This window comes from Loktanella agnita (assembly GCF_046640325.1).
GTDB classification, from domain to species: domain Bacteria; phylum Pseudomonadota; class Alphaproteobacteria; order Rhodobacterales; family Rhodobacteraceae; genus Yoonia; species Yoonia agnita.
In genome coordinates this window covers 1-57,671 of sequence record NZ_JBJMBF010000021.1, presented here as the reverse complement: position 1 = coordinate 57,671, position 57,671 = coordinate 1, and the positions used below count along the sequence as shown (strand labels likewise).

At 57.9% G+C, this 57,671-nt stretch carries 49 protein-coding genes and 1 tRNA gene (1 of these 50 running past the window's edge); 30 read left to right on the top strand and 20 right to left on the bottom strand.

Annotation, left to right across the window (positions count from 1 at the left end):
• The 3 genes in view from ACJ5NV_RS18385 to ACJ5NV_RS18375 are tightly spaced (at most 14 nt apart) and all read right to left on the bottom strand, a layout consistent with a single transcriptional unit that may run on beyond the window.
• On the bottom strand, positions 1-822 hold the 5' end (the start) of the coding sequence (locus tag ACJ5NV_RS18385; protein WP_411646093.1) for a two-partner secretion domain-containing protein. 4,863 nt of this gene lie to the left of the window's left edge; 822 of the gene's 5,685 nt are visible here — the first part of the coding sequence; its start codon is at positions 820-822; its stop codon lies beyond the left edge, outside the window.
• A gap of 14 nt (positions 823-836) precedes the next feature.
• On the bottom strand, positions 837-2,423 hold the full coding sequence (locus tag ACJ5NV_RS18380; protein WP_411646091.1) for a ShlB/FhaC/HecB family hemolysin secretion/activation protein: 1,587 nt from the start codon (positions 2,421-2,423) through the stop codon (positions 837-839).
• A 5-nt stretch (positions 2,424-2,428) separates the two neighbouring features.
• Entirely contained in the window at positions 2,429-3,235 is an 807-nt protein-coding gene (locus ACJ5NV_RS18375) for a tetratricopeptide repeat protein (RefSeq protein ID WP_411646089.1), read from the bottom strand.
• A gap of 97 nt (positions 3,236-3,332) precedes the next feature.
• On the opposite strand from ACJ5NV_RS18375, the gene ACJ5NV_RS18370 reads away from it, so the two are divergent.
• The gene (locus ACJ5NV_RS18370) at positions 3,333-3,572 is read left to right on the top strand and encodes a MipA/OmpV family protein (RefSeq protein WP_411646088.1); all 240 of its coding nucleotides are present in this window, start codon (positions 3,333-3,335) and stop codon (positions 3,570-3,572) included.
• A 72-nt stretch (positions 3,573-3,644) separates the two neighbouring features.
• On the opposite strand, the gene ACJ5NV_RS18365 is transcribed toward ACJ5NV_RS18370, so the two are convergent.
• Entirely contained in the window at positions 3,645-4,190 is a 546-nt protein-coding gene (locus ACJ5NV_RS18365; RefSeq protein ID WP_411646086.1) for a TetR/AcrR family transcriptional regulator, read from the bottom strand.
• A 78-nt stretch (positions 4,191-4,268) separates the two neighbouring features.
• Here ACJ5NV_RS18365 and ACJ5NV_RS18360 point away from each other — a divergent pair, with 78 nt between their 5' ends.
• Positions 4,269-4,640 (top strand): VOC family protein, encoded by a 372-nt coding sequence (locus tag ACJ5NV_RS18360; RefSeq protein WP_411646085.1) that lies wholly within the window; start codon positions 4,269-4,271, stop codon positions 4,638-4,640.
• Positions 4,641-4,713: 73 nt separating this feature from the next.
• Here the strand turns inward: ACJ5NV_RS18360 and ACJ5NV_RS18355 are convergent, their stop codons facing one another.
• From ACJ5NV_RS18355 to ACJ5NV_RS18345, 3 genes are all read right to left on the bottom strand, one after another.
• On the bottom strand, positions 4,714-6,357 hold the full coding sequence (locus ACJ5NV_RS18355) for a CTP synthase (protein ID WP_411646083.1): 1,644 nt from the start codon (positions 6,355-6,357) through the stop codon (positions 4,714-4,716).
• Positions 6,358-6,516: 159 nt separating this feature from the next.
• Complete coding sequence (gene secG / locus ACJ5NV_RS18350) at positions 6,517-6,879, bottom strand: preprotein translocase subunit SecG (RefSeq protein WP_411646081.1); 363 nt, start codon at positions 6,877-6,879, stop codon at positions 6,517-6,519.
• 76 nt (positions 6,880-6,955) lie between these two features.
• A complete protein-coding gene (locus ACJ5NV_RS18345) occupies positions 6,956-7,351 on the bottom strand; it encodes a DUF6524 family protein (RefSeq protein ID WP_411646080.1) in 396 nt (131 codons plus the stop codon).
• 138 nt (positions 7,352-7,489) lie between these two features.
• On the opposite strand from ACJ5NV_RS18345, the gene ACJ5NV_RS18340 reads away from it, so the two are divergent.
• Positions 7,490-8,782: an adenylosuccinate synthase gene (locus ACJ5NV_RS18340; RefSeq protein WP_411646078.1), complete on the top strand. Its 1,293-nt coding sequence runs from the start codon at positions 7,490-7,492 to the stop codon at positions 8,780-8,782.
• Positions 8,782-9,009, top strand: a complete 228-nt coding sequence (locus ACJ5NV_RS18335; protein WP_411646076.1) for a DUF2842 domain-containing protein — start codon at positions 8,782-8,784, stop codon at positions 9,007-9,009. The genes ACJ5NV_RS18340 and ACJ5NV_RS18335 overlap by 1 nt, the downstream gene beginning before the upstream one ends.
• Before the next feature lie 71 nt (positions 9,010-9,080).
• On the opposite strand, the gene ACJ5NV_RS18330 is transcribed toward ACJ5NV_RS18335, so the two are convergent.
• Positions 9,081-10,946 carry a hypothetical protein gene (locus ACJ5NV_RS18330; RefSeq protein WP_411646074.1) on the bottom strand — a complete coding sequence of 622 codons (1,866 nt, stop codon included), beginning with the start codon at positions 10,944-10,946 and terminating at the stop codon, positions 9,081-9,083.
• 196 nt (positions 10,947-11,142) lie between these two features.
• Between ACJ5NV_RS18330 and ACJ5NV_RS18325 the strand changes: the two genes are divergently transcribed.
• Positions 11,143-11,754: a thiamine diphosphokinase gene (locus ACJ5NV_RS18325; protein WP_411646072.1), complete on the top strand. Its 612-nt coding sequence runs from the start codon at positions 11,143-11,145 to the stop codon at positions 11,752-11,754.
• Here ACJ5NV_RS18325 and ACJ5NV_RS18320 read toward each other — a convergent pair.
• The 3 genes from ACJ5NV_RS18320 to ACJ5NV_RS18310 form a co-directional block, all read right to left on the bottom strand.
• On the bottom strand, positions 11,696-12,607 hold the full coding sequence (locus ACJ5NV_RS18320) for a DMT family transporter (protein WP_411646071.1): 912 nt from the start codon (positions 12,605-12,607) through the stop codon (positions 11,696-11,698). The two genes, ACJ5NV_RS18325 and ACJ5NV_RS18320, sit on opposite strands and share 59 nt — an antisense overlap.
• Before the next feature lie 66 nt (positions 12,608-12,673).
• On the bottom strand, positions 12,674-14,047 hold the full coding sequence (locus ACJ5NV_RS18315) for an L-serine ammonia-lyase (RefSeq protein WP_411646069.1): 1,374 nt from the start codon (positions 14,045-14,047) through the stop codon (positions 12,674-12,676).
• Positions 14,048-14,734: a glutathione S-transferase family protein gene (locus ACJ5NV_RS18310; RefSeq protein ID WP_411646067.1), complete on the bottom strand. Its 687-nt coding sequence runs from the start codon at positions 14,732-14,734 to the stop codon at positions 14,048-14,050. It lies immediately after the preceding gene.
• Positions 14,735-14,881: 147 nt separating this feature from the next.
• On the opposite strand from ACJ5NV_RS18310, the gene rpiA reads away from it, so the two are divergent.
• The 5 genes from rpiA to ACJ5NV_RS18285 all read left to right on the top strand — a co-directional run bounded on the left by rpiA (position 14,882) and on the right by ACJ5NV_RS18285 (position 20,941).
• Positions 14,882-15,670 (top strand): ribose-5-phosphate isomerase RpiA, encoded by a 789-nt coding sequence (rpiA, locus tag ACJ5NV_RS18305; protein WP_411646065.1) that lies wholly within the window; start codon positions 14,882-14,884, stop codon positions 15,668-15,670.
• A gap of 46 nt (positions 15,671-15,716) precedes the next feature.
• A complete protein-coding gene (locus ACJ5NV_RS18300) occupies positions 15,717-17,180 on the top strand; it encodes an FAD-dependent oxidoreductase (RefSeq protein WP_411646063.1) in 1,464 nt (487 codons plus the stop codon).
• 76 nt (positions 17,181-17,256) lie between these two features.
• Positions 17,257-18,393, top strand: coding sequence for an FtsH protease activity modulator HflK (gene hflK / locus ACJ5NV_RS18295; RefSeq protein ID WP_411646061.1), 1,137 nt, complete (start codon positions 17,257-17,259; stop codon positions 18,391-18,393).
• Positions 18,393-19,274, top strand: a complete 882-nt coding sequence (gene hflC, locus ACJ5NV_RS18290; protein WP_411646059.1) for a protease modulator HflC — start codon at positions 18,393-18,395, stop codon at positions 19,272-19,274. The genes hflK and hflC overlap by 1 nt, the downstream gene beginning before the upstream one ends.
• Before the next feature lie 185 nt (positions 19,275-19,459).
• Complete coding sequence (locus ACJ5NV_RS18285) at positions 19,460-20,941, top strand: Do family serine endopeptidase (RefSeq protein ID WP_411646057.1); 1,482 nt, start codon at positions 19,460-19,462, stop codon at positions 20,939-20,941.
• A gap of 167 nt (positions 20,942-21,108) precedes the next feature.
• On the opposite strand, the gene ACJ5NV_RS18280 is transcribed toward ACJ5NV_RS18285, so the two are convergent.
• Together ACJ5NV_RS18280 and ACJ5NV_RS18275 are read right to left on the bottom strand one after the other, a co-directional pair.
• Complete coding sequence (locus tag ACJ5NV_RS18280) at positions 21,109-23,202, bottom strand: TRAP transporter permease (protein WP_411646055.1); 2,094 nt, start codon at positions 23,200-23,202, stop codon at positions 21,109-21,111.
• Between the two features lie 54 nt (positions 23,203-23,256).
• Positions 23,257-24,258, bottom strand: a complete 1,002-nt coding sequence (locus tag ACJ5NV_RS18275; protein ID WP_411646053.1) for a TAXI family TRAP transporter solute-binding subunit — start codon at positions 24,256-24,258, stop codon at positions 23,257-23,259.
• Between the two features lie 317 nt (positions 24,259-24,575).
• Between ACJ5NV_RS18275 and ACJ5NV_RS18270 the strand changes: the two genes are divergently transcribed.
• Both ACJ5NV_RS18270 and ACJ5NV_RS18265 read left to right on the top strand, forming a co-directional pair.
• Positions 24,576-24,899 (top strand): 2Fe-2S iron-sulfur cluster-binding protein, encoded by a 324-nt coding sequence (locus ACJ5NV_RS18270; RefSeq protein ID WP_411646051.1) that lies wholly within the window; start codon positions 24,576-24,578, stop codon positions 24,897-24,899.
• Positions 24,899-25,654, top strand: a complete 756-nt coding sequence (locus ACJ5NV_RS18265; protein ID WP_411646049.1) for an FG-GAP repeat domain-containing protein — start codon at positions 24,899-24,901, stop codon at positions 25,652-25,654. Before ACJ5NV_RS18270 ends, ACJ5NV_RS18265 begins: the two co-directional genes overlap by 1 nt.
• On the opposite strand, the gene cobS is transcribed toward ACJ5NV_RS18265, so the two are convergent.
• Positions 25,651-26,406: an adenosylcobinamide-GDP ribazoletransferase gene (cobS, locus tag ACJ5NV_RS18260; RefSeq protein WP_411646048.1), complete on the bottom strand. Its 756-nt coding sequence runs from the start codon at positions 26,404-26,406 to the stop codon at positions 25,651-25,653. The two genes, ACJ5NV_RS18265 and cobS, sit on opposite strands and share 4 nt — an antisense overlap.
• A gap of 71 nt (positions 26,407-26,477) precedes the next feature.
• Between cobS and cobT the strand changes: the two genes are divergently transcribed.
• Entirely contained in the window at positions 26,478-27,488 is a 1,011-nt protein-coding gene (cobT, locus tag ACJ5NV_RS18255; protein WP_411646046.1) for a nicotinate-nucleotide--dimethylbenzimidazole phosphoribosyltransferase, read from the top strand.
• An 89-nt stretch (positions 27,489-27,577) separates the two neighbouring features.
• Here the strand turns inward: cobT and ACJ5NV_RS18250 are convergent, their stop codons facing one another.
• The gene (locus tag ACJ5NV_RS18250) at positions 27,578-29,458 is read right to left on the bottom strand and encodes a cation:proton antiporter domain-containing protein (protein WP_411646044.1); all 1,881 of its coding nucleotides are present in this window, start codon (positions 29,456-29,458) and stop codon (positions 27,578-27,580) included.
• Positions 29,459-29,612: 154 nt separating this feature from the next.
• Between ACJ5NV_RS18250 and ACJ5NV_RS18245 the strand changes: the two genes are divergently transcribed.
• The 4 genes from ACJ5NV_RS18245 (at position 29,613) to ACJ5NV_RS18230 (ending at position 34,472) form a co-directional block, all read left to right on the top strand.
• The gene (locus ACJ5NV_RS18245; protein ID WP_411646043.1) at positions 29,613-30,794 is read left to right on the top strand and encodes an MFS transporter; all 1,182 of its coding nucleotides are present in this window, start codon (positions 29,613-29,615) and stop codon (positions 30,792-30,794) included.
• Positions 30,795-31,138: 344 nt separating this feature from the next.
• Positions 31,139-31,966: an outer membrane protein gene (locus ACJ5NV_RS18240; RefSeq protein ID WP_411646041.1), complete on the top strand. Its 828-nt coding sequence runs from the start codon at positions 31,139-31,141 to the stop codon at positions 31,964-31,966.
• Positions 31,967-32,180: 214 nt separating this feature from the next.
• On the top strand, positions 32,181-32,825 hold the full coding sequence (locus ACJ5NV_RS18235) for an outer membrane protein (RefSeq protein WP_411646039.1): 645 nt from the start codon (positions 32,181-32,183) through the stop codon (positions 32,823-32,825).
• A 33-nt stretch (positions 32,826-32,858) separates the two neighbouring features.
• Positions 32,859-34,472, top strand: a complete 1,614-nt coding sequence (locus tag ACJ5NV_RS18230; protein ID WP_411646038.1) for a tetratricopeptide repeat-containing sulfotransferase family protein — start codon at positions 32,859-32,861, stop codon at positions 34,470-34,472.
• Between the two features lie 9 nt (positions 34,473-34,481).
• On the opposite strand, the gene ACJ5NV_RS18225 is transcribed toward ACJ5NV_RS18230, so the two are convergent.
• Positions 34,482-37,229 carry a hypothetical protein gene (locus tag ACJ5NV_RS18225; RefSeq protein ID WP_411646036.1) on the bottom strand — a complete coding sequence of 916 codons (2,748 nt, stop codon included), beginning with the start codon at positions 37,227-37,229 and terminating at the stop codon, positions 34,482-34,484.
• Between the two features lie 109 nt (positions 37,230-37,338).
• On the bottom strand, positions 37,339-38,631 hold the full coding sequence (locus tag ACJ5NV_RS18220) for an O-acetylhomoserine aminocarboxypropyltransferase/cysteine synthase family protein (RefSeq protein WP_411646035.1): 1,293 nt from the start codon (positions 38,629-38,631) through the stop codon (positions 37,339-37,341).
• Positions 38,632-38,721: 90 nt separating this feature from the next.
• Between ACJ5NV_RS18220 and ACJ5NV_RS18215 the strand changes: the two genes are divergently transcribed.
• Positions 38,722-39,138 carry a VOC family protein gene (locus ACJ5NV_RS18215; RefSeq protein ID WP_411646033.1) on the top strand — a complete coding sequence of 139 codons (417 nt, stop codon included), beginning with the start codon at positions 38,722-38,724 and terminating at the stop codon, positions 39,136-39,138.
• A 287-nt stretch (positions 39,139-39,425) separates the two neighbouring features.
• On the opposite strand, the gene ACJ5NV_RS18210 is transcribed toward ACJ5NV_RS18215, so the two are convergent.
• The 3 genes from ACJ5NV_RS18210 to ACJ5NV_RS18200 all read right to left on the bottom strand — a co-directional run bounded on the left by ACJ5NV_RS18210 (position 39,426) and on the right by ACJ5NV_RS18200 (position 42,552).
• Positions 39,426-40,346, bottom strand: a complete 921-nt coding sequence (locus ACJ5NV_RS18210) for a hypothetical protein (protein WP_411646032.1) — start codon at positions 40,344-40,346, stop codon at positions 39,426-39,428.
• Between the two features lie 350 nt (positions 40,347-40,696).
• Entirely contained in the window at positions 40,697-41,686 is a 990-nt protein-coding gene (locus ACJ5NV_RS18205) for a hypothetical protein (RefSeq protein ID WP_411646030.1), read from the bottom strand.
• 146 nt (positions 41,687-41,832) lie between these two features.
• Positions 41,833-42,552: a GntR family transcriptional regulator gene (locus ACJ5NV_RS18200; RefSeq protein ID WP_411646028.1), complete on the bottom strand. Its 720-nt coding sequence runs from the start codon at positions 42,550-42,552 to the stop codon at positions 41,833-41,835.
• A gap of 165 nt (positions 42,553-42,717) precedes the next feature.
• On the opposite strand from ACJ5NV_RS18200, the gene uxaC reads away from it, so the two are divergent.
• From uxaC to ACJ5NV_RS18140, 12 genes are all read left to right on the top strand, one after another.
• Positions 42,718-44,124 (top strand): glucuronate isomerase, encoded by a 1,407-nt coding sequence (gene uxaC / locus ACJ5NV_RS18195; RefSeq protein ID WP_411646026.1) that lies wholly within the window; start codon positions 42,718-42,720, stop codon positions 44,122-44,124.
• A gap of 51 nt (positions 44,125-44,175) precedes the next feature.
• A complete protein-coding gene (locus ACJ5NV_RS18190; RefSeq protein WP_459167132.1) occupies positions 44,176-45,621 on the top strand; it encodes a mannitol dehydrogenase family protein in 1,446 nt (481 codons plus the stop codon).
• Between the two features lie 42 nt (positions 45,622-45,663).
• The gene (locus tag ACJ5NV_RS18185) at positions 45,664-47,187 is read left to right on the top strand and encodes a UxaA family hydrolase (RefSeq protein WP_411646023.1); all 1,524 of its coding nucleotides are present in this window, start codon (positions 45,664-45,666) and stop codon (positions 47,185-47,187) included.
• Positions 47,184-48,569, top strand: coding sequence for a family 4 glycosyl hydrolase (locus ACJ5NV_RS18180; RefSeq protein ID WP_411646021.1), 1,386 nt, complete (start codon positions 47,184-47,186; stop codon positions 48,567-48,569). The genes ACJ5NV_RS18185 and ACJ5NV_RS18180 overlap by 4 nt, the downstream gene beginning before the upstream one ends.
• Positions 48,569-49,453, top strand: coding sequence for a carbohydrate ABC transporter permease (locus ACJ5NV_RS18175; RefSeq protein ID WP_411646020.1), 885 nt, complete (start codon positions 48,569-48,571; stop codon positions 49,451-49,453). Before ACJ5NV_RS18180 ends, ACJ5NV_RS18175 begins: the two co-directional genes overlap by 1 nt.
• Before the next feature lie 4 nt (positions 49,454-49,457).
• Complete coding sequence (locus tag ACJ5NV_RS18170; RefSeq protein ID WP_459167131.1) at positions 49,458-50,375, top strand: carbohydrate ABC transporter permease; 918 nt, start codon at positions 49,458-49,460, stop codon at positions 50,373-50,375.
• Entirely contained in the window at positions 50,375-51,511 is a 1,137-nt protein-coding gene (locus ACJ5NV_RS18165) for an ABC transporter ATP-binding protein (RefSeq protein WP_411646018.1), read from the top strand. The genes ACJ5NV_RS18170 and ACJ5NV_RS18165 overlap by 1 nt, the downstream gene beginning before the upstream one ends.
• Positions 51,512-51,521: 10 nt before the next feature.
• Positions 51,522-52,784 (top strand): ABC transporter substrate-binding protein, encoded by a 1,263-nt coding sequence (locus ACJ5NV_RS18160; protein ID WP_411646016.1) that lies wholly within the window; start codon positions 51,522-51,524, stop codon positions 52,782-52,784.
• A 63-nt stretch (positions 52,785-52,847) separates the two neighbouring features.
• Positions 52,848-54,353, top strand: a complete 1,506-nt coding sequence (pglA, locus tag ACJ5NV_RS18155) for a polygalacturonase PglA (RefSeq protein WP_459167130.1) — start codon at positions 52,848-52,850, stop codon at positions 54,351-54,353.
• A complete protein-coding gene (locus ACJ5NV_RS18150; RefSeq protein ID WP_411646013.1) occupies positions 54,343-55,398 on the top strand; it encodes a glycoside hydrolase family 88/105 protein in 1,056 nt (351 codons plus the stop codon). The genes pglA and ACJ5NV_RS18150 overlap by 11 nt, the downstream gene beginning before the upstream one ends.
• Positions 55,398-56,711, top strand: a complete 1,314-nt coding sequence (locus tag ACJ5NV_RS18145) for a pectinesterase family protein (RefSeq protein ID WP_411646011.1) — start codon at positions 55,398-55,400, stop codon at positions 56,709-56,711. The genes ACJ5NV_RS18150 and ACJ5NV_RS18145 overlap by 1 nt, the downstream gene beginning before the upstream one ends.
• A gap of 485 nt (positions 56,712-57,196) precedes the next feature.
• Positions 57,197-57,286, top strand: a tRNA-Ser gene (locus ACJ5NV_RS18140).
• Positions 57,287-57,671: the final 385 nt, after the last annotated feature.

The window sequence follows — 57,671 nt, the reverse complement described above, 5'->3', positions numbered from 1 at the left end:
GTTTGCGGCCATGTTTTGCGGTGCGCGCACCCCAACGCCATCTTCCGTTGAAGTAATGGTAATGGCGTTGGCAAACATGCCCCCCAAAGCGGTGGAGTCGATGGCCAGTGTCGGCTTGGTCGCGCCGTCATCGGCTTTTTCGGTCACTTCACCTGTTGCATACAGGATGTCATTTCGGCCCGCGATCACACGAACCCGTTGGCCTGTAACAGCTCCTGCTACGGTAATCTGGCGCGAAATCAGATCAAAGGTCGTGGTATCCGAAGCGTCCAGCCCGCCCGCACCAATCGCAACCGCACCGCCATCTACAGAAAACCCGGTAAACCGTTCTCCTTCAAAGCTGGGCGTGCCTGTTGTCACAGTCAGCCGGTTGGTGTTGATAAACCCACAGCCATCGCAGGTAATCCCGTTAGGGTTGGCCACGATGACATCGGCCTGTTGGCCTGCAACTTCCAAATAGCCATTCAGGACAGACGGATTGGTTGAAGTCACCTCATTCAGAATGATCCCAGCAGCGCCACCCGCCAGATTGCCATTGCCCTGCACGATTCCGGCAAGGCCGGTCTCGGCTGTATTGGTATCAACGTTGTTGAGGATCGCGCCGCCCACACCCACGCCAAACTCTGTGTAGGTGTTATGCGACACACCATTGGCACCGGGCGTGTTGATCATCACCATCGGCGTGCCATTGGCGCTGTCGATCACCACAGGGCCATCACCATCGGCGACAATTGATTGTGCCAGAACCGGTTGGGAACTGATCAGAGCGATACAAAGCACGGAGACCGCATTGTTCAGATATGTCTTCATCTTGCGTGTCATGAAAAGAACCCTTGTTAAAATCGCACGGAAAGAGAAGCGATAAAAATGCCATCAGGTGGGGCTGCGTCATTGGGCATGCGCAGAACTTCTTGATAACCCACATCAGCCGAGACCGTACCGCCCATTGTGCGGACCCCTAGGGCAGAGCCAACCAATGGACGTGCACGGCTGCTGTCATCCACCTTCACCGCACCTGCATCCAGTGCCGCATAGGCTTGCAAGTTACCAAACAGTTTTGTCGCCCCGAACTTTGGCGTCCACGCAACGTCATTGCGCCAGACAGCACCGGTACCACCGGCAAACAGACCAGAATCCGTTGCATCATAATCCAGCGTCTTGGCACCACGCACCGATGACAGACCACCAACAGTCAGTTGATAAGCCCCATACAGCGTGTCCTCCGTGTATTGCCCGCGTAGTACGCCTGTGTAGCTCAGCGTCATTCCAGCAATCTGCCAAGGCCGGTAGAAACTCAGCTCAAAATCGCCCAGTTCAAACTGTGGATCAGGGCCTAGTAGGGGGTCAGCGGCCTCTTCCGCGTCAAACGCGGTCAAACCTTGCTCATAGCCGACACGGGCGGTCAGATTGCCACCCCACAGGCTACGCTCTTGTTCCAGGTCAATCCGCGCACTCGACAATATGCGGCTGGATGCATTGATCTTGATCTCTGCAATGCGGTTCACATTTTCCCGGTATGCGACGATTGCCGATAATGTTGTCTTACTGTCCTGATTGCGATGCATCACGCGCGAAAGACCGATTTCAGCGGTATGGGTCCAGCCATCTGTGCCAATTGCCGTGATCGGCCCCAGAGTATCCGTCTCATAGCTGGAATACCTGTAGTTACCCGTCAGTGCCCAGCGGCCATAGGGAAAGCGCACCGATCCGCCAATGTTCTCTGTCGCAGCACCACCGGTGTCAGAGGAGAACGGGTAGGTTTCAACACCACGGGTGTAACTCAGCGACCAGCTTTCGTTCAGGCCCAGCAGGTGATCATAGGTGAGATCAACCGTGCTGAGGAATTCACCACTGCCAGCCGTCCCTTGGTTGTTGGCACCGATACGCACTGTCCATGGGCGCTCCGCGATGGCGGTTACCTCCAATACGGATTGACCTTCCTCTTCGCCCGCACTGATTTCCATCGTGGCATTATAAGCAGGCATGCTGCGGATGATCTCTAAACCCTGTTCGATCTCGCGCAGGTTCGCTGATTTTCCTGCCAATCTGGGAAACACAATCGCCTCCCAAACCGGGCGGGTCTCGCCGTTAAAGCGCACCGCTGACAATTCACCCTCAACCACCGTCACATCCAGCGACCGGTCCGCAATGTTCTGCTCCGGCAAATACGCACGCGCAGTGATATATCCCTTATCAACATAAAGAAATGTAATCGCCTCAAGGGCGGCATTGATCCCTTCAATGTCCAGACATTGGCCACGATAGTCAGCAAGGGCCGCGTCAATAGCCGAGGCCGACAACAGAGTCACACCAGACACATCAATCGTGTCTATCGGAATACAATTTACCTGCGCATGCGCATGCCCGGCCCAAAGCGCCAAAATACTCGCGGATAAAACGCGTTTGAACGGATGCTGCATCATGGCAATCAGTTCTTGCCATCGCTGCTTTCTTCCAGAATGCGCGCCTCTGTCCATTCGCGCGCCAATGCCTGACCCTCTGTTACCTGATCCGCACTCAACTGCGCCTCGATCTCGTCCCGGAGCACACCTGCATCAGCCAAACCCCGCACAACCGCCAAATTGGCATAAGAATAAGCGGTTACCGGATCAGGCTCATCAGTGATCATCAGCAGCTTGGCATATTCATACATACCGCCCGCGTTGCCCAGGTCCGCCGATTTCTTCAAGTGGACTGCAGCCTGTTCAACATTCCCAGCCTCAAGGGATGTCTGACCCAGCACATTCATCGCCAAAATGTTCCCTTGGTCCGCCGCCCGCTGCCAATAAGACAACGCCAGCGCATCATCTGCATCCACACCACGCCCGGCACGATAGGCGAGACCGCAGTTCAACTGACCATCCGCATCGCCCGCATCCGCGGCTGCACATAGCAACCGCGTTCCCTCAATGTAATCGCGCAGAAGCACCCGGCCTTCATGGTACATCAGGCCCAGACGAACCTGCGCCTTGCGCGATCCACCATCTGCCGCAGCAGAATACAGGTTCGCGGCGCGCATCTCGTCTTGCTCTGCGCCCAGACCAAGCTCAAACAAACGACCCAGATAGAACGCGCCCTCGCTATCACCTGCCTCATAGGCCGCAGCAAATTGCGTCGCCGCAGCGGACACATCCCCAGCGTTCAAAAGTTCAACGCCCTCGGCCACATCCGCAGAGGCAGAAATTGCCCAGAAAGACGTAACAAAACATAAAGATAATGTGGAAATGAAGCGCATAGAGAGACCAATCAGATGTAAGTGGCAGAGAATTATCAATGCCGGGGTAGATCAACCCAAAAAAGAATCGTCAATAAAAAATTAACCAATTTATGCTTTGCGCACCGTAACACCCGCGGAAAGCATCGCCAGCGATTTTGACAGCTTCGATGCGCAGTCTGGCTGGCTCAGCGCCGGGATCAAGGCAGAGGCCAGCTATCAGTTCAACGATGACTGGGGCGTGACCGGCACGCTGCGCTATGACCAACTGCTTGGCGACACAGCCGAGAGCCCCATTACCCAGTCAGAGGATCAGGTGAGCGCGAGTTTTGTCGTTACGCGGAAAGTGACCATTTGATTTTAAGGGCTGGGTACAACGTCAGGATTTAGACCGAATTGGCTGGTGCTGCACAGTCTACGAATGTCCTCTTCATTGATCTTGAAACATCAGCGTGGCAAAATCAGATATCTCGTCTTGCGACAATCGGTTGTTCGCGGGAAACGGGAGCATAAGCCGTCCAATCGCTGCCCAATACAGCAGTTTAGCTCGCACTGCTGCAGCTGATTTGGACACGCCACCATCAATCAGAAGCGTTTCGGCGACCTTGATACGTTCTTGATCAACCCGGTGGACAGCCTCGGCGACAGATGCCTGTACGGTTGACCACGACCTGACAGCACGCTCCAATTCTTCACCAGAATTAAGTACCTTTTGTAACAATTCATCTAGTGCTTTGTGGCAGTCATTGGCGGTTTGCGCCGTTTGAATGATTTGGCCGCTTGATCGGTCGGACCAATGGGAAATGACGGCAGCATGAAAGTTCTCGAGGCTTTCGAAGTGATGGTAAAAGCTGCCCCGGGTTACATTGAGCTTCTTGGCTAAAGGTTGCGCTTTCAAGGCAACGTAGCCGTAATCTTTCAACTCCGCCAAAGCGAGCTCGAGCCAGTCATCAGATGTCAGTGAGGCCGTTTCCATACACTAGACATACACCTATGTATGTCGTATGCAACATACATAGGTGTATGCGACTTCGAACCTAAACTTAGAGGCAAAATGAAACGGGCTTTTACAAATATTTTAAGCAATGACGTCGAAGAGACGGCAGGATTTTATCAAGAGCTTCTTGGAATGAAACGTGCAGGAGATTTTGGTTGGTTTATCGTCCTGTCGCACGACGAAATGCCCGAGTTTGAGCTGGGTATCTTAAATAAATATCATGACACTATCCCTCGTGGTCTATCATCCGATCCAGCTGGTTGCATATTTACGTTTGTAGTCAGCGATCTTGAAGAAGTGAATGCTCGGGCGATTTCGATGCAAACCGAAATTCTCCAAGAACCGACAGATTTGCCTTATGGTCAAAGGCGCCTGATGTTCCGGGATCCAAGTGGCTCAATAGTAGATGTCAGTTCGCCAATTTGCTAGAGGCACCGAACCGGTCGTTGGCGTAATCGCAGCGAATTTGCGCTTTGCCCGCAAACCAAACCTTCAATATCTCTTAAACGAGCCGCGATGTCTCTACCGCTGCCCGCACGAAATCCGCGAATAGCGGGTGGGGGGCGAAGGGTTTTGACTTTAGCTCGGGGTGGAACTGGACGCCGATAAACCATGGATGATCTTTCCATTCCACGATTTCGGGCAGTTTGCCGTCGGGCGACATACCTGAAAAGCACAGGCCCGCTTTTTCCAGAGTCTCGCGGTATTTCGTATCGACCTCATAGCGGTGGCGGTGCCGCTCTTCGATGGTTGTCGCATCATAGACCTCGGCCACTTTCGATCCTTCGGTCAGCGACGCGGTATAGGCCCCCAGTCGCATGGTGCCGCCCTTGTCGTCATCGGCGGTGCGAGCGACTGTGTGGTTGCCCTGCACCCATTCCTTCAGGTGATAGACGACAGGTTCGAACCGGCGCTTGCCTGCTTCGTGGTCGAATTCTTCTGACCCGGCCTTGGCCATGCCGGCCACATTACGGGCGGCCTCGATCACTGCCATCTGCATCCCAAGACAGATCCCCAGATAGGGAATCTTCTTTTCGCGCGCGAATTGCGCCGCTTTGATTTTGCCCTCTGTCCCACGCTCGCCAAAGCCGCCGGGGACAAGGATCGCATGGAAGCCTTCCAGATGCGGGGTCGCATCGCCGTGATCGAACAGTTCCGAATCGACCCATTCCACGCGCACTTTGACGCGGTTGGCCATGCCGCCATGGGTCAGCGCTTCGGCGATGGATTTATAGGCGTCTTCCAACTGTGTATATTTGCCGACAATGGCGACTTTCACTTCGCCTTCTGGATTGTGGATGCGGTCATAAACATCGTTCCAGACATCCAGCTTGGGGGCGGGGGCAGGGGAGATGTCGAATGCATCCAGCACGGCCTGATCCAAGCCCTGTTCATGATAGGCGAGCGGCGCTTCATAGATGGATTTCAGATCATAGGCCGCAACTACGCATTGTTTGCGGACATTACAGAACAGGGCGATCTTTTCGCGTTCTTTTTCGGGGATTGGCTGTTCAGAGCGGCAGACAAGAATATCGGGCGCGATGCCGATGGATTGCAGTTCCTTGACAGAGTGCTGGGTGGGCTTTGTTTTCAGCTCACCACTGGCGGCCAGATAGGGCAGCAGGGTGAGATGCATAAAGATACACTGACCGCGCGGCTTGTCATGGGCGAATTGGCGGATCGCTTCAAAGAATGGCAGGCCCTCAATATCGCCCACGGTCCCGCCGATTTCGCAGAGCATGAAATCGACCTCATCCTCGCCGATTTTCAGGAAATCCTTGATCTCGTTGGTGACATGCGGAACCACTTGGATCGTTTTGCCCAGATAATCGCCCCGGCGTTCCTTTTCCAACACGTTGGAATAGATGCGGCCGGATGAGACGGAATCGGTTCTGCGGGCGGGCACACCGGTGAAACGCTCGTAATGGCCAAGGTCCAGATCCGTCTCGGCCCCGTCATCGGTGACAAAAACCTCGCCATGTTCAAACGGAGACATCGTGCCTGGATCGACGTTCAGGTAGGGGTCAAGCTTGCGCAGACGCACAGAAAATCCGCGGGCCTGAAGCAGGGACCCCAGCGCCGCTGATGCCAGACCTTTGCCAAGTGAAGAGACCACACCGCCGGTGATAAAGATGAAACGCGCCATTGGCTTGGGGACTCCCGTGAAGCACTGCAAAAAATGATTGGGACGCGAATGAAAATTCGCATCATCACGGGATTTAAGCGTTACCGGATTCGGACCGTTTAGGCAACCGCTGACCCAAGATCATGTTGCCCAAAGTCGTTTTTGGGCAACTTCTAGTGATTAGTCGCCAGATGGCACCAGCGGTGCATCATCATCGGCGGATGGTGGCAGCAGGCTGTCACCCAGATCAGGCAGGGCCGCGCCGCCGTCATCGGTCGGAACCTCGCCCAAGCGGTCAACGACCGAGGAACCCGCCGTATTATTCGCCGCAATCAAGGTCAACGCGATCGACGTGCAGATGAATGCAATCGCCAGCATCCAGGTGAATTTGCTCATCGCCGTGGGGGCAGGCCGTCCGCCTGTTGCACCACCGCCGCCACCGCCGCCCATGCCAAGCCCGCCACCTTCGGACCGTTGCAACAGCACGGTACCAATCAGGCTCAGCGCCAGGATCAGGTGAACAATCAGGATGACGTTTTCCATAAGGGGCCTTTCGGGGCGTTCGCGGACAGGCGGTATCTAAAAGCTGCGGCCTTGTCCCGCAACCCCTGAAACGCGGCTACTCGTCCACATCGTCCATATCCGCCTGACCTGTCAGCTTGCGGCGGACAATGGACCAGCTTAGCCCGACGGCCAAAACGAGCGAGAGCGCGACAAGCGCGATCCATGTATTCACAGTCGGGTCGTCAAGGTTGATCATACCCTGATCATACAGGACCCAGATCAACGTACCCACCACCGCCAAGATCAGAATCATCCCGAAAATGCCAATCGACCGCAGCGTCGCGCGCATATAGATGATATAGCCCACCAGCAGGATCAGCCCGAACAGCACGGTCACGGACAGGTTGGTTTCGTAGTTTTCCATGCTCCAGCGGACAAAGTTCCACTGGGTGGGATTATAAGTCGCCACGAGCAGAATGAACGCGAAAGCCCAGCGAATAACAAAACCCATGATCTGCCTCTTTTTTGATCCGCACAGACCATGGCAACGCGTTTCGCGCCTGTCCAGTCTTCGCAGACCCAATTTTCCAGTTCCCCCGCCTGTGTTGCACCGATATAGGGGCAACGGAAATCGGAAAGGGCTGAGTTCATGGCAAATGTGGTGGTCGTCGGCGCCCAATGGGGTGATGAAGGCAAAGGCAAGATCGTAGACTGGCTGTCGGAGCGGGCCGATGTGGTGGCGCGCTTTCAGGGCGGCCATAATGCCGGCCACACATTGGTGATCGACGGAGAGGTCTATAAACTGCATGCGCTGCCGTCTGGCGTTGTCCGCGGCGGCAAGCTGTCAGTCATTGGCAACGGGGTCGTGCTGGACCCGTGGCATCTGGTCAAGGAAATCGCCACGATCCGCGCGCAGGGGGTATCAATCACACCAGACACGTTGATGATTGCGGAAAACACACCGCTGATCCTGCCCTTCCACGGCGAGCTTGACCGTGCCCGCGAAAGCCAGAACTCTGTTGCCAAGATCGGCACCACCGGGCGGGGCATTGGTCCGGCTTATGAAGACAAGGTGGGCCGCCGCGTGATCCGCGTTGCCGATCTGGCCGATGATGCCACGCTGGAACTGCGCGTTGACCGGGCGCTTATCCACCATGATGCGCTGCGGCGCGGGCTAGGGCTGGACCCGATTGATCGCGATGCGGTTCTAGCGCAATTGCGCGAGATCGCGCCAGAAATCCTGCAATACGCAGCACCCGTTTGGAAAGTGCTGGCCGAAAAGCGCAAGGCGGGCAAGCGTATCCTGTTCGAAGGGGCGCAGGGCGCACTTTTGGATATTGATTTCGGCACCTATCCTTATGTGACATCTTCGAACGTCATTGCGGGGCAGGCCGCCACTGGCGTGGGCATGGGCCCCGGCGCGATTGATTTCGTGCTTGGGATCGTCAAGGCCTACACCACGCGCGTTGGTGAAGGGCCATTCCCGACAGAGCTGGACGATGCCGACGGGCAGCGACTGGGCGAGCGCGGGCACGAGTTTGGCACCACCACAGGGCGCAAGCGGCGCTGCGGTTGGTTTGACGCTTGTCTGGTGCGCCAGACCTGCGCCACAAGCGGCGTATCCGGGATTTCGCTGACCAAGCTGGATGTGCTGGACGGGTTCGAGACACTGAAAATCTGCGTGGGTTACGAATTGGATGGCCAGACCCTCGACTATCTACCCACCGCCGCCGACCAACAGGCGAAATGCACGCCGATCTATGAAGAAATCGAAGGCTGGGCCGAATCCACCGAAGGCGCGCGCAGCTGGGCCGATCTTCCTGCGCAGGCGATCAAATACGTGCGCCGGATCGAGGAGCTGATCCAATGCCCGGTCGCACTGGTTTCGACCTCGCCAGAGCGTGAGGATACGATCCTTGTCACTGACCCGTTTGCCGATTGATGACCTATAAAGCCCGCAAACGTCTGGCGCTTTTCGTGCTCGTGATCGGGCTGCCGGTCTATATCATCGTGGCAGTGAGCATCATGAGCGGGATGCTTAACGGGGATATTCGACTGCCGTTTCTGGTCGAGCTGCTGATCTATATCGCGCTGGGCATTGGCTGGGCATTGCCGCTGAAATGGGTGTTCAAAGGGATCGGTCAACCCGATCCTGATGCTGATCAATAATCCGGCCCATTGCAGACATGAAAAAGGCGAGGGTGCGACCCTCGCCTTTAATCCTTAGATTGCTCTAATATTCAGCCGTTCGCAGCCTGATCGTCGGGACGGAACCGGGTGCTTTCGGATACCTGAAAACGACCACTGTTCAGTTTGACGATCCGGTTCTGGCGCAGCAGACGCCCGAAAGCGCGCAACCCATCCTCGCGCGTGATCTCTTGCGATGCGGCCTTCTGTGCTTTCTTCATCACCTGCGGCCGTGAGAAATCGGCCTCGCCATCGACAAAGGCGATATAGGCTGCCGCCGCTTCAAGCATGTCTTCCAAATCGGCGGCACCATGATGGCGGGCGAATTCGGCAAACCCGCTCTGATTGGCGTCGCTGCTTTCCTTGCGCGCCGCGATCTTGCGCAGACGGCTGCCGGGTTCATCCACGCTGTCATCATCTGCAACCCGCTGCGAGGCGACCAGTTTCAGTGGCCGTGACAATGGGCGGCTTGGGCGCTTTTCCTCGGTCGCGTCATAGGTGCCTAGATCATTGCGGAATTCTGCGCCCGGTTCGGCTTTGTCGTCGCCGCTGTCTCCCAGCTGCCGTGCGGCCTCGGTCGCGGCAACGGCCGCTTTGAGCTGGGCAAACGCATCGCGATGACGGCGGCCTTCGGGTTCGTTCAGCTTTTCATCCGCTTGGCTCAGGATGCGGCTCATCGCCGCATCATCGTTTTCGGGCAGATCAGCGCGTTTGGACCGATTCTTGCGGCGCATGATCAATTCGTCTACCTCAGCCGGGTTTTCGAGTAGCACCTCGTCGGTCGCGGCCAGCGGGTCTTCCGTCTCTTCATCCTCGAACGCGTCATCATCGTCTTCGAAGCCGTCGTCGCCGTCTGCCGCGGTCTCTTCCGCCAGCACCGGAGGTGTTTCATCCTCTTCGGCGCGTTCTTCCTCGAAAGCATCCTCGGCGTCGTCTTCCTTCGCGAAGTCGTCTTCCTCGGCCAATTCTTCGTCAAAGGTGTCGTCTTCAAGCGCCTCTTCTGGTGCGGCGATCTCGTCTTCTTCATCGTCGAGATAGGCGTCTTCCTCGGCCAGCATGTCGTCGCTGTTGTCCTCAGCGGCTGCATTGCGTTGCGCCAAATCGGCCAAGCGCTGCGCAAGAGAGCTTTCAACAACCGGCTTTGGCGTCTCTACAGACGGGCCCGTCATGTGGCCGCGGCTGACAACCGCGCGAATGCGTTGCAGCTTAGCCGCCACGCTGTCATCGTCACCATCGTCACCATCGTCACCATCGTCACCATCGTCCGCATCATCTTCTGCATCCAGGAAGGGCGTGTCATCTTCGTCGGCCTCTGCAATGTCGTCCAGATCGTCTTCGTCGCTCAGCGCGTCGTCATATCCATCTTCTTCGAGGTCGTCGTTATCATCATCGGAGAGGAGCGCCGCATCTTCCGCGTCATCATCTTCATCCTCGGCAAAGCTGTCAGTCTCTTCGGCAACTGTCAGATCGTCGTCGTCTTCCAGCGCATCAAGATCAGAGAAGTCATCATCAAGATCGTCCAGATCAGAGTGATCGTCTTCCAACTCATCATTGTTCAAGTCCGATGCATCATCCGCATTCAGATCAGATGTGTCATCGGTGGCAATCACGCGCGAGATAGAGTCGCGCAGGCGCAGGCTCGGACGCTCTTCAGCGGGCTCTTCACGGCGGACGCGCAGGCTGACACGGTTGCCTTCGCCTTCTGCCTGGACCGGTGCGCCGGCCTGCTCTGCTGCGAGGTCTTCGAGCGTTTCCATGTCGGGCGCTTGCGGGGCCATATCCATGAACCGATCATGGCCTGCCAGCTCATGAAAATAGGATACGATGTGTTTCATCGTTTCGACAGAATCGTCGAAACCTTCTAGCCGGCATGAGAAGGTGCCATAGGACACATCCAAAATCTTCTTCGTATCGACCATAAATTACACACTTTCTTCTACAGTTGACGGCAGCCATTGAGTGAACAGACATTGGTGTTAAACCAAGAACCAGATGACGCAACATTCGGGATCATTTTGTGACCGTTTTGCGGAATGTCTGTGAATCGAGGTGAAATCTGTGGCTCATGAATTAATGGTTTCGGGCGATAGGGTAGTCTGTCTTGTTGGCGGTTCAATGATCGAAAATGCTGATATTTCAGCGGTTTCCGAATTTGTTGACTGTTTTATTGGTGTTGATGGTGGGGCTGATCACCTTTTAGCGGCGGGTATTACACCGCGCATGGTGATTGGCGATCTTGATAGTCTTTCCTGCCATAGTCGTGCCACATTTGCGCATCTACTTTGCCATGTTTCCGAGCAGGAAACAACCGATTTTGAAAAGGCTTTGACCCGCGTTGCGGCGCCTATGATCATCGCGCTGGGCTTTACCGGTGGGCGGCTGGACCACACACTGGCCGTGCTGAATGTCATGGCCCGCCATCCAGAGCGTAGCATCGTTTTGGTCGATGAATACGACGCAAGCTTCCTTGCCCAAGTGGGTGAAACGCGGATTGCGCTGCCCGCAAAATCCCGTCTATCGCTCATGCCACTGTCAGATGTCCGGGTCACGGCGACGGGTCTGCGCTGGCCGCTGCATGATGCCCAAATGCATCCCACCGGGATGATCAGCTCATCCAATGAAATGGCTGCAGAACTGGCGGTCATTCGGACGGATCGCCCGCTTCTTGTTACGCTGCCGCGGGAACATCTGCCGTCCGCCTTGCAAGCCGCCGCTCGCGTAGAATGACGTAAAGCCCGGCGGCAATGGTGATACAAATCCCCAGTGCCGCAAGTCCGTTGGGTAGGTCACGGAAAATTATCCAGCCGATCAGCGTGCCGATGGGGATTTCCAGATATTGCATCGGCGCAAGGGTAGAGGCCGGGGCAAAACGCAGGCTCCACGTCATGAACAAATGCGCAAGCGTGCCATTGACGCCCATCAGCGCCATGAGCCCCCATGTGCGTAGGCTCATCCCGACCTCAATCTCCGTTCCGGGAAGCGGCAGCAACAAGACCACTGGCAACAGGATCAGCGTCGCCTGGATCCCACTGATCGCTTGCAGCCGGATCGGGTCCAGCCCGCGCGCCACCTTCCGGGTCACCATCATGAAAAGCGCAAAGACGACGGCAACACCCAGAGGGAGCAGGGCAGGTGCGCCGACTTCGACGAAATTGGGCTGTATCACCAGCAACGTGCCGATGAACCCCACCGCGCAGGCGGCCATGCGCTGAATGCCGACCTGCTCTCCCATCAGGAAATGACCCAAGAGCAGCATGATAAAGGGCATGACGAACGCGATGGCAATCGCATCGGCCAGCGGCAGGAAGCGCAACGCACTGAACATCAGCCCGATGCCAACAATATGCAGTAGCGTGCGCAGCAGCGTCCAACCCAGCAGCCCCGGTGGCAACCGCAGCCCGGCCCCCTTCCACAAAACCAGCGGAATCAGCATCGCGGCCTGAATGGCAAAGCGGACAAGGATTAGGACACCCAGCGCCACGGCCCCGCCCAGCATTTTGGCTACACTGTCCCCCAGTGGGGCCAGAACACAAAAGCCAAGCATAAGCATGACGCCGAGAAAGGGACGATCTGTTGACATATTGTGGAGCTTAGGGCGGCCATGCGGGAACGGAAAGATCAGTTCCGCTCTTTCGCGCAAAACTCTCTAACAGTTCGGTACATTCACCGCGAGGCCACCAAGCGCCGTTTCCTTATACTTCTCGCTCATATCCGCACCGGTCTGGCGCATCGTCTCTACGGCTACGTCGAGCGAGACGAGATGCTTGCCATCCCCGCGCAGTGCTAGTGATGCCGCAGAAACCGCCTTGATCGCACCCAGCCCGTTGCGTTCGATGCAGGGCACTTGCACCAGCCCCTTGACCGGATCGCAGGTCATGCCAAGGTGATGTTCCAGCGCAATTTCCGATGCGTTTTCAATCTGCTCTGGCGTGCCGCCCAAAACGGCAGCCAGCCCTGCCGCAGCCATGGCCGCAGCACTACCAACCTCTGCCTGACAGCCGCATTCCGCACCTGAGATCGAGGCGTTGAACTTGATCAACCCACCAATGGCCGAGGCCGTCAGCAGGAATTCCGGCACGCGAGAGGCGGCTGCACCCGGCACATGATCCAGCCAGTAGCGGATCGTCGCGGGCACCACACCGGCTGCGCCGTTGGTGGGGGCGGTGACAACCTGACCGCCCGCTGCGTTTTCTTCATTCACAGCCATCGCATAGGTGGACATATAATCGTTGATCGTATGCGGCGCGGTCAGATTCATGCCGCGCTCTGCCAGCAACGCATCATAAATCCCCTTGGCGCGGCGGCGCACATTCAGCCCACCGGGCAACGTGCCGTCCGTCGTCAGGCCCCGATCAATACAGGCATTCATCACATCCCAGATCCGGGCAAGGCCACTGTCCAGATCAGCACCCGGTATCCGCGAAAGCTCATTCGCGCGTTTCATGGCGGCGATGCTTTTGCCCGATTTCGCGGCCATCGTCAGCATTTCATCCGCCGATTTGAACGGGTAGGGGACCGGCGCCCCGTCATCTGTATGCTTGCCTGATTCCAGCTCTGCTGCCGTCAAAACAAAGCCACCGCCAACGGAATAATAGGTGACTTCGGTGATCACATCGCCCTGTGCATCGACACCGCGCATGATCATTCCGTTGGCATGGCCGGGCAGGGCGGGGCCGTAATCAAAGACCAGGTCGTCCTTGGGGTGAAAACGTAGCGTGTTCAGTCCTGCGGGTCTGACATTGTGTTCTTCGGCGATCCGAGCCAGCTCCGCTTCGGCCTTTTCAGCGTCGTAATCATCGGCGCGAAACCCGGCAAGGCCAAGGATCACCGCGCGATCCGTCGCGTGGCCCACGCCGGTAAAAGCAAGACTGCCATGCAACGACGCACGTAGCCCGGCCACTTGAAACGGTTGGGCGCGCAGGTGGTCCAGAAACCGGGCTGCGGCGACCATCGGCCCGATAGTATGCGAAGACGACGGGCCGACGCCAACCTTGAACATATCAAAGACAGATAAAAACATTTAAAGCGCGCTTCCTTCCGGCGGATTGCAGGGGGAGGGGGCGGAAAACGGCGTCAAGCCCAACCCCTCAGCCAGCGCGGCACGCTGGGCAGCAGGCCGCTGCTCTGCGCGCCCTGCGAAATCCATCAGGCGTGGCCAGCGGGCCAGATCAAACCATTCATGCCCGCCGCCATACAGCGTGCACCACCGTAAAAGCGGCCCGAGATAGCAACCATGGGCACTGGCAACGGGGCTATCCAGCCAATCGGCTGTCGTCGCCGCGCTTAACACATCCAGCTTTTGGATCAGCCGCGCCCGCGTCGGCGCGGACAGCTCGGAAACATCGCCATCGGTGAACTGATCAGGGTAGAATAGCATCCGCTGGGTCGTGTGCAGCGTGTTGGACAGCCAGAACATCCATTGCACTGCATGGGCGCGGTTGGGGTCCTCGGTGCCGGGCATCAGCGCCCCATGGGTATCGGCCAGCCACATCAGGATCGCGCCTGTCTCAAAGATCGGGCCTTGCGGGGTTTCCAGCACCGGGATCAGCCCGTTGGGGTTCAACGCCAGATAGGGGGCGGATCGCTGGGCCTTGGCAAGCCGATCCACCAGCGCGGTTTCATAGGGCAATCCCAGTTCCTCTAGCGCCAGTCGAACGCAGAGAGAGGCATTATCAGGGGCATAGTGCAGGCGCAAAGTGGTATTCATACGCCCGGTTATAACGCGCCCCGCCGCGCATCACGATCAGAAAGCGGCGCGACAGCTTCGGAAAACGCAAAACTGTCAGGGCGGATTAGCACTCGCACCTCTGGGCCATGCCCCCTATAAGAACGCAAATCCAAAGGGGGGAGCGCGATGACCGCACATATGTCCGCCGCCGATAAGGCAAAATATTTCGCCGCACGGCAGGCCGCCACCTATGTGAAATCCGGCATGAAGGTCGGACTCGGCACCGGGTCAACGGCGGAATGGCTGGTCAAATGCCTTGGCGAAATGGTGCGCGATGAGGGGCTGCAAATCCAAGGCGTGCCCACATCCGAACGCACAGGCGCACTGGCGCGACAAGTCGGGATAAAGGTTATCACGCTCGACGCGGCACAGCGGCTCGATATTACTATCGACGGCACGGACGAATATGATCCCGACCTTTGCCTGATCAAAGGCGGCGGTGGGGCTCATCTGCGCGAAAAGATCGTGGCCGCCGCCAGTGACCGAATGGTCGTGATCGCAGATGAGTCTAAGACGGTCGATACATTGGGGGCTTTCCCGCTTCCGGTAGAGGTGATCCCCTTTGGGATGCGCACGACAGAAGCCTTGATCGCCGCCGCACTGGTCGATCTTGATGTGGCTGCGCGTGATATCACCCTGCGCATGGCGGGCGACGCGCCCTATGTCAGCGACGAGGGCAATCACATCTTCGATCTGCACCTGAAACGCATCGGCGATGCGCGCAAACTGTCGCAGGCGCTTAACCAGATACCGGGCGTTGTTGAAAATGGGCTTTTCATTGATATTTGCAAGGTGATCGTTGTCGGGCACGATAATGGCCGGGTCACTGTCACCGACGGTACGGATGGCGGGGTGCAGGAATTGCAGCTGGAAATGCCGGATACAGACAGGCTGTTTGCAGATCTGGGCGTCTGACCCGATTGCGAACGCTGATAGAACAGAACAGGACGGAGCCCTTTAGATGAGTTTTGACTACGATCTTTTTGTTATCGGTGGCGGCTCTGGCGGTGTGCGGGCGGCACGGGTTGCTGCGGCCACAGGGGCCAAGGTCGCATTGGCCGAAGAATACCGTATGGGCGGCACCTGTGTGATCCGAGGCTGTGTGCCCAAGAAACTGATGGTTTTTGCCAGCAGCTATCGCGATATCTTTGAAGACGCGCAGGGTTATGGCTGGGACGTGTCGCATAACGGCTTCGACTGGGGCGCGTTCCGGGGCAAACTACATACGGAACTTGACCGGCTGGAAGCCGTCTATCGCAAACTGCTGGACGGGTCGGATGTGGAAATCTTCGATGCGCGCGCCACGCTGACCGATCCGCACACGGTGAAAGTCGGTGACAAGACGGTCACGGCGAAACACATTCTCGTGGCCACCGGCGGGCATCCGGTACGACCTGATATCCCCAATGCTGATTTGGGCATCGTGTCGAATGACATCTTCCTGATGGAGAAAATGCCGAAATCGGTCCTGATCATCGGCGGCGGTTACATCGCTTGCGAATTTGCCTGCATCCTGCATGGGCTCGGCGTCGAGGTGACGCAATATTATCGCGGCGCGCAAATCCTGCGCGGTTTCGATGATGAGGCACGCGGCCTGATCTCGGATTCGATGATCCAGCGCGGAATTGATCTGCATGTGGGCACGAATATCGTCGAACTCTGCCCGGCTGACGGGGACGAGGTGACAGCGGCCGTGCAGTCCGATGCGGCGATGGGCGCACCTGTCGCACATAGCAATGACATTGCAGACAATCCACAAAGCGACACCGCAAGCGCGGCCAAAGGGCCGATCCGGGTCAAATCCACCAATGGCACGGAAAAGGTCTTTGATCACGTGCTATTCGCCACCGGGCGGACACCCAACACTGACGGGCTTGGGTTAGATGATGCTGGCGTCACACTTGGGCGCCGCGGCGAGATTGAGGTCGACGCCTATTCACAAACCTCTACCCCTTCGGTCTATGCGATTGGCGATGTGACTGACCGGGTGCAGCTAACGCCCGTCGCAATCCGCGAAGCGATGGCGTTTGTCGAAACTGTCTTCAAAGGCAACCCGACGAAGCCTGATCATGAGCTGATCCCCTCTGCCGTTTTCACCCAACCTGAACTGGGCACAATCGGTCTGACCGAAGAACAGGCCCGTGATCAGGAACCGGTTGAGATTTACTGCACATCCTTTCGGCCAATGCAGCAGGCCTTTGTCGGAAAGTCCGAACGGGTGCTGATGAAGCTGATCGTCAGCAAGGAAACGCGCAAGGTGCTGGGCTGCCATATCGTCGCAGATCATGCGGGGGAAATGATTCAATTGGCAGGGATTGCGGTGAAAATGGGCGCAACCAAGGAAGATTTCGATCGAACGGTTGCAGTTCACCCTACAATGGCAGAGGAATTGGTGACCATGAAAGAGCCTGTGCGCACCGCTTGATTTTGCATATATCTATGCCACATGCTGTGGGACGGCCCTATAAACGGGTCCTGATGAAGGGAAGCTGAGAAACACGATGGCAGGAAACACTGGTGGCCCTTGGGGCGGCGGCAACAATGGCGGGGGCGGTGATGACGATCGTAACCGTGGCGGGCGCAAGCCCGGACAAGAGGGGCCGAACATCCCCGAGATCGACGATCTTGTGAACAAGGGCCGCGAACAGCTGCGCGTTCTCATGGGCGGCGGCAAAGGTGGCAATCGCGGGACAGGCGGCAGCGGTGGCACACCACCGCAGCTGACACGCGGCACTGTCTTTATTGGGCTTATGATACTTGTCGTCCTTTGGCTTGCGGCATCGTTTTACACCGTCCGGCCTGAGGAACGGTCTGTTGAACTTCTCCTTGGTCGTTATAGCCAAACGGGTGAGCCGGGGCTGAACTTTGCACCTTGGCCTGTGGTTACCCGCGAAGTTGTGCCGGTGACGACAGAACGCAATATCGACATCGGCGTCAGCCGGGCCGGCATGGATGCCGGGTTGATGTTGACGGGTGACGAAAACATCGTGGATATCGACTTTCAGGTCGTCTGGAACATCACCGATCCACAGCTTTACCTGTTCAACCTTGCCAATCCGCCCCAAACGATCGAAGCGGTTGCTGAATCAGCCATGCGCGAGATTATTTCGCAATCTGAACTGGCACCCATCCTGAACCGGGACCGGGGCGCGATTGCTGACCGGCTGAGCGATCTGATCCAGTCAACACTGGACAGCTATGACAGCGGCGTGAACATCGTCCGCGTGAACTTTGACAAGGCCGACCCGCCCGAACCTGTCATTGCGTCTTTCCGTGCTGTGCAGGATGCCGAACAAGAACGTGACCGGGTGCAAAACGTGGCTGACGCCTACGCCAACCAAGTTGTGGCCGAAGCGCGCGGTCAGGCTGCACAGATCCTTGAAGAATCCGAAGGGTATCGCGCTCAGGTCGTGAACGAGGCCGAAGGTGAAGCAAGCCGCTTCCTTGCGGTTCTCAACGAATACCAAAAGGCGCCGGATGTGACCCGCAAACGGATCTATCTTGAAACGATGGAAGGTGTGTTGGGTGGTGTCGATATCATCCTGTTGGATGACAATGCCGAGGGCGGACAGGGTGTAGTTCCCTACCTGCCACTGAATGAACTGCGCCGTACCCCAACCACAGGAGGGTCCAACTGATGCGGAAATCCGTATTTCTTCTCCCCGCTCTCGTGGTGCTTTTGATCGTCGCCGTGTCCTCTGTCTTCATCGTGGACGAACGGCAAAAAGCGCTTGTTCTGCAGTTTGGCCAGATCGTGAAGGTGCAGGAAGATCCTGGTCTGGGCTTCAAGATCCCACTGATCCAAGAGGTCGTACGTTACGATGACCGGATCCTCAGCCGCGATCTTCAGCCGCTTGAGGTGACACCATCTGATGACCGGCGTCTGGTCGTTGATGCCTTTGCCCGCTACCGGATCGTAGACGTGGAACAGTTCCGCCGCGCCGTCGGTTCCGGCGGTGAAGAAGCTGCGGCCCGCCGTCTTGACAGCATTCTGCGCGCCGAAACGCGTGAGGTGCTGGGTTCGGTCAGCTCCAATGATATCCTGTCCGTGGATCGTGCTGCGCTGATGCTGCGTATCCGCAACAGCGCCATTACCGAAGCACGGGCGCTGGGCTTGCAGGTCATCGACGTGCGGCTCAAGCGGACCGACCTTCCGCCGGAAAACCTGAATGCCACCTACGAACGGATGAAAGCCGAACGGGATCGTGAAGCTGCGGATGAGCGGGCGCGCGGGAACGAGGCCGCACAACGGATCCGGGCGCAAGCCGACCGGACCGTGATCGAACTGGTGTCGGATGCGGAACGTCAGGCCCAGATTATCCGAGGTGAGGCTGACGCGCGCCGGAACGAAGTTTTCGCCGAAGCTTTCGGTGCCGATCCGGAATTCTTTGAATTCTATCGTTCGATGACCGCCTATCAGCGCGCATTGCAGCCCGGCAATACACGCATGGTGCTGTCGCCCGACAATGATTTCTTTAACTATCTGAAATCGGATTCGCGGCCGACAGCCGCAGAATAAAACGTGGTAAAACCAAAACGGACAAGGGCCAGCCATCACGCTGGCCCTTTTTCTTTGTCTAAAGTGGAAAGATCACGCACCGGTGACCCGGTTTGTGTTGCACTCTCGTCGCCCTATATAGAATATCAGTTTTCATTAGCATCCGCGCCTCGGGCGGGATCATCAGTTCACAAGGAGACGTGACCGTGAAATCAACGGCAATCGCAATTCCCCAGGATCAGGGGCAGCTGCGCCGCCTCGTTACAGCGTTTTTCGCCACTCTCGGGCTAGTGTTCGTATTGGTGCTGGCGCAGAGCACCATGTCGTCGGCGCAAACACGCCCCGCGACGTTTGCTGATTTGGCCGAACAGGTCAGTCCCGCAGTGGTCAACATCACGACCAGCACGACCATAGCAGGACGGACTGGACCCCAGGGGCTTGTGCCTGAAGGGTCTCCCTTTGAGGATTTCTTCAATGACCTTGATCGCGGCGGTCCCGGAGCACGGCGCTCCTCTGCCCTTGGGTCTGGTTTCGTGATTTCAGCCGATGGTTATATCGTGACGAATAACCACGTCATCGAAGGGGCCGACGAAATTCTGATCGAATTCTACCCTGGTGGTGAACCCGGCGTACCTGCCGAACTGGTCGGCACCGATCCGAACACAGATATCGCCGTGCTCAAGGTCGACCTGACCGATCTGCCTTACGTGTCCTTTGGGGACAGCAGTGGCGAAGGATCCCGCGTCGGCGATTGGGTGATGGCCATGGGCAATCCGCTGGGGCAGGGGTTCTCTGTCTCTGCCGGGATCGTCTCCGCCCGTAACCGGGCGCTGTCTGGCACCTATGATGATTACATCCAGACCGATGCTGCGATTAACCGGGGGAACTCTGGTGGGCCGCTGTTTAACATGAACGGTGAAGTGATCGGCGTGAACACCGCAATTCTGTCACCCAATGGGGGCTCTATTGGGATCGGGTTTGCAATGTCGTCTGCCGTGGTCAGTAATGTGGTCGAGCAGCTCAAGGAATTTGGCGAAACCCGCCGGGGCTGGTTAGGTGTGCGCATTCAGGATGTGACCCCGGATATGGTCGATGCGATTGACGGGCTGGACATGGCCCGTGGCGCACTGGTCACAGATGTGCCAGCCGGTCCTGCGGAAGAGGCCGGAATGCTGTCGGGCGACGTAATCACTGTGTTCGACGGTGTCGAAATCGAAGACACCCGCGAACTGGTGCGCATTGTCGGCAACTCGCCCGTGGGCAAGGAAGTCCCGGTCGAAGTCCTGCGCGAAGGCGACACCGCACAGCTAACGGTCGTTCTGGGCCGCCGTGAAACATCCGAGGCCGTTGCCTTCCCCGCATCGTCGGAGCCAGAGGAGGAGCCAGCGCAGGCCGAGGTGCTTGGTCTGACCCTGTCGGAAATCACGACGGATCTGTCCGAACAGTTCGGGCTCACAGCAGAAGAAGGGCTGGTCATCACCGCGATCGACCCTGACTCCGAGGCCGCGTCAAAAGGTCTGGTCGAAGGGGACGTGATCACCGAGGCCGGTCAGCAAGCGATCAGCACGGTCGCCGATCTAGAAACCCGCATTGCCGACGCGACAGAGGCCGGACGGAAATCCATCCTTCTGTTGGTCCGTCGCGGGGGCGATCCACGCTTCGTGGCACTGTCGCTGGACGCGGAATAAACAAAGCCAAAATAGTAAATCAAAGCGGGCCGTCACCAACGGCCCGTTTTTTTGTGCCCTAGTCCCGGATCCGATCCGGGACCTCAACCAGCTTCACGAGAACCAGCAGATCCAACAACACCCCGTCAACGTCCGGCGGCCCGTGCCGGCAACGCCTCTAACCAATCTTAAACGGCCTGCTGGCCAATCCCTCGGCTGTTCCAGATCACCAGACCTATGATCAGCAAGGCCGCCAGACCCTGCATCCAGATCGGCAAAGGCCAGATGCAGGCAGTGCCCAGCACACCCAGCACAACGCGTAGCACCAACCCTATGGGCCGTTCCATACAGCCCTGAATTGCGGCGGCGAGGGCATATATGCCAACCACGCCAAAGGCGAAGATACGCAGCATCACCATCCAATCGCCCCCCAGAAACGGGGTAAAGGCGATCATCAGCGGCACGATATAAAGCCCCTTCGCCAGCTTCCAGCTTGCCACACCGGTAGCCATGGCGGGTGCCTTGGCAATCGCGGCAGCGGTAAACGCTGCCAGCGCGACGGGTGGGGTCACGTTGCTGTCCTGACTCAACCAGAAAATAATCATATGGGCCGACAGCAGGGCGGCCAGTGCGACCTCGGACGGGACCACCATGTCACGCAGCGGGGCGGCGATTTCAAGTGGCAGGGACTGGACGATGGCCGCTGCCTGCGCCGGGCTCAGCGGACCGGACAGCACAGAGGGGTCCGGCAGGCCGAACATCAAGATTGCATTGGCTGTTTCGGGCAGCGTTCCATTGGCCAGCGCATCAATCACAAACCGGTCCGAAATCATCCCCGCCAGCGCCGGGGCGGATAGGGTCGCCAACACGATATAAGCGGCGGTCACCGGCAACCCCATACCCAGCACAAGGCTCGCCAGCGCGATCAGCACAATGGCCACGAACAGGTTGCCCCCGGCCCATTCAGCGATCATCAGGCTGAACGTATTGCCGATCCCTGCGGTCGCGATCACATTCACCACCAGCCCCACAGCACAAAGCAGCACAGCGGTCATGACCATGCTCTTGGTGCCCATCACCAGTGCTTCAAACACAGCGCGGGGGCCCATCGGGTTCTCTGTCAGCCAGCTGGAACCGATCACCGCAAGAATGCCGAAAACGGCGGCATAGGCCGGGGTGAAACCCGAAACGAGCAGGAAGATCAGCCCGCCAATCGGAATGACAAAGCTCGCCCCGCCACTGCGAAAGGCCGATCCCAGCGTTACGCCATCACTTTCCATCGGGGGCAGGCTCAGGCGGCGTGCCTCGATCCGGACGAAGAAAACAACAGACAAGAAATAAAGCAGGGCAGGCAGGGCCGCGACTGCGACAATGGTTTCGTAAGGGATCTGGGTAAAGCTCGCCATGACAAATGCACCGGCCCCCATGATCGGCGGCATCAACTGGCCACCGGTCGATGCCGCTGCCTCCACCCCGCCTGCGAACTTTGGCGGAAACCCGGCCTTTTTCATCAGCGGAATGGTGATGACGCCGGTCGATGCCGTATTGGCCACGGCAGAGCCTGAAATCGTGCCGGTCAAGCCAGAGGCGATCACCGCCACAATACCGGGCCCGCCGACCATGCGACCGGCAACCGCGCGGGCAAGGTTGATGACAAAATCACCAGCGCCAGAGCGCAGCAGAAAAGCCCCGAAAATAATAAAAAGAAAGACGTAGGTCGATGAAATACGGGCAATTGTACCAAACATCGCGTCGTCGCCATAAATCGACCGAAAAGCGATGGATTCCCAGCTTAGGCCGGGAAAGGAGAAAACACCGCCGATATATTTACCCCAAAAACCCACATAGCTTAGCGCCAGCACGATCAGTACCGGGATCACCCAGCCGGTCAGGCGGCGGGTCAGCTCAACCGCGCCGATAACGCAGATGATGGCTGCGACCCAATCCAGCGGGGCAAGCTTCACACCCCGGTCATAGATACCTTGCTCCGCATAAGGCAGGTAGATCGCCGAAACGGCAACCGCCACACCAAGGCACAGATCCAGAACCCGCATCACGCGGTTGGTCTGCGCGCCCCGGATCATCGGATACAGCACAGCCGCAAGAAAAGCGAAGCCTGCAAAGTGGTAGGCGTTGCGCTGCACTTCCGAGATCACAGGATCAAAGGCCACATAAATATGGCCGACCGCAATCAGGAAGCACAGAACGTTCAGCGCGACCTTTGGCCAACCGGCAACGTCGCGTTGGACCAGCCCTTCGGCCGGCTTTTCATCTGGCATCATGTGTTTTGTCCAAGCTAAAAGGCCCGCGCCGTGGGGCGCGGGCCGATTTCCGCATCAGTCCGCGATCAGGCGGTCAGGGATTTCGATACCGACCTCTTGGTAATACTGTACAGCACCGGGGTGCAGCGGCAGAGGCAGACCTGCAATAGCTTGCTCAATCGCCATCACCTTGGTGGCCGGGTGAATGGCTTGAAGGAAGGGCAGGTTTTCATAGATCGCCTTGGTGATCAGATAGACATTCTCATCCGGCAGATCCGCGCGGGTGGCCAGAAAGTTCGGCTGCGCGATTGTGTTCACGTCCTCATCCTGACCGGGATAGGTGCCCGCCGGGATCACGTAACGGGTCCACAGGTCGCGGCCATTATCGGCAGCAACGATCTCTTCATCCGTGAAATCCAGCATGGTCACAGTGTCGCCCGCGGCAGCCATCAACTGGCTGATCGCACCCGTGGGGACACCGGCCGGGGTGTTGATGCCCTTGACCTGACCGTTTTGCAGCGCCTCGGCCGATGGGCCGTAACCACCATAGACCAGTTCGTAGTCGGTGTTGATGTCGATCCCCAGACCGGCCATCAGGGCCGCATTGGAACCGATTGTGCCCGAATTCTGCGAGCCAAGCGCCATGGCTTCGCCTTTTAGCGCAACCATATCGGCCATTGTGCCGGTCGAGGCTGCGTCAGAGGCAACAACGAACTGCTCTACGTTCTGCCACAGCATCGTGACCGCGCGCAGATCTTCCTGTGGGCCAGCCTCTTCCAGCGGGCCAGTGCCCGTGGCGGCGTAATATCCGTACAGGCCCTGCAAAATGCCGAATTGCGCTTCGTTCTCGCGCAGCAGGCGCACATTTTCACCAGACCCGGCAGAGCTGATTGCCGACATCCCGATTTTCTCGCCGGGCTCCAGCTTTACTTTGATCAGCGTCGAAAGTGCCACGCCGACCGGGTAATAGGTGCCACCGGTTGAAGCCGTTGTCAGAATATAGCTTGCTTCTTCAGCATGGGCGGCAGGGGCCGCTACAACAAAACCCGCCGCGACGGCGGCCTTGAAGAATGTCATGGAACTTCTCTCCCAGAATTATGTAATTGTCGCTCCTTACGGGGCGGACGACGCAAACAAACAGCGATGCGGATACAAGAACAAGCCGCTTCGAAAGTTTATATCAAACTTTACAGAAATAAGGCATTTGTCTGGATAGTTCCCGATAAGACCGTTCAAGTAGTGTGGATTTTCACACACTCTATTGCGACCCTACGATCATCAAATGCGGCAGCGCGACTCACGTAGCGTGATTTGCGTCTCATTTTCTCTGGTCCGCGCGGGCAAGCTGTTTTAGGAACAATCGGAACCGATTTTATGAACGAGGACCGGACGCAATGGCAAAGATCACCTATGTTGAACATGGCGGCAAAGAACATGTCGTGGACGTGGCCAATGGGCTGACCGTCATGGAAGGCGCACGCGACAACGGTATTCCGGGGATAGAGGCCGACTGCGGCGGGGCCTGCGCCTGTTCCACCTGCCACGTCTATGTGGATGATAGCTGGGTGGAAAAATTGCCCGCCAAAGACGCTATGGAAGAAGACATGCTTGACTTCGCCTATGAACCTGACCCGGTCAAATCGCGACTAACATGCCAGTTGAAAGTGTCCGACGCGCTCGACGGGCTGCGGGTGCAGATGCCCGAAAAACAGATCTGATGCTGCGACTGGCGGCGATCATGGCCGTTCTGGCCACGCCGCTTTGGTCAGACACGATCCTGTCGGCGCGTTTTGACGAGCCGACAACACGCTATCCGCACGGTATTCTTGGCGATAACGAAGAATGGGGTAATCTGCGGATCGAAGTTGGCGCAAACGGCGACAACACTTCCGGATTGTTTAACTGGAACCGCAGCCTGACTTACGAAGTCAGACTCCCCGACGAACTGGTTTATGAAGACGTGGAACCACGTTTGTGGGATGTCACCGGCGATGGCGCGCCAGAGGTCGTAGTGGTGCAAAGCCACCGTGATCTTGGCGCAAGGCTATTGGTGATCGGTCTGGCAGACGGAAAACCAGCATTCACAGCGGCCACACCGTTCATCGGTCGCACCAACCGCTGGCTTGCGCCTATCGGGGCGGCGGACCTTGATGGGGATGGTTCAATCGAAATCGCCTATATTGACCGGCCACACTTGGCAAAGACCCTCACCATCTGGCGCTTTGCTGATGAAGGGCTGACGCAAGTTGCGACGATGTCAGGGCTGACCAATCACCGTATCGGCGAAAGCGACATCGGCGGCGGTCTGCGCGATTGTGGGCAAGGGCCCGAGATGATCACTGCCAATGCCGACTGGACCCGTGTGATGGCAACACGGCTGGAAGATGACACACTAAGCACGCGGGATATCGGGCGGCATCAGGACCGCGGTTCCTTTGCCGCTGCACTGCGTTGCGAAACGCTCCCCGGTTAATTCAGGCTTGCGACGACGACCATCAGCAGCACTATCTCTGTCACCTGTTGGGTCGCTCCAAGGATATCCCCGGTCTGTCCGCCGATCTTGAACCGGGCGATTACACCGCAGGCCAACGCCGCCAGCGCCGCCGCAAAGATCAAAACCGTTGCATTGCATGCCATGGCCAAAGCAACGGACAAAATCAGCGCCACAACCATCGTGGCCACCGATGGCTGCCCGACCTTGGCGCTCAACCCGCCAGCGCGGGCCTGCGGCAGCACACCCATCACGACAACCATGGCCAGTCGGCTAAGCGTGGCTATGGCGATCAGCACACTCCAGTATTGTCCAGTTGCGACCAAGGCCACCAGCGCCAGCCAGCGGATCAGCAGGGAAAACCCAATCGCGATCACCCCGTAAACACCGATATGGCTGTCCTTCATGATCGCCAGACGGCGTTCGCGATCCCAGCCACCCCAGAGCCCGTCGGCACTATCGGCAAGCCCGTCTTCGTGCATCGCGCCGGTAATAATGACCGATACGGCCAGCACCACAGCGCCGACCATACCGCCAGGCAGGCCGGTCATCAGCAAAAGCGGAATGCAGGCGGCGACAAATACCCCGATCAGCGCACCCACCAAAGGATAGGCCCAGGCGGCGCGGGCACCGCGGGCGGCAGCTTCCTCCGCATCGACGGGGATTGGTAGGCGCGTCAGCAACCCCAGTGCCGCTGGCAAGTCAATCCAGCTGATCAGTCCTGTGTCGCGCATAGCCACCCCGTCCCTGTTCATTCCCGCTATGATCGTTAGACAGAAGCAAAGACCGATGCAACGAGGACCTGATGCAACTACCGTTTACGACCCTATCCGCATTCCGCGCGCTGATGACAGAGGCACCCGGCGCTGACAGCGCTGCCAGCAACGCCGCACGGGACCGCAACGGACAACTGACAAAACCGCCGGGCGCGCTGGGGCGGCTCGAAAATCTGGCCATCTGGTACGCAGGCTGGCGCGGCGATGCGCAGCCGCAAATCAATGCACCACAGGTCATCATCTTTGCAGGCAATCACGGGGTCTGCGCTCAGGGCGTTTCTGCCTTCCCGGCTGAGGTGACCGCGCAAATGGTCGCCAATTTTGAACATGGCGGGGCGGCGATCAACCAATTGGCCAAAGCCTTCAGCGCACGCATGGATGTGCACGCCTTGTCACTCGATACGCCCACCGCAGATTTTACCCAAGCTCCCGCAATGAGTGAGGCAGAGCTGCTGGAGGCATTGCAAACCGGCTGGGCTGCCGTCGATCCGCAGGCCGATCTGCTGGTGACGGGTGAGATGGGGATCGGCAACACCACCGCCGCTGCGGCACTGGCAGCGGCACTTTTCGGCGGCACCGGGGCCGATTGGGCGGGGCGGGGCACGGGCGTTGACGACGCAGGTCTGTCACGCAAGGCCGCCGTGGTGGACGCGGGGCTGGCATTGCATGACAGTGCCGATCCGCTAGAGGCACTGCGGTGCCTCGGCGGGCGCGAGCTGGCGGCGATGGCCGGTGCCATCGCGGCTGCACGGCATCACCGCATCCCGGTGATCTTGGATGGGTTCATCTGCACCGCAGCTGCTGCCGTGCTGGAAAAAACCCATGCTGGTGCGCTCGATCACAGTGTCGCCGGACATCTCAGCGCCGAAGGGGCGCATCAGCGGCTCCTTGATGCGCTAGGCAAAACACCACTGCTCAATCTGGGCCTGCGGCTGGGCGAAGGGTCCGGCGCGGCACTTGCTATCGGCGTGATGAAAGGGGCCATCGCCTGTCATTCAGGCATGTCAACCTTCGCCGAAGCCGGAGTCAGTGACAGCTAATTCGCGCAGAGCGCAGTCCCGGACCTGATCCGGGACCTCCACCTCGCCGCCAGCAAGAAGTCCCGGATTAAGCCCGGGACACCGCCGCATTACCCGGCCTTCTTCTTCTCGCGCGCCTGCTGCCGTGTGGCTAGCTCGGTTTCCATATCATTGTTCAGGGCACGGGCACGGGCGACATATTCCGGCACATCGGCAATCGGCACGCCCGGCTTCCAAAGCTCTGCCAACTCACGCAACGCTCTGCGGTCATGTTGATAGAATGTCTGCTCTGCCTCGGCGGCCTCATATTCGCTTAGTCCAAGGTTTTCCAACGCGTAACGGCCTGCGCGCAGCGAACTGTCGAACATCTCACGCACGATGTCATTCGCCCCAGCGGCATATAGTTCATACACATGCACCCGGTCGCGGGCACGGGCGACAATATGCAAATCAGGATGGGTCTTGCGGGCATAGGCGACCAGCTTGTTGGCCGAAGCCTTGTCGTCAATGGCCACAACCAGGACCTTCGCCTCGTCCAACCCAGCGGCATTCAGCAGATCGGGGCGGGTTGGATCACCGAAAAAGCCGCGAAAGCCGAATTTGCGCATCATCTGAACCGTCGCCAGATCGCTGTCGATCACCACCGTGGAAAACCCCGCGCTGCGCACCAGCCGGTTCACGATCTGACCAAAGCGGCCAATGCCCGCGATAATCACCGTGCCTTGCTCATTCACCACATCATGCTTTTCGTCGACGGTCTCGACCATCTTGCGGGTCATCACATCATACAGAATAAAGAACAGCGGCGTCAGCAGCATGGACAAAGCAATCACCGCCAGCAGCAGCCCGGATTGCCCATCGCTCAGCACCCCTTGCTGGACCGAGAATGAGGTCAGCACAAACCCGAACTCCCCCGCCTGCGCCAGCCCCAGCGTGAACAGCCAGCGATCCTTGCCGCGCAGCTTGAACAGCAAGGCCAACCCGAACAGGATCACGCCTTTGATCAGCATCACGCCCATCGTAAGACTGACCACGTAAAGCGGATCACCAAAGAAGAGATTGAAATCAATCCCCGCCCCAACGGTGATAAAGAACAAGCCCAGCAGCAGCCCCTTGAACGGTTCAAGATCGCTTTCCAGCTCGTGCCGGAATTCAGAGTTGGCAAGCACCACACCCGCCAGAAATGTACCCAATGCTGGTGATAGCCCCACAAGGCTCATCAGCACGGCCGTTGACACAACCATCAACAGGGCAAGTGCTGTATACATCTCGCGCAGCCGCGCGTGGTGGATATAGCGAAAGACAGGTCGGGCAAGATAAGTGCCTGCAAGGATCACCACAGCCACAGCACCAAGGGTTACCAGCGTCACCCCCCAGCCGGGTAAGCCCTCGACAAGGCTAATGCTGCCATGGGCGCCATGATCGTCCTCGACCAGCCGGTGTATTGATCCGTCCGGCGCAAGTGTCGCCATCACGCTGGGGGCGGCCAGCAGTGGCAACAGCGCCAGCATCGGGATCACCGCGATATCCTGCGTCAGCAGCACGGAAAAAACCGACCGGCCACCGCCTGTTTGCATCAAACCTTTTTCGGCCAATGTCTGTAGCACGATTGCCGTCGATGACAGGGCAAAGATCATGCCCACGGCCAGCGCCACGGTCCAGCTATACCCCAGCAGGATCGTGGCCCCGGTGATCGCCCCCATGGTCAGGGTGATTTGCAGCCCGCCCATGCCGATCAGACGGTCGCGCATGTCCCACAGCGCGCGTGGCTCTAACTCCAGCCCGATCAGAAACAGCATCACGACCACGCCGAATTCTGCAAAATGCTGCAAATCCTGCGTCTCTGACCCGACCAGCCCGGTCACCGGCCCAATGACGATACCGGCCAATAGATAGCCCAACACAGACCCAAGCCCCAGACGCGCGGCAAATGGCACTGCGATGACCGCAGCCCCCAGATAGATCGTCGCCTGAAACAGAAAGGATTCCATAATGATGATATCTCAGCCCAGCCGCGTATACGCAACGCGCGATTGCGTGTCTGATAGCGCATCGCGCCAATTTTCGCCGGTGCATGCCTGTGTCTTACACGGTCTCGCCACCCGTGCTAATAACGTGGTCATGTAACTTTTGAATTTAGATTTCATGAAATCCGATCTCCGCAAATTGCTGATTGCACAATTGCCTGCCGATTTTGCGGATTGGCTTGATTTCGTAGCAATCGGCGCATTGCTCGCTTTCGTCTGGCAAGAAGAACCGTTCGTTTTCGCCGTGCTCGCAGTCGCAATCGGGCTGCCTTATCTGCTGGTTGGGCCTGTGGCCGGTGTGCTGGTCGACAAAGTGCCGATCAGGCGGGTTCTGATCCTCAGCAATCTGGGGCGGGGCGTGGTGACAGCCACGCTGTTCTTTGCGCCCAATTGGGGTGTTTTGATTCTGCTTGTCGCATTGCGCAGCACGGTGGACACGTTTTTCACACCGGCCAAACAGGCGGCCATTCAAACGCTGACCACACCCGACGAACGGACCCGCGCAAACGGGTTCAGCCACGCCATTAACCAAACCTCCAAAGTCGCTGCACCGGCGCTGGGGGGCGGTTTGCTGATCTGGCTCGCGCCGCACATGATTTTCCTGCTGAATGCCGGGGTCTCAATCCTTGCCGCGCTGCTGGCATTGCGGATCAACCACATCGCGCGGCCCCCTGCCAGTGAAGCGGCGCAGAGCAGTATGATCGGCAATATCAAGGCAGGCTTCGCCGATATCCAGCGCGCACCGGTCTTGCGGGCGGCGCTGTGGATGATGGCGGCAGGCTATTTCGCGATGTTTTTCTATGACACGCTCATCGCCCCGCTGACCCGTGATCTGGGCTTTACACAAACACAACTGGGCTTTGCGTTGGCCGCGATTGGGGCAGGGGGCGTTCTGGGGTCACTTTACCTTGCGCTGCGCAAGGATGCAGGGAGACCGTTCCTTTGGATCGCCTCCGGCCTTACAGTCGGCGCCTGTATCATCGGGTATTTCGGGCTGGCGGAAATCCTGTCTTTTCCACTACACATCACGGCCTATATCGGGCTGTGCGCCGTCGTCGGTGTGGCGTCAGCACTCTCTGTCGTGCCGTTCCGCACCCTGATCCAGAATCACAGCGCAGCAGACCGGATCGCCCGGATCACCGCGCTGAGCGAGGCCGCCAATACGCTCGCCCTCCTGACCGCCCCTTTCATCGGCGCAGCCATTGCGACATTGACCAGCTTGGGTATGTCGTTCGTCGCCGGGGGCTGCATGATGCTGGCAGTGGCGTTCTACGCATGGCGAATGCGGAACGCTGGCTAGACAGGGGATGCGGCCGAAAGCAGCCGCACCCGTCATCAGTTTCGGGCTACCTTCAGGTAAAACGCTGACAATTGGGTGGTATGGGGGTGACGGCCACCCATCTGATCCGACAATTTACGGGGCGATCAGCGAAATTTGGCGCATGCCGTCAGGTAACGGTTGGGGCTGGCTGTATGACGCGTCACCGGCTGACGACCGGTTTTTCTCGCACACATCCCGATGGTCGTATAAAACTATATAAAACAGCAACTTAATTTATAAAATGCCTTCTCTGATGATGTCAGTGCTGCCTGAATGTGATGGGCCATTTCCAGTTGCGCCGTGGTCGCTAAACTTGACGAAACATGCTGGTTTTCCCTTCCTGTGTGGCGCTGAAACAGGCATCCGCAAAAATTTGTTGGCCCGAAAATATTAAAACATTAACAAAAGCTTATCGCGCGACCACGGTCGGCATCAGTAAAGCGCATGTATATGCGCGCATAGAATTAGTAGCGTTGGTAAAGGACCTATACCGCATGCGAGCTCTTTTTTTCGGAACATCTGCCATTCTGGCGGTCATGTCAGCGGCACAATCTGCGCGGGCGCAAGGAATGGGCGACCAGTGGTATGTCAGCGTGTTCGCCGGCTTTTCCAATATCGGTAGCATCGACACTGTTTATGACGAAGATGATGTCGCAAATGAATTTGATGACAGCTACCTCTTGGGTTTGACTGTGGGGATGACAGTTGCGCCAAATCTGCGTGGTGAAATTGAGCTGTCTTACGCCAGCTATGAAAGCGGAAGAATTACTTACAACGGCGAAGAGTTTTACGCTTCAAGCGAAGGTGACGCGTCTACCACGTTCCTGATGGCCAACATCTGGTATGATCTCCCGGCTGCAAGCTTTGGCAGCGCGGTGCCTTACATCGGTGGCGGGATCGGTGCCGTCAGGCTTGAAGCTGACACACGCTTCGGGGGCTTTGAATTCGGCTATAATGACACCGTGACCGGTGCCGCGGCACAGGTCGGGGCGGGTATCCAGTTCCCGATGGGCACCGGCAAGATCGACGTGGCCTATCATCTAAAAAGTGCGCGCGGACTCGATATCGCTGATCCTAACAGTGACGAGCCATATGCAGACGGAACCTTCTTGTCACATAACCTTCAGGTCGGCTACGTCACGACGTTCTAAACGAAGCGCCGCCCCAGTCACACCAAGCGGCTGGGGCGATAAACTGTGCACAGATGCCACGCCTGCGCGGCCATCTACGCAGGTAACCCCAGATTTTCATTGATGAAATTCACAAAAATGTTAACAAGACGTTAGCGCCGAACGTTGTTGGCGTCGGTAACGCCCGATTTTTTGTGCGCAAGTAATGGTAACTTTGTTGAAGGAAATGCCCCCCATGAAATCTATTATCGGCACCACCGCCATTCTGGCGGCAATGACCGCTGCCTCTGCAGCAAATGCGCAAGGCATGAGCGGCGACTGGTATGTCAGCGTTTTCGCTGGCTTTTCCATGATGTCAGATGCTGAATACGACGCCACCGACAATTACGCTGGTTATGATGAGGTTATCTTTGCTACCGAGCTTGAAGCCGGCCCTTTGATCGGTATTGCGGTTGGGACTGAAATCAGCCCGAACCTCCGTGCAGAGGCAGAGCTTTCATACGCAACTTACGAACTGGGCGAGTCTAGCGTCGACTATTCGTACCCAGGTGGTTCAGGTAGTTATAGCTATGGTGATACTGATGGCGACGCTTCCGCCACTTATATTCTGGCGAACCTTTGGTATGATTTGCCAAATATGGGCGGCGGAACTTACGTCCCCTATATCGGTGGCGGCATCGGTGGCGTGCAAGTCGAGGCGGAAGATAGCGATGATACAGTCGCGGCCGGGCAGATCGGTGCTGGCGCACAGTTTGCTTTGGGAAGCGGGTTCCTTGATGTGGGCTACCGCCTCAAGGTTACAGGTGAATTGGATTTTGCTAGTAAGATCGAGCCCCTAGTGTCGCATAATCTACAGGCTGGCTACGTGATGAAATTCTGATTGCGTGCATTCCCGATTGCTTTGCAGTCGGGAATGCATACCCTTACACCTATGCAAAATTCGCTAACATCCCGACGCAAACTGCCCGCGTCCGAAATCGTGCCCGTCCTGAAAAAGGGCGTCGCGGCGCAGCAGGCTGGTGATTTTACACGGGCCGAGTTTCATTATCAAACCGTGCTGCGTGACCATCCGAAATATCCTGATGCGCTCAACATGATGGGCACAATTGCCCTTGAAGCAAAGAAGCCAGCGATCGCCTCAGGGTATTTTCGTAAAGCGCTCAAACAGATGCCGCGCAACCCGATTTTCCTGTTTAACATGGGCTGCGCGCAGCTGGCCGAGAAGAAACCGCAGATTGCCATCGAGACGTTGCGCAAGGTCACCCTGATGCAGCCTGAGCACGCAAAAAGCTGGGTCACCCTCGGGCAGGCAGAGGCGGCACTCGGCAAACATGCAGAGGCACTCGCGGCCTTTGACCAAGCCGTGACGCTGCGCCCCGATGACATGCGGCTGGCCGTCGAACGGGCCGAGGTACTGGTCAATCTCGGCCAGATGCAGGACGCGGCAGATATTTTCCGGGCCGCAATCCGTGCGGACGTCGAAACCTCCCGCGCCATGATCGGGCTCAGCATGGCGCATAAGTTTAAACCAGACGATCCGGAACCGGCGCTGATGACGGGCTTGCTGGACAGCGATCAGCTGACCGCCAAAATCCGCCGTGGCTTGCGCTATGCGGCAGGCAAGGCGCTAGCCGATCAGAAAAACTATGACGCCGCCTTTACCCAATTCGTCACGGCCAAAGACGAAACCGGTGAAAAATTCGCAATCGACACCCACCGCGAAGCGTTTGCCAAACGCAAAGAGATTTTCACAGCACCGTTTCTTGAAGCACGCAGTAATCTTGGCAGCCCGTCAGAACGGCCGATCTTTGTCGTCGGCATGCCGCGTTCGGGCACCACGCTGACAGAACAAATTCTTGCCAGCCATCCGCAGATCGCAGGGGCGGGTGAGCTAAGCAATATCCGTATGCTCGCGGGTGATCTGGGCTTTGGCGATATTGATCGCACGCGCTTTGGGCGGAGCCTTGAAAAGCTGACAGAAGGGCAAGCGCGCAAGCTGGCCAGCCGCTATCTGGCTGTGCTCAAACGGCATTCGGCCAGCGCGCAGCGCGTGGTCGATAAGATGCCACATAATTACGAACTGCTGGGGCTGATCGCTATCCTGTTTCCAAGGGCGCAGATCATCCATTGTCAGCGCGACGCGATGGATACCTGCGTGTCCTGCTTCACCCAGCATTTCTCTGAAACACATGGCTATAACGCTGACCTGCGCACGTTGGGGCAATATTACCGCGCCTATGACGATCTGATGGCGCATTGGCACACGGTTCTGCCGGGGCGCATCCTTGACAGCCGGTACGAAGACATGATCGCCGATCAGGAAGCAGCCTCGCGGCGGCTCATCGCCTGGACAGGTTTAGAATGGGACGATGCTTGCCTGTCATTTCAAAACACCGAACGGATGGTGAAAACACCATCACGCTGGCAGGTGCGACAGCCGATTTACAAAACATCGGTCAAGAAATGGCAGAACTACGCAGAACATCTCGGCCCACTGAAACAGGCGCTGGGCTCTTTGGCGGAATAGCCGCGCCCGTCAGCCCGATGGCAGTTCCAGCGCGATGGTGCGCCCGCGTTTGACGTAGTTCAGCGCGGCCTCACCAATTGCGGTGACCTGTCCGCCATCCAACGCGCTGCCCACCTCAACCCGCACATAGCGGCCATTGGACAGGCGCACCAACGCACGGCGGGCATTCGGGCGACCATAGACGCCGATCAGGTTCATATCGCGCAGCCCGATCACGTCGTCCTGTGTCGCCGCACGGGCCACACCGCCGGGCACCGGGGCATAGTTCTGTGGCGCGACAGGGGCGGCGGTTTGCACCGGTGCGGCAGCGGCTTGCTGCTGTTGGGCCGCCGCGCGTTCACGCGCAGCAGTAACCACACGGGCAAAGTTCTGCGGGCGCGTTTCCGGACGACGGGATGCCGCGACCGTCCCCTCATCGGGGTCTATCTGCAGCGTATCCTCTTCAGCAGCGATATCGGCGATGATCGACGTGATGTCAGGATTACTGGTGGGCGCTGCGATGGCATCATCCGACCGGGGCTCAGGGCGCAGGGCGGCGACATCAGTTTCCGCATCTGCGGCTTCGGGCTGCACGTCCGTCGCGTCAGCAATGGTGGTCTCAGCGTTCTCTGCGGTGGCGTCTTCAGCCTCTGGCAGACGGGCATCGGCAGGGCGCAGCGGCGGGGTCACCGCTGGACGGCCTGCAATGATCACCACACCGTCTGGCGCAGGGGCCAGCAGTTCCATCCGGGCCAGATCATCCTCGGACAGTTCGGGGCGCAATCGGACATTCAGATCGGGCAGACCCGCCGTGACGATCGCACCATCAGGCGTGGGTGTGCCTTCCGGGGTTGCAAGGATAAAGCCGTTCTCATCAATCGGAAAGCTTACCTCGGCGGGCGGCGGATCGGACGGCGACAGAAAGCTCTGATCGGCCTGTAGATCGTCCAGCGCGGGCAGTTCAGGCTGCGCGATAGAGCGGGGGGCTGCCAGCGTGATCGGACGGATCAGATCATCCAGCGTGGTACTCGGCGGCAATGCGGCATGCCGTGCGGCTCGCTGCCAGACGCCTGTCGCGTTATAAACTTGGTCGGCTTCATCCGGGCTGAGCACACGGCCGCGCAACACCGGCGCACCAAGGCTGGGCTGCGGGGTATCAAAGGCTATGATATCGCCCGCATCCGTTTCAATGTCCGCGATTTGGGTCGGCAGCACATCCGGGGTCTCAACGCCAAGCGCGGGCGGTGCCGCAGCTGCCATAACCGGCGTGATGTTACCAAGTACCGGCGTCGCGCCCAACTCGAAAACCGGTTGTGGCAGTGGCTGTGGGTCCAACGCGGGGACATCAGGGGAAACATCGGACACAGGTTGCGTGCGTGCAACTGTGACCACTTCGGGGGTTACGACAGGGGCCGCAGGTTCCTCGACCACAGCCACCGGTGCATCGCCGGATGACATCTGCGTCCAGGCAAAGACACCCGCCAGCGCAAGACAGGCAGCCAAAGCGCCGCCGATATAAAGCGGCTCGTTGCGGCTGGGCGCTTCTGGGATATTCAAGGCAGAGGGCCGGGACAGATGCGTCGCATTCAGCTGTGGCATCGCCGCCGGGGGCTGCGGCGGGCGGGCCGTTAGCGCAATGGGGGCCAGCACTTTTTGCTTTGGCTGTCCGGTGTGATACTCAGCGATAACAGGGTCCAGCAAGACTGGCGCCATAGGGGCAGGGATTTGCGCAACAACCGGTGCAGTGACTGGTTCCGGCGTCTTCTCAACAACCGGAGCAGCGACAGGTTTTGGCGGTGCCTTCACAGGCGCAGGCGGAATCGTTTCGGGGATCACCCGGTCGAACAAGATCGGTGCGACCGGCGCTGGCACCTTGGGGGATGCGACCACTGGTTCAGACGCAGCAGGTTCCGACACCACCGGCGCGGGTGCAGACGATGGCACGTCCGGTTCCGACTGATATTCAGCCACAACCTCATCGACCCAAAGCGCCGCAGGTGTATCGGTCACATCAGTCTGGGCAGCGGCTTCGACTTCGGGCTCGGCATCTGGTGCAGACGGATCCACATGCGGGGCGAGCAAGGCCGCCAGATCAATATCCGGGACCGGGGGCAGCGCCTCAGCCGGAATGGATGGCTCCGGGGCGACATTTTCCCCGAAAAGCGCCGCCAGATCATCTTCATCGGTTTCGGGCAGCGTGTCGCCGGATGCATCAAAGATCAGCATCCGGGATTTTACCCGTGTGCCCACTTTCATCACCGGCAGCGCATCACGCGCGACATGACCGTCAGGGCCAAGCACCTGCTGCATCATATTAGTCGGGCCGAAGAACACTTCTTTCTGAAAGGTAAATGGCTCGGGGATCGCGACAAAGGACACAGGGTTGAACTTATGCGCGCGGGCAAACGCCTCAGCCTCGAACAAGGTCTCGCGGGCGACAGCGGCCACATGGGTCCGACCGCCGGATTTCTCATAGTCGATGACCAGATCTTTCAGCGCGTAAGGGGTCGCCCCATCCAGGGCGGCATAGATGTCATCCATATCCGTTCGGGTGCTGTCGATGGCCAGATATTTGATCTGATCCATCGGGATGACAATCTTACTACGCAACCCATCCGGCGTCAGCGACAGCGCCTTGGCCTGTAGATCGGCCAGCACAGTGTCCAGCTTTGGGTCCTCAACATCGGCCTTACGGCCAACGGGTTTCCACCCATGTTGAACACGATGGAGGAGTTCAATCCCCTCAAATGATAGAACGAGCGCGAAATTGATAGTCATTGGTTGTTATTAGCACATTGGCGTTGATGACAAAACGCGGTTTGCCTGAGTATGCGGACCCTAGAGCAGAAACCCGCCCAAGCCAAGCGCCGGGCGGGTGCGTTATTGCTTATGCGGTCGCCTTGGCCAGCGCTTGATCCAGATCGGCAATCAGATCGTCCGCATCCTCGATCCCGATGGACAGCCGCACGATGCCCGGCCCCGCGCCTGCGGCCTCTTGCTGCTCTGCGGTCAACTGACGGTGGGTGGTGCTTGCGGAATGGATGATCAGACTGCGCGTATCGCCTAGATTGGCCACATGGCTAAAGATTTCCAGACTGTCGACCAGCTTGACGCAGGCGTCATAGCCGCCTTTGACCGCAACGGTGAACAGGGCGCCTGCACCCTTGGGGCAGATCTTGGACACCAGCTTTTCATAAGGGGACGATTTCAGACCAGCATAGGTCACGTAATCCGTGCGCGGGTCGTCCTCCAGCCATTTGGCGATCTTCATGGCGTTTTCGACATGGCGGTCCATCCGCAGCGACAGGGTCTCGATCCCCATCAGCGTGTAATGGGCAGCCTGCGGGTTCATGGTCATGCCCAGATCGCGCAGACCGATAGCGATACCGTGGAAGGTAAATGCCAGCGGGCCAAAGGTCTCTGCGAATTTCAACCCGTGATAGGCGGGTTCGGGCTGCGACAAGGACGGGAACTTGTCATTCGCAGCCCAGTCGAACTTGCCGCTGTCCACGATGCAGCCGCCGGTCACGGTGCCGTTGCCAGTCAGGTATTTCGTCGTGGAATGCACAACCAATGTCGCGCCATGTTCGATCGGACGGCAAAGGTACGGCGTCGCACTGGTGTTATCCACGATCAGCGGAATGCCCGCATCGTCAGAGATCGCCGCAATCGCATTCAGATCGGTGATATGGCCACCGGGATTGGCGATGGCTTCGCAGAATACAGCGCGGGTATCGTCATCAATGGCAGCCTTCACAGCGTCATGATCGTCGAAATCCACGAATTTAGCGGACCAGCCAAACCGCTTGATCGTTTGACTGAACTGCGTGACCGTACCGCCGTATAACCGGCTGGATGCCACAACATTGCGCCCCGGTGCCATCAGCGGAAACAGCGCCATGATCTGGGCGGCATGACCGGACGCACAGCACACACCTCCGGCACCACCTTCCAGCGTGGCAATACGTTCTTGCAGGGCAGCGACTGTGGGATTGGTCAGGCGGGAATAGATATAGCCGACCTCTTGCAGGTTGAACAAAGCAGCGGCGTGATCCGCATCGCGAAACACATAGGCGGTGGTCTGATAGATCGGAACCTGCCGCGCCCCGGTGGCCGGATCAGGGCGGGCCCCGGCGTGAACTTGCAGCGTATCAAAGCCATAGGTCGGACTGTCGGTCATCTTTCTCTCACTCCCTTTGAAAAAACTCGCCCCAAGGTGTAGGCGGAATTAACGGCCTGCTCAACGGGCCACAGGAAAAAGGATTAAAACATGCCCGTGCCCTTTCATTTCGCTTTTCACGTCACCGATTTGGACGCCGCGCGGGCGTTTTATTCCGGTGCGCTGGGCGCACGCGAGGGGCGGTCGACAGACACTTGGGTCGATTTCGATTTCTTCGGGCACCAGCTCAGCCTGCATCTGGGCGAACCCTTCGCGAATGCAGCGACAGGCAAGGTCGGGGACCACATGGTGCCGATGCCACATTTCGGGGTTGTGCTGCCACTGGATGACTGGAACGCGCTCGCCGCACGGCTGGAAGAGCGACAGACCGATTTCATCCTCGCGCCCTCTGTCCGGTTCAAGGGCGAGGCGGGTGAGCAATGGACCATGTTCTTTCGGGACCCGTCTGGCAACCCGATTGAGGTAAAGGGATTCGCCAAAGACAGCGGCGTGTTCGCAGCGGGGTGAGTATCTCAAATCCTCGCCGAGGATTTGGCCGCAGATTTTCCGCGAAAACCTGTCATCTCTACGATCTGCGATTGTCCGTGCGATACGAAGACGACAGCGAAACCGGGCAGAGCACCGCATTCGGGCTGATTTACGCGCAGCATTTCTGACGGGCAGCGCCACATGGCACCACCCGCCGGGGGGGCTTACAGCGTTTCGATTTTAACTTAAGACATCAAGCATCACAAATTGCGTTCGACCGTTAGGGAGAGGCAGCGCATTATGATCCAAGTATAAATCGAAATACTTTACTTGAACGGAATGGTCAGACCCGCAAACACCGAGGTCGCAGAGACATCATCGTCGATCTTTCCTGCCTCAAATGCATCAGTTCCTTCGTGATCAACAACATTGCGCGTATCCACCGCACTCTGCAAAAGCTTGTAGCTGACGCCAAACTCCATCACTGCACCATCACCCGCCCATTGGGCCGGGATTGCAACGGAGGGAGTCAGCTCAAAGCTGGTCACGTCAATTGTTTCGTCGAAACGCGCGTCGAAACGTGCGTCGGGTTGACCCAATTCGGTTACATTTTCGACGATTTGCATGGTGCGGTCACCGCGATATCGGCCAATCATCGCTTCAAGATTGAGGTCCATGCCATTCTGCAAAGGCACGACATGCCGTGCCCCCAGCTTTAATCCAAGCCCGGTAAACTCTGTGTCGCGGTCAATGAAAAACTCATCGCCACCTTCGAACAGATGCTCCACCTGTAATTCATTGCGGAAGGTCAACACTGAAAGACCGCCCAGCAACGCCGTGCGTCCATTCCCCAGTGTGTATCGCGCCAGCGCGTCGGCTTCGGCAAAGCTGGTCAAGTTCTCCGTATTGACTTGCGCATGGCAATTATCATTCAGACCAAGAAAGGTTGCCGCGTCGCAATCGTCATTTGTGGTGCTGTCATCCCCGGCAAGAACGCCAAACTGCACGCCCAGTTCTAATCCGACCCCGGCATAGAGGTCATCCATGCGATAGCTGGCTGACCCCATGCCCCCCAAACCGTAATCGGCGACGATGTCCTCAAAGCCGTTCAACCTGTCGCGCGAATAGATATAGTCTGACCCAACACCAGAGGCGACGCCGCCTCGTAATCTCAGCTCGTCGGCGTAGGCCGTGTGACTGCAAATCGCTGTAAACAGTGTTACCGCGCTAAAATACGTGAATTTCATGTTCTCTCCGGTTGCCTGCAAATGCTGCGTGTGGCCGACGGCCACCGAACCACGGTGATGGTCCCGCTTTCATTACGCACAGGCACAGGATTTTATTCTGCGCAGCGGCTCATTTGCATTTACAGGGTGTTTTTTGGGCAGAAAGCGGCACCGCTGGTCGGCACCCTAACAAAGAATGCGCACGGCGCCCGCCGCGTTAATCGGGCGATCTAACCGAAAAAGGTCCGATGCTTTTCCGACGATATTCAGACAGGCTTTCGGGGGTGATTTTACGTTGAAAAACCGGCGTTAACCCTTGATTCGGCGCAGTGCGGCTGCGGCGACCGTACGGTGGGGGGCACGCAACGCCCTTAACGCATCCAGAAACCGGCAGATTTGATCTTGTTGCGCAGCGCTTTTTCATGACGCGGCAGGTTGTCACGATCAAACAGCGCCCGCACCTTTTGCCCGCGTTTTTGATAGATCATCCGCTTGAATGGATCATATTGCTTGAGCATTTTCTTGATCCTATTGGGCGCACTCACAGACTCTAACGCGGCGATCTGGGCGTCACTGCCCCGCGCATAGAGCAAGGGCAACATCCTGTAGTGACAGGTAATATTCCCATCCAGACCGGCCAATTCCGGCCCCGGCCGACCGCCGCCAAAGCTGTGAACGACCAAGGGCAGCGCCACCTGATCCAGCCAGGGATCCAGCGGTTGTATCACCAATTCCGGCGGCGGATCATCCCGGATCGACAGGGCGTATTCAGTAAACCGTTCACCAAAAGCCGCAGGATCAGCCCCGTAAAACCAGCCCGCGTTGAAATACAGATACCGTTCCCAATATTCATCAGGCTGGGACAGGTCGAGCGAGCTGTCGAAATCCAGCCCAAACTGATCATAAAGCGATTTCCAGATCGCCGAGTAGCCGGGCCAATACAGCTCTTCCACCGGCCATGTGCCCTCGCGTTTCATTGAAGCGGCAGGGTGGTCAAAATCAAACGGCACCCGCGCCAGATCGCCAGTGATCAGCGTGTCAGTGTCAAAGAAAACAAAGGGTTCGCCAGCGGGCAGGGCTTTGAGCCCTTCGATCTTGTTGCCCTGCGGATAGGACTGGCCAAAATGCTCTGACGCAAAGGGCACCACCTGCGCACCCAGCTCTTCCAATGCGGCGCGCACGTCACCCGCCAGACGGGGATCATGGTCCCAAAGTTTGCCGGGCTGCGGTTCGACAACGTATAATTTGCCCGCGAAATCAGGCGCATTGGCGCGGAGCGAGGCGGCAAAAAGAAGCGCCTCATATTGCAGCCGCCCCGCCTGACCCACGATCATCACGTTGAACGGACGCGGCGTTATCATTTCTTTTGCCATCTGCGCGCTATTACTCCCGGATTTCCGTGTTCCTACACGCTCCACGCAATGCGACGCAACATTGCCTTTGGATAGCACTTAACGGCAAAATACAGCCGCTACGCGGCAACTACATCTGCGCCAAAAAAGTCAGTTCAGGCGTCTGTATCCTGAAAAAAGCTGTGGCGTTGCAGTTTAACGTCTTCGACCAGCACCACGATCCGGGACAGATGGCGTGTCATGGCTGCTTCTGCGTCATCCGCGCTTCTTGCGGTAATCGCCTCGACAATGGCGATATGCTCTCCCAGTGCGAGCTGCTGTGATGACGTGTCCAAAGACAGCATGCGAATACGGTCCATATGCGCTTTGCTTTCCTGGATCATCTCCCAGACAAAGGGCACACCGGCCAAGTTGCAGATATCACTGTGAAAATGGTCGTCCAGTGCGTGAAACCTGTCGCGGTCTTTTGCGGCAATCGCCGCCCGTTGCTCTGTGATGTGGGTCTGCAGCACTTGCACATCTGCATCGCTATAGGTTTCGCAGGCGGTGCGGCAGGTCTTGACCTCCAGCGCAGTGCGAATGAACCGCGCGCGCAGGACCGCATCTTCGGAAATCAGGCTGACGGTGGTGCCGCTTTGCGGGCGAATTTCAAGAAAGCCAAGCTTTGCCAACCGTTTGAACGCCTCGCGCACCGGTTGACGTGACACCCCCATTTTCTTGGCAGTGTCTGTTTCTGAAATCTTGGTCTGGGGGGGCAGCTCAAGCGTCAGGATTCTTTGCTGCAAAACGTCGAACACTTGATCCGCAACAGTGGGCTGCGTGTGCTGCCGAATGATGGGCAAAGACAAGTCGGCAGCCTGTGTCGTCTGGTTCATTGTCTTCAGCTCCAGTTGGGTGCGGCATTGACTTGTTATTGTGACGATTTCTTTTAATGAACGCAACTGGGTTATTAGTTGACATGTCTGATTTTTGGATATTAGGATATTAGTTGAGGAGGCTTCAGCCGGGACAATAACCTGGCGGGGCGCATGGGAGGGTGCATGGCACTATTGGACGACAATCGGTTATTTCCGACAGACCCGGCGGTGCGGGGTTTGGCGCGTGAACTTTATGAAACCGTCAAGGATTTACCGATTATCAGTCCGCACGGTCACACCGACCCGCGCTGGTTTGCGGAAAACGCACCTTTTCCCGATCCCGCGCAGCTTTTTGTCACGCCCGACCACTACGTGTTTCGGATGCTGCATTCGCAGGGGATCCCGCTGGAAGATCTGGGTGTGCCCCGCGCTGATAATGGCGCAACGGAGCAAGACAGCCGCAAGATTTGGCGTTTGTTTGCAAGCAATTACCACCTGTTCCGCGGTACGCCCTCGCGCATCTGGGTAGATCACGCGCTGCAAGAAGTGTTCGGCGTGACGGACAGGTTATCTGCGGCTTCGGCTGACGCAATCTACGACCAGATCGACGCGCAATTGAAAACAGATGATTTTCGCCCCCGCGCGCTGTTCGAACGTTTTAATATAGAGGCAATTTCGACGACCGAAAGCGCGATCGACGATCTGAAATGGCACCAGATGATCCGCGAAAGCGGCTGGGCAGGCAAAGTGGTCACCGCCTATCGCCCGGACGCGGTTGTTGATCCGGAATTCGCAGGTTTCGCCCAGAACGTTGCCCAGATGGGCGAGATGACGGGTGAGGATACGACCACTTGGGCCGGTTACCTTGCGGCCCATCGCAAGCGCCGCGCGTATTTTCAATCCTACGGCGCCACCTCATCTGACCACGGCCACCCAACAGCCCGCACGGAAGATTTGACCCAGTCAGAGGCCGCAGCGCTATTTTCCAAAGCCCTGCAAGGCACTTGCAGCGCAGAAGAGGCGGATTGTTTTCGTGGCCATATGCTGACCGAAATGGCCCGTATGTCCTTGGATGATGGTCTGGTTCTGCAAATCCACCCCGGTGCAATGCGCAACCATTCAGCGCCGGTGGAGACCCGGTTTGGCCGCGACAAAGGCTATGATATTCCAACCCGCACCGACTATGTTACGGCCTTGCATCCGCTTTTGAATGCGGTCGGCACGCGGGCTGATCTCACGATCGTATTGTTTACGTTGGACGAAACATCCTACGCCCGCGAATTGGCCCCATTGGCGGGTGTCTACCCGGCATTGCGCCTTGGTCCGCCGTGGTGGTTCCATGACAGCTATGAAGGCATGATGCGGTTCCGGGAAATGGCGACGGAAACGGCTGGATTTTACAACACCGTCGGCTTCAACGACGACACCCGCGCCTTTTGTTCGATCCCCGCCCGTCATGATGTGGCACGGCGCGTGGATTGCGCGTTCCTCGCGACCCTTGTCGCCACCGGGCGATTGGATCGGGACGAGGCCCCAGAGGTCGCCCATGATCTTACCTACCGTCTTGCCAAAGAGGCGTATCGCTTATGATGACCGCGTTCTCATACCGCGATTGCGCCCCCGGTACTTCTGCCACGCGCTATGTCGATGGAGGCTCCTTTGCCCGCTGACGGTCTGGCACATCGCGCGGACACGCGCCCTGCAACAGGCATCGTCCATCTTGGGTTGGGCGCGTTCTTTCGCGCGTTTGGCTGCGTCTATATTGCCGACGCCATGGCGGCCTCGGGCGGCAATTGGGGGATCATCGGGGTGTCGTTGCGCAGCCCTGACACCCGCGATGCGCTGCGCGCACGCGATTGGTCCTACATCGCAGCCAGCTTTGCGCCTGACGGCAACAAAATGCGCAATATCACCGTGCTGAATGATGTGCTTGTCGCACCAGAAAACCCTGCTGCGGTATTGGCCGCAATGGCGGACCCGGCGGTGAAGATCGTCACATTGACCGTCACCGAAAAGGGCTATTGCCACAACCCGGCGACAGGCGCGCTCAATCTGGATCACCCGGATATTCAGCATGATTTGACCAAAGACCTGCCGGTCTCTGCCCCCGGTTATCTGGTGCGGGCGCTGGCCCTGCGCAAGGCGGCGGGTGTCGCGCCTTTCACGGTGCTGACCTGTGACAACCTTCCTGAAAACGGCAGGTTGGTGCGCGGTCTGGTCTTACAGCTTGCGCAACAGATTGACCCTACCTTGGCGGATTGGATCAGGACCGAAGGGCGGTTCCCCGCGACTATGGTGGACCGGATCACACCGGCCACGACCGACGCCGACATCACATACATTGCAGCGCTCAGTGGCGTGACCGATGCGGCGCCTGTGATGCATGAACCCTTTGCGCAATGGGCGGTTGAGGATGATTTCGTCGGCGGTGCACGCCCAGACCTGGCCGCCGCCGGGGTAGAGCTGGTCAGCGATGTGACGGCCCATGAGCAGATGAAACTGCGCATGCTGAACGGCACCCATTCTGCACTGGCCTATACCGGATATCTGGCGGGGCATGATACGATTGCGGATACAGTGGCAGACCCTGTCTTTGCGGGATATGTCCGCGCGCTCTGGGCTGAAATCATGCCGACCGTCGAAGCCCCCGAAGGGGTCCGTCTGAGTGATTATGCCGACGCCTTGTTTAACCGCTACGCGAACCCTGCGATCCGTCACCGCACATGGCAAATCGCGATGGATGGCAGCCAGAAGTTGCCACAGCGCATCCTTGGCACGCTGCGCGACAACCTAAGCGCTGGGCGCAAGGTTGACGGGCTTTGCGTCGCCGTCGCCGCCTGGATGCGCTATGTGAGCGGCACCGACGAGGCAGGAAAACCCATCGACGTGCGCGATCCTTTGGCGGACCGCCTGCGCGACCTTGCAGCACAACAAAATAACCCTGCCGACATCGTAACGGCGCTTTTGTCGGTCGAGGATATTTTCCCCGCCGATCTGGCCGCACAGTTGAAAACCCCTGTGACCGCAGCGGTCGAAAACCTATGGGCCAATGGCGTGCGTGCAACAGTGCAAGAGGTCACACCATGATTGGCCGGTCCAGGCTGCATCGCGCGGAACGGAGGCCAGACAATGGCTGATCCGTTGATCCTGCATAGCAGCGATACCATTGCGGTTCTGACCCAACGGGTTGCGGCAGGTGCAGACCCGTTGGGTGCTGGTGCTGCATTGACTGCTCCGGTTCCAGCAGGGCACAAGATTGCCCGTGTGGCCATGCCCGCCGGTGCGCCGGTTGTGAAATTTGGTCAGTTCATCGGGCAAGCAACGCAGGACATCGCGGTTGGCGAGCATGTGCATACGCACAATTGTGCCTTCCAAAATCCCAAACAGGATTACGCGATCAGCGCAGATCTGAACGCCGCGCGCGCGGCCATCCAGCCGCAAGAGGCGCTTTCTTTCGCGGGCTACACCCGGTCAGACGGCCGTGTCGGCACCCGCAATTTTATCGCCCTTGTGGCCACGGTGAATTGCTCGGCCACCGTCATTCGCCGCGCAGCGTCAGAGGTCGAATCCAGCGGGTTGCTGGATGGTTATGCAAATGTCGATGGTATCGTCGCGCTGGCGCATGGCACAGGCTGCGGCATGGCCGCCAGCGGGCGGGGTTATGATATCCTCGACCGCGTTCTCTGGGGGCACGCGACGCATCCCAATGTCGGGGCGACGATATTCGTCGGGCTTGGTTGTGAAGTCATGCAAATCGCGCGGATGCAGTCGCATTTCGGCGATGCGGGCACTGACCGTTTTCATGCACTTACCATTCAGGGCACCGGCGGTACGCGGGCGACGATTGACGCGATCAAGGCGCATGTGGCGGCTATCCTGCCACAAGTTAACGCTATCACCCGCACCCCACAGCCGATGTCAGCATTGCGCGTGGCGCTGCAATGCGGTGGGTCTGACGGTTTTTCCAGCATCACGGCCAACCCGGCCTTGGGTATCGCCAGTGATTTGATCGTTGCCCAAGGCGGCACGGCAATCCTGTCCGAAACCCCCGAAATCTATGGGGCAGAGCAATTGCTGCTGCGCCGCGCGTCCAGCGGCGCGGTTGCGGATAAACTGATCGCACAGATCAAATGGTGGGAAGATTACGCCGCGCAAAACGGCGGCTCGATGGATAACAACCCTAGCCCCGGCAACAAGCAGGGTGGCATCACCACGATCCTTGAAAAGTCACTGGGGGCTGCGGCCAAGGGCGGCGCGACGCCGCTCGCGGCAGTCTATGACTATGCAGAGCGGGTGGAGGCCCCCGGCTTGGTTTTCATGGACACGCCCGGCTATGACCCGGTGTCAGCAACCGGCCAGATCGCTGGCGGCGCGCAGATCGTGGTGTTCACCACCGGGCGTGGCTCTGCCTTTGGGTCAAAGCCCGCACCAACGATCAAGCTGGCGACATCCGATCGGCTGTTTGCGCAAATGCCCGACGATATGGATATGAATACCGGCGACATTGTGTCGGGTGGTGTTAGTATTGCGGACAAGGGTCAGCAGATTTTCGATCTGATCCGGGCAACCGCGTCCGGGCAGATCAGCAAATCCGAGGCCTTGGGCCTTGGTGACAACGAATTCGTCCCCTGGCAAATCGGAGCAGTGATGTGACCCGGACACCCGTGAAAATAACCTATATTGGCGGGGGCTCGCTGAATTGGGCGACCAAGCTGATGGCCGATCTGGCCCATGACACGACGCTTGCGGCCCATGTGCGGCTTTACGATATCGACCATTCGGCGGCGGTGCGTAACGCGGTGATTGGGGGTCGTTTTGGTGATGTGTCCAAAGGAACGCCTGCCACATATGATGTCGCCTATTCTTTGGAAGAGGCGTTGGACGGTGCAGAGGTCGTCGTCATTTCGATCCTGCCCGGTGAGTTCGAAGATATGGCGCAGGATATTGATATTCCGGCGCGCTACGGCATCAAACAGGCGGTGGGTGACACGGTCGGCCCCGGCGGGTTTGTGCGCGCCTTGCGGTCCATCCCGATGATGCTGCCGATTGCAGAGGCGATCCGGGACTATGCCCCAAGCGCTTGGGTTTGCAACCTGACCAACCCGATGAGCGTGCTGACGGGCGCCATGTATCGCGCCTTTCCCGGCATCCGGCTTTGGGGCGAATGCCACGAGGTCACAAAGCTGCGCCATCAGGTTGCGTGGATTGCCAATCAAGAAGCGGGTGAGCTGCGCTATGGCCACCGCGACGTAAGGGTCAACGTGCTGGGCATCAACCATTTCACATTCGTGGATGCCATCGGGCTGGACGGGCGGGATATGCTGCCTGCCTACCGTGCCTTTGCTGACCAGCACGGAAATAGCGGCTGGACTGCACGTGAAAGAGATCCCGATGACGAACACGATAATTATTTCATGGATCGCAGTCGCGTAAAATTCGACATGTTTCGCCGGTTCGGCATTCCGGCGGCAGCGGGCGACAGGCATTTGGCCGAATTTGTCCCGCAATCCGAATATCTTGATACGGCAGAGGCCTGGGATTTTACACTGACGCCGGTGTCCTACCGGATCAGGGATCGCGCTGCCAAACGCAAAGCCGCCGCGGCATTGGCGGCAGGGGAAGGCAAACCTGCCGCCAATCGCTCGGACGAGGCATTGGTTGACCAGATCAAAGGGCTGATGGGACTTGGTGATTTTATCAGCAATGTGAACCTGCCGAATCGGGGGCAGATCGAGGGTTTGCCGCTGGGCACGATTGTGGAAACCAACGCATTGTTTTCGTCGCTCGGTGTCACGCCTTTGGTGGCCGGACGCTTGCCTGACAGCTTGCTGGCGATCGTGGCGGATCACGCCGCCCGTCAAACCGCACTGTTGGATGCGGTGATCGGACAGCGTTGGGACGATCTGTTTGATTTATTCCGGACAGACCCGCTTGTCGCGCCACTACCTGATGATACGGCACGCCAGATGTTTAACGAAATGGTGCAAGCCACATCGCGGCATCTGCCCGACGCGCTGTTGCAGGAGGCGTCATAATGGGCGGTGACAACAAATTTTTGGGCATGGCCTATGTGTCGCCTTACATCATCGGTTTGCTCTTGTTCACAGCGTTTCCGTTTCTGGCGTCATTGTATCTGTCGTTTACCGACTACGATCTGTTGTCCACGCCGGAATGGGTTGGCTTGGACAATTACGAACGGCTGTTCACCCGCGACCGCACGTTTTCAAAATCGCTGAATGTGACGCTGCTTTATGTGTTCATGACCGTTCCGCTCAAGCTGTGCTTTGCGCTGCTGGTAGCGGTGATCCTGAACTACAAGCTCAAGGCGATTGGGTTCTTTCGCACGGCTTACTATGTGCCGTCCGTGCTTGGCGGTTCAATCGCGATTGCGGTTTTGTGGCGCTATATCTTTGCCGAAGCCGGGCTGGTGAACATGGGCCTGACGGCTGTCGGGATGGAGCCGGTCAACTGGTTCGGCGATCCGCAAAACGCGCTGTTCACCTTGACCTTGCTGCGCTGCTGGCAGTTCGGATCGGCGATGGTGATCTTTCTTGCGGCGCTGCAATCGGTCGATAAATCGCTGTATGAGGCATCAAGCATCGACGGTGCGGGCAAGTGGCAGCAATTCCGCTACATTACCGTGCCCCTGATCACCCCGGTGATATTTTTCAACCTGATCATGCAGACGGTGCAGGCGTTTCAGGAATTCAACGGACCCTACATCATCACCAATGGTGGCCCGCTGAAATCGACGTATCTGCTGCCGCTCTACATCTACGACAAGGCCTTCAAGAGCTTTGACATGGGCTATGCCTCTGCCATCGCGTGGATCCTTTTCGTCATCATTATGGTGTTGACCCTGATTGCCTTCTGGTCGTCGAAAAAATGGGTCTACTACGCCGGCGACAAGAGGAGCTGAGGCAATGGTTTCAATCTCTGACCTACCGCAGCCCTTGCCAAAAGATGGCCGCACGCCCGCGACCGCGCAAGCACTGAAACTGCAGCGCCAGCACCGGCGCGGTGCGATCATTCGCTATGTCATTCTGACGGCGTTTGGCCTGCTGATGCTGTATCCGCTGATCTGGCTGGTGGGCGCGTCTTTCAAGACGAATGAAGAAATCTTTAGCTCTGCCGCCTTCTGGCCGAAAGAGCCAACAATTCAAGGCTATATCGACGGTTGGCAAACCTCGACGCCTTACACGTTCGGGCGCTTCTTTTTGAACTCGCTCTATATTGTGATCCCCAAGATGCTGGGCACGGCGTTTTCTTCGGTCATCGTGGCTTATGGGTTTGCGCGGTTTGAATTTCCGGGCAAGAAAATCCTGTTCGGCATTCTGATCGCGACGCTTTTGCTGCCGGATGTTGTCACGCGCATTCCGCAATATCTGTTGTTCCGCGAATTGGGGTGGCTGGATACTTACTTGCCCTTATTCGTGCCGCAGTGGTTCGCATTGGAAGCCTTCTTTGTCTTCATGCTGATCCAGTTCATGCGCTCGATCCCCCGCGATATGGAAGAGGCCGCGCGCGTGGACGGGGCCAATACGTTTCAGGTGCTGTGGTATGTTGTGGTGCCGATGCTGATGCCCGCCATCATCTCGGTTTGCCTGTTTCAGTTCATGTGGACGATGAATGACTTCCTCGGGCCGCTGATCTATATCTCTTCGGTCGAAAACTATCCGGTGTCACTGGCGCTCAAGCTGAGCATCGACACGACCGAAGCATTCAACTGGAACCAGATCCTTGCGATGACCGTGCTGGCGCTTGCCCCATCGCTGATCGTGTTCTTTTTGGCGCAAAAATACTTCATCGAAGGCATTTCAACAGGGGGGGTCAAAGGCTGATGGCTGACTTGCAACTTACATCCGTCGAAAAGATTTATGGCGGTGGCTTCAAGGCTGTGCATGGCATTGATCTGCATGTGGAAGACGGCGAATTCATGGTGCTTGTCGGCCCGTCCGGTTGCGCCAAATCCACCACGCTGCGCATGATTGCCGGGCTGGAAACCATCACAGACGGTGAAATTCGCATCGGTGACACCGTCATCAATGATCTGGTGCCGGGCAAGCGCGGCATCGCCATGGTGTTTCAGAACTACGCCCTTTACCCGCATATGAAGGTGCGGCGAAACCTGTCGTTCGGGCTGAAGCTCAAGCGCGAACCGCAGGCCAAAATTGACCGATCTACCGCCGAGGTGTCAGGTATTCTTCAGATTGAAGAATTGCTGGACCGGTTGCCAAAGCAGCTGTCAGGCGGGCAGGCGCAGCGTGTCGCCTTGGGCCGTGCTCTGATCAAATCACCTGAGGTCTTTTTGTTCGACGAACCCCTGTCAAACCTTGATGCAAAACTGCGCGCCTCCATGCGCATTCGCATCACTGATCTGCACAAGCGGCTACGTGACGAAGGGCGCCCAGCGACCGTCATTTACGTGACCCATGATCAGGTCGAGGCGATGACCATGGGCGACCGGATTTGCGTGATGAAAGATGGGCACATCATGCAGGTGGCTGATCCGGTCACGCTGTACGAACGGCCTGCAAATGCTTTTGTCGCGGGGTTCATCGGGATGCCGGAAATGAACCTTGCCCCTGCGGTGCTGTCCTTTAACGGTGCGCCGCAAATCACCATGGCCGGGCAGACGATTACGATATCTGACGGTCTGGCAGAGCGGCTGCAAATGCGCGAAGGGCCGGTGACCTTTGGTGTTCGGCCGCAAAACGTGGATATCGTCCCTGCGGGCACGGCAGATGCGCTGAACGGGGTTGTGCAAAATATCGAATTCATGGGCCATGAGGTGAACCTGCATATCGACATCGGTGATGCGCGGTTCATTGCGGTAATTACCAACGACAAATTTGATGCATCCATCACGCGCGGGGCCGAAGTAGCTATGCGTCCGCATGGCGCGCGCGTTCATCTTTTCGACCAGGAAAGCGGCGTGAATATCTCGCTCGCCGACCAACATAAACCGACGTCATAGGGAGGAACACATGACACATTTCAAGACAATGCTTGCGGGTGCACTGGCGACGACTGCGCTGGCGGGCACCGCGTCTGCCGAAGAACTACGGATGAGCTGGTGGGGCGGCGACAGCCGTCACGAGGCGACCCAAGCGGCGCTGCAGGTTTGCGGCGAAGCGCTTGGCCACACCATCAAGCCTGAATTCACGGGCTGGTCCGGCCACTTTGAAAAAGTCGCAACACAGCTGGCCGGTGGTACCGAAGCCGACATCATGCAGATCAACTGGCCATGGTTGCCGATCTTTTCGGAAAACGGCGATGGTTTTGCTGATTTGCGCGAATTTTCGGACACGATTGATCTGTCTCAGTGGACTGAGGAAGAGCTTGAGGCATCGTCACGCAATGGCGCGCTGAACGGTTTACCAGCCTCTGTGGCGGGCAGGATTTTCTTTTTCAACAAAACGACCTTTGACAAAGCGGGCCTTCCGATCCCTGCGACCTTCGAGGACCTGATGGCGGCCGGTCCGATATTCGCTGAAAAGCTGGGCGATGATTACTACCCGCTTGAAGGGATTGGGCTGGATGCGTCCTTGCTGGTTCAACTGGTGACGACCCAAAAGACAGGCAAGTCTTTCATCAATCCTGAGACGAACGAAGTTCAGTGGTCCGCCGAGGAACTGCAAGCGGGCATCGAGATGTATCAGGCGATGGTCGATAACCACGTGATCAAAAGCTGGCCAGCCCATGCCGCCGCGGGCAATATCGCACTGCATGAAAATGCGGCCTGGACCTCTGGTCAGATTGCGGGTGCTTATCAGTGGGATTCCACGCTGTTCAAAATTTCTGACCCGCTGTCCGACGGGCAGGAACTGATACCTGCAGGCCTGTTGCGCCTTGAAGACGCGCAAAACGATGGGGTCTATCGCAAACCATCCATGGTCTTTTCGATCTCGGCCAATTCACCCAACCAGCAGGCCGCAGCAGAAGTGCTGAACTGCCTGTTGACGGAACCCGCTGGTATCGAAGCGATGGGTTCGGCCCGCGGTGTGCCATCGTCGGATGTGGCGGCAGCGCAGCTTGTGGACAATGGCGGCATCCAGCAAATTCAGGTGGATGCGCAGAACATGGTGATGCAGGCGAGTGCGCCTGCGATCAGCCCGTTCAACGAAGATCCTGATGTGCGCGCAGGTATCGAAGATACGCTTGAGCTCTTCGCCTATGGCGAGCTGGACAGCGCTGAAGCCTCAGAAGAAATCCTGATGCTTGTGAACGAAGCGCTCGAAGACAAGTGATACATTACGGGCGCCGGTTTGGTCCGGCGACCGTTTCCTGACGCCTGAAGAAAGCCCCGATCCGTGCTCAGCGCCCTTGCTATTACGCCCTATACAGTGACGATTATGATCCGCGCTGACACTGAACGTTATCATCTGACTGCCCCGGTTCCTTGGCGGTTAGTGGGCGCGGATATTTCAGGTGTGTCAAACATTGTGCCGGTGTTTATCGAAGGGCTGACGCCTGACACAACTTATGTTTTCACGGCCGATGACGCGACGGTCAGTTTCAAAACGCTACCTTGTGCAGGTCTGATCGACGCCGCCGACTACGGTGTTTCAGAGACAGAACCGGATAACGCGTCCGCTTTCGCAGTAGCGATTGCGGCGGTCCCCAAAGGTGGCACATTGCGGGTGCCCAAAGGGCAATTTTCCAGCCGACCCATTTTTCTTAAATCTGATATGACGTTCTGGTTACCCGCCGGGGCGACGATTGCAGCCGTTGCCGACAGGACCGATTGGCCGATCCTGCCAGAACATGACGACACCGATCGCGTGATCGGAACGTGGGAGGGCCTGCCCGCCGCCAGTTTTGCATCACCGGTGACAGCGATTGGATGCAACAACCTTGCGATCACAGGGCGGGGCAGGCTGGATGGCGGCGGGGATCGTGGCGATTGGTGGGCATGGCCCAAAGAAACCCGGCAAGGCGCACGCCGCCCGCGCACGCTGTTTCTGGCCCATTGCACTGATACGCTATTGTCCGGAATCACTGTCTGCAATTCACCATCATGGACGGTGCATCCGTTCCGCTGCGAAGGTCTGACCGCCGCCGCGCTGCGGATCGAAAACCCGGCCGATAGCCCCAATACTGATGGGTTCGACCCTGAAAGCTGCATCAATATACAAATGCGCGGGCTGCATATCAGCGTCGGTGACGATTGCATTGCTGTGAAAGCAGGCAAACGTGGCACCGGCGACGACACCCGCATCAACCACGTCGCCCCCACGCGCCATCTGACCATCGCCAATTGCCTGATGGAGGACGGCCATGGGGCGGTTGTCATGGGGTCGGAAATGAGCGGTGACATCACCGATGTTGAGATCGCTCGCTGCGAATTCAAGGGGACAGACCGGGGGCTGCGGATCAAGACCAGGCGTGGCCGGGGCGGGCAGGTGGCGCGCATTTCCATCCATGACGTTGTGATGGATGGTGTCGGCACAGCCTTGGCCGTGAACGCTTTTTATTTTTGCGATGCTGATGGGAAATCCGATGCTGTTCAATCGCGCAACCCTGCCCCGGTGGATGACACCACACCGCTGATCACCGATATCACCGTGGATCAGATTCATTTGCGCGGTGTGCGCCACGCCGCCGGTGCTTTTCTTGGGCTGCCAGAGGCACCGTTACGCGGTCTGCGGCTGTCAAAAGTGACCGTGGATTATGACGCGGACGCCGATGATGGTGAAACACTAATGGCGTGCCATTTACCCCGCGCCCGCCACGCGGGTCTGTTGCATCGCTATGCGCAGATTGAAACAGATGCCGCGCTGACGGCGATGCTAGAGGATTTGATGGATGTTAGCTGACTATCTCGACGACTACGCGCGCGGATATGAACCCTATAAGGGCGGGCGCTGGTGCTACGAGGATGGTTGCCTCTACCGTGCGCTAGAATTGTGGTATGTAGAAACGGGCGAGGCACGGTGGCTCGACCATATCCACCGCCTCGCGGATCCGCAGATTGGCAAGGATGGCGGCCTCAAAGGCTATGAATTGTCAGACTATAATATCGACAATATTCTTTCCGGGCGTACGCTGATGTATCTGCACGGGCTGACCGGAGAGGCGCATTATCTGAAAGCTGCCGACCTGCTTGCACGGCAATTGGCGACGCAGCCGCGCACCAAAAGCGGTGTTTATTGGCATAAGCTTCGCTATCCATGGCAAATCTGGCTGGACGGCCTGTACATGGGGCAGCCGTTTCAAATCGCCCATGCGCAGGCCCATGGCAATGCAGATGCGGTGGCCGATAGTCTTGCGCAGCTTGGCACTGCGCTTGATACGCTGTTTGACCCTGCAAGCGGTCTTTATTGGCATGCCTATGACGAAGCGCGTGAACAGCCTTGGTCTGATCCGGTCACTGGCTTTAACAAGGCCTTTTGGGCGCGGGCCATCGGCTGGCTTGCCATGGCCTTGGTTGACGTTGCCGATCTGGTGGGCGCGGAGTTTGACCCTCTACGGGATCGCACAACCGCTTTGCTGGAAAAGATCATTACCTTGCGCACAGCGGGCGGCCTCTGGCTGCAGGTCATTGACCAGCCCGATCTGGATGGCAATTACGAGGAAAGCTCTGCCTCTGCCATGTTCAGCTATGCGCTGTTGCGCGGCGCGCGGCTGGGTCTTGTTGCGGCGCCGGACGATTTGGCTGACGTATTGATACAAAAAACAATCAAGCCAAAGCCCGGCGGGGGGCATGAGATGGTCGAGATTTGCGAAGTTGCGGGCTTGGGCTGGTATGAAAACCGGTTCCGCGATGGCAGCGCCGCATATTATCTGACCGAAGCACGCGTGGCGGATGACATCAAAGGTGTCGCACCGCTTTTGATGGCGGCAGCGATTATGCCGCGCTGATGCGGCCTCAGTTGACCGCTGATCAGGCGGCAGCGTTCAGCTGGTCAGAGGTCCTGCGCTATGTGGGCCCTGCCGGTGCTGACAGGGTCGATCCTTGGGTGCCTTCGCGGATTAATGTGGATGAACTGGTTCCAGATTATATCGTCGGGCAGGGCGGTACCTGCACGACGGTGCAAGAGGCGATCAACCGCGCGATCACTGACCGAAAGGTCGGCCGCGTGGTTATCGGTGTCGCGCCCGGGCTGCACATGGGGCTGATTTACGTCCCGCATGCGGCGTTTCAAATGACGTTGATGGGCCTTGGAAAGCGCCCCGCCGATGTGCGCTTGGTTGAGAGTATCGATGCGGAAATGCCGGGCAGTGAATACGTCGCCCGCTTTGCTGCGCATTTTCAGGATAGTCCCAATGAGGTGCTGAAAATCTATCAGCGGATCAGCAAGTTAACCCCAATCAGTACCGCCAATGCGTCGGTCCTTCGGGTGGAAAACGACGGCTTTCAGCTTGCGAATTTGACGGTGCGCAATGCGTATTACTGCGACCGCGCGCAAAGCGGGTCGTCTGAGAAGAACGCGGCGGGGCAGTATCGTAAAGGGCAACATCAGGCGGTGGCACTTCTGGTCGCCGGTGCAGACCGGGTGTTTGTGCAAGATGTCATCCTGAAAAGCTTTCAAGACACATTGTATCTGCAATCGCCTAGCAAAGGCGAAACCGTTCGATCCTGTTTCAACGGGTGTGAGATCGAAGGTGATGTCGATTTCATTTTCGGCCAGTCGACAGCATGGTTTGAAGGATGCACGATCCGGTCGCTCGGCGGTCGTGCGCCGCAAACATGGGCGACGGCACCCAGCACGGACATTCGAACGCGATTTGGTTTTGTGTTTGAAGATTGCGATTTCACCCACAGTGGATCGACCGACACAGATTTTTTCCTCGGTCGGCAGTGGTTCGAAGGGGTGCGCGCCACGCCGTTCGGTACGCCTGATATCGACAATTACAGCGTGGTCATCGGGGCTGTATCATCCTTTGATCTGCCACATGGCACGATTAGCACCGCCACGCTCAATGCGGTCGGTAAATGCGTTATCATGCGCTCGCGTATCGGTGGGCATATCGACGCAAGCGCGCCGTGGGATGCCTGGGGTGGCAACACCTGGAACCCGCGTCACCGCCCCGTTCTTTATCGCGCTGCGGATATGCTGGATCCGCTTCGGTGCTGGCTGCGCGACCAAGGCCAAAGCTATGCCGACATCGCACCCGACATGCAGTTTCTGGCCGAGTTTGAAAATGTGAGCTGCTGTCCAACCGATGGGTAGGATTTCGATTTAAAGTGTATTTCACTATTACAGTCGCGAATTGCCCCGGATGTGGGGCGTTCGTTTTACTAGTTAGCGCTTCAACTGCGCGCGAAAGGCTGATGGCGAAGATACTGACATGATCCGCCTTGGCCAAAATGATAAAGTGCTGAACGGCTATGTCGGGATCTCACAGCGTCTCAGGTACAAGTATTCACGGCTTGCCTTAAAGCGCTTCCATTCTGCGCCGGATCCTATCCGGCCTCGCGACAGTAATTCCAGCATTCTTGAGAGGGTGTAGAGACCACAGATTTCGCTGAGGACTTCGGGCAGTTCCGTAAGTGATCGCGCTCCAAAACGCCTCAGGTGAGTTCTGCGTTTTGTGAACATCATCTCTATGGGGGCGAACAGCTAGGGCAAGGGAAAAGATTAAAGTTATGAAAAGAACATTTCGAGATGGCATTTTACACTTGTGACTAAGGGCATCAACTCATAGAAGCGTCGGTGGAGACGTGGCCGAGTGGTCGAAGGCGCTCCCCTGCTAAGGGAGTAGGCCCGGAAGGGTCTCGAGGGTTCGAATCCCTTCGTCTCCGCCACACACCATATATAATCAATTGTTTTTAAACATAAATTCGCGATCTCGCGGTTTCTGTTCCCCCTTTTGTTCCCCATCTTGGAATCCGTGCTTTTGGTAGGTTTCCGCGTCTGGCGGGGCCGTGGTGGCTTGATCGGGCCGCTCTGTGATTCACCTCATGACAAAACCGACAATACTGACAAAACCCTGATTTGGGGGAGTAATGTCAGTTTTGTCGGTTTTGTCGCCGGGGGGCTGGTGCGGGTCTAGCGGCCTGTTGCCTGGTGGATCGCGGGGTTGACGGCGAACATGCGCGAGGGTCGTCCGCCCTGTTGTCCGATGGTCGGCGCGATGGGCTGGATCACGTCGCCATCTTCCAGCAAGGTCAGCGCGGGATTGAGCTGGGC

Bases quoted from the DNA above. Each gene is read 5' to 3' on its own strand.
- ACJ5NV_RS18185 (WP_411646023.1), top strand. From the start codon at position 45,664: ATGGCTGATCCGTTGATCCTGCATAGCAGCGATACCATTGCGGTTCTG.
- rpiA (WP_411646065.1), top strand. From the start codon at position 14,882: ATGACCGCACATATGTCCGCCGCCGATAAGGCAAAATATTTCGCCGCA.
- ACJ5NV_RS18380 (WP_411646091.1), bottom strand. From the start codon at position 2,423: ATGATGCAGCATCCGTTCAAACGCGTTTTATCCGCGAGTATTTTGGCG.
- hflC (WP_411646059.1), top strand. From the start codon at position 18,393: ATGCGGAAATCCGTATTTCTTCTCCCCGCTCTCGTGGTGCTTTTGATC.
- ACJ5NV_RS18190 (WP_459167132.1), top strand. From the start codon at position 44,176: ATGTCGATGGAGGCTCCTTTGCCCGCTGACGGTCTGGCACATCGCGCG.
- ACJ5NV_RS18225 (WP_411646036.1), bottom strand. From the start codon at position 37,229: ATGACTATCAATTTCGCGCTCGTTCTATCATTTGAGGGGATTGAACTC.
- ACJ5NV_RS18280 (WP_411646055.1), bottom strand. From the start codon at position 23,202: ATGATGCCAGATGAAAAGCCGGCCGAAGGGCTGGTCCAACGCGACGTT.
- hflK (WP_411646061.1), top strand. From the start codon at position 17,257: ATGGCAGGAAACACTGGTGGCCCTTGGGGCGGCGGCAACAATGGCGGG.
- ACJ5NV_RS18335 (WP_411646076.1), top strand. From the start codon at position 8,782: ATGACCTATAAAGCCCGCAAACGTCTGGCGCTTTTCGTGCTCGTGATC.
- ACJ5NV_RS18315 (WP_411646069.1), bottom strand. From the start codon at position 14,047: ATGTTTTTATCTGTCTTTGATATGTTCAAGGTTGGCGTCGGCCCGTCG.
- ACJ5NV_RS18240 (WP_411646041.1), top strand. From the start codon at position 31,139: ATGCTGGTTTTCCCTTCCTGTGTGGCGCTGAAACAGGCATCCGCAAAA.
- ACJ5NV_RS18275 (WP_411646053.1), bottom strand. From the start codon at position 24,258: ATGACATTCTTCAAGGCCGCCGTCGCGGCGGGTTTTGTTGTAGCGGCC.
- ACJ5NV_RS18160 (WP_411646016.1), top strand. From the start codon at position 51,522: ATGACACATTTCAAGACAATGCTTGCGGGTGCACTGGCGACGACTGCG.
- ACJ5NV_RS18220 (WP_411646035.1), bottom strand. From the start codon at position 38,631: ATGACCGACAGTCCGACCTATGGCTTTGATACGCTGCAAGTTCACGCC.
- ACJ5NV_RS18245 (WP_411646043.1), top strand. From the start codon at position 29,613: ATGAAATCCGATCTCCGCAAATTGCTGATTGCACAATTGCCTGCCGAT.
- ACJ5NV_RS18250 (WP_411646044.1), bottom strand. From the start codon at position 29,458: ATGGAATCCTTTCTGTTTCAGGCGACGATCTATCTGGGGGCTGCGGTC.
- ACJ5NV_RS18345 (WP_411646080.1), bottom strand. From the start codon at position 7,351: ATGGGTTTTGTTATTCGCTGGGCTTTCGCGTTCATTCTGCTCGTGGCG.
- ACJ5NV_RS18330 (WP_411646074.1), bottom strand. From the start codon at position 10,946: ATGGTCGATACGAAGAAGATTTTGGATGTGTCCTATGGCACCTTCTCA.
- ACJ5NV_RS18210 (WP_411646032.1), bottom strand. From the start codon at position 40,346: ATGAAATTCACGTATTTTAGCGCGGTAACACTGTTTACAGCGATTTGC.
- ACJ5NV_RS18300 (WP_411646063.1), top strand. From the start codon at position 15,717: ATGAGTTTTGACTACGATCTTTTTGTTATCGGTGGCGGCTCTGGCGGT.
- cobS (WP_411646048.1), bottom strand. From the start codon at position 26,406: ATGCGCGACACAGGACTGATCAGCTGGATTGACTTGCCAGCGGCACTG.
- ACJ5NV_RS18145 (WP_411646011.1), top strand. From the start codon at position 55,398: ATGCGGCCTCAGTTGACCGCTGATCAGGCGGCAGCGTTCAGCTGGTCA.
- ACJ5NV_RS18375 (WP_411646089.1), bottom strand. From the start codon at position 3,235: ATGCGCTTCATTTCCACATTATCTTTATGTTTTGTTACGTCTTTCTGG.
- ACJ5NV_RS18165 (WP_411646018.1), top strand. From the start codon at position 50,375: ATGGCTGACTTGCAACTTACATCCGTCGAAAAGATTTATGGCGGTGGC.
- ACJ5NV_RS18310 (WP_411646067.1), bottom strand. From the start codon at position 14,734: ATGAATACCACTTTGCGCCTGCACTATGCCCCTGATAATGCCTCTCTC.
- ACJ5NV_RS18205 (WP_411646030.1), bottom strand. From the start codon at position 41,686: ATGATAACGCCGCGTCCGTTCAACGTGATGATCGTGGGTCAGGCGGGG.
- ACJ5NV_RS18200 (WP_411646028.1), bottom strand. From the start codon at position 42,552: ATGAACCAGACGACACAGGCTGCCGACTTGTCTTTGCCCATCATTCGG.
- secG (WP_411646081.1), bottom strand. From the start codon at position 6,879: ATGGAAAACGTCATCCTGATTGTTCACCTGATCCTGGCGCTGAGCCTG.
- ACJ5NV_RS18235 (WP_411646039.1), top strand. From the start codon at position 32,181: ATGAAATCTATTATCGGCACCACCGCCATTCTGGCGGCAATGACCGCT.
- ACJ5NV_RS18360 (WP_411646085.1), top strand. From the start codon at position 4,269: ATGAAACGGGCTTTTACAAATATTTTAAGCAATGACGTCGAAGAGACG.
- ACJ5NV_RS18175 (WP_411646020.1), top strand. From the start codon at position 48,569: ATGGGCGGTGACAACAAATTTTTGGGCATGGCCTATGTGTCGCCTTAC.
- ACJ5NV_RS18340 (WP_411646078.1), top strand. From the start codon at position 7,490: ATGGCAAATGTGGTGGTCGTCGGCGCCCAATGGGGTGATGAAGGCAAA.
- ACJ5NV_RS18320 (WP_411646071.1), bottom strand. From the start codon at position 12,607: ATGTCAACAGATCGTCCCTTTCTCGGCGTCATGCTTATGCTTGGCTTT.
- ACJ5NV_RS18270 (WP_411646051.1), top strand. From the start codon at position 24,576: ATGGCAAAGATCACCTATGTTGAACATGGCGGCAAAGAACATGTCGTG.
- ACJ5NV_RS18150 (WP_411646013.1), top strand. From the start codon at position 54,343: ATGTTAGCTGACTATCTCGACGACTACGCGCGCGGATATGAACCCTAT.
- ACJ5NV_RS18265 (WP_411646049.1), top strand. From the start codon at position 24,899: ATGCTGCGACTGGCGGCGATCATGGCCGTTCTGGCCACGCCGCTTTGG.
- ACJ5NV_RS18170 (WP_459167131.1), top strand. From the start codon at position 49,458: ATGGTTTCAATCTCTGACCTACCGCAGCCCTTGCCAAAAGATGGCCGC.
- ACJ5NV_RS18325 (WP_411646072.1), top strand. From the start codon at position 11,143: ATGATCGAAAATGCTGATATTTCAGCGGTTTCCGAATTTGTTGACTGT.
- ACJ5NV_RS18355 (WP_411646083.1), bottom strand. From the start codon at position 6,357: ATGGCGCGTTTCATCTTTATCACCGGCGGTGTGGTCTCTTCACTTGGC.
- ACJ5NV_RS18230 (WP_411646038.1), top strand. From the start codon at position 32,859: ATGCATACCCTTACACCTATGCAAAATTCGCTAACATCCCGACGCAAA.
- ACJ5NV_RS18365 (WP_411646086.1), bottom strand. From the start codon at position 4,190: ATGGAAACGGCCTCACTGACATCTGATGACTGGCTCGAGCTCGCTTTG.
- ACJ5NV_RS18215 (WP_411646033.1), top strand. From the start codon at position 38,722: ATGCCCGTGCCCTTTCATTTCGCTTTTCACGTCACCGATTTGGACGCC.
- cobT (WP_411646046.1), top strand. From the start codon at position 26,478: ATGCAACTACCGTTTACGACCCTATCCGCATTCCGCGCGCTGATGACA.
- uxaC (WP_411646026.1), top strand. From the start codon at position 42,718: ATGGCACTATTGGACGACAATCGGTTATTTCCGACAGACCCGGCGGTG.